This window comes from Clostridium sp. UBA2485, from assembly GCF_002341865.1.
GTDB lineage: Bacteria > Bacillota > Clostridia > Clostridiales > Clostridiaceae > Clostridium_J.
This window is the reverse complement of sequence record NZ_DDOV01000011.1, coordinates 1-57671: the sequence shown is the minus strand read 5'-3', so window position 1 is coordinate 57671 and position 57671 is coordinate 1. Positions and strand designations below refer to the sequence as shown.

Annotated in this window: 53 protein-coding genes (1 of these 53 running past the window's edge); 42 read left to right on the top strand and 11 right to left on the bottom strand. The window is 27.0% G+C overall.

Annotation, left to right across the window (positions count from 1 at the left end):
• The 8 genes from lonB to B3603_RS01435 all read left to right on the top strand — a co-directional run.
• Positions 1 to 1614: the 3' portion of an ATP-dependent protease LonB gene (lonB, locus tag B3603_RS01470; RefSeq protein WP_291559872.1), read on the top strand. The gene continues 72 nt to the left of window position 1, outside the view; the window shows 1614 of its 1686 coding nt (coding positions 73-1686); its start codon lies off the left edge, out of view; the stop codon is at positions 1612 to 1614.
• A gap of 160 nt (positions 1615 to 1774) precedes the next feature.
• On the top strand, positions 1775 to 4108 hold the full coding sequence (lon, locus tag B3603_RS01465) for an endopeptidase La (RefSeq protein WP_291559870.1): 2334 nt from the start codon (positions 1775 to 1777) through the stop codon (positions 4106 to 4108).
• Complete coding sequence (yihA, locus tag B3603_RS01460) at positions 4098 to 4685, top strand: ribosome biogenesis GTP-binding protein YihA/YsxC (protein ID WP_291559867.1); 588 nt, start codon at positions 4098 to 4100, stop codon at positions 4683 to 4685. Before lon ends, yihA begins: the two co-directional genes overlap by 11 nt.
• A gap of 465 nt (positions 4686 to 5150) precedes the next feature.
• Positions 5151 to 5657, top strand: a complete 507-nt coding sequence (locus tag B3603_RS01455; protein ID WP_291559865.1) for a CPBP family intramembrane glutamic endopeptidase — start codon at positions 5151 to 5153, stop codon at positions 5655 to 5657.
• A gap of 1099 nt (positions 5658 to 6756) precedes the next feature.
• Positions 6757 to 7332 carry a hypothetical protein gene (locus B3603_RS01450; RefSeq protein WP_291559862.1) on the top strand — a complete coding sequence of 192 codons (576 nt, stop codon included), beginning with the start codon at positions 6757 to 6759 and terminating at the stop codon, positions 7330 to 7332.
• A 74-nt stretch (positions 7333 to 7406) separates the two neighbouring features.
• Positions 7407 to 7709, top strand: coding sequence for a hypothetical protein (locus B3603_RS01445; protein WP_291559860.1), 303 nt, complete (start codon positions 7407 to 7409; stop codon positions 7707 to 7709).
• A gap of 32 nt (positions 7710 to 7741) precedes the next feature.
• Complete coding sequence (locus B3603_RS01440) at positions 7742 to 7963, top strand: hypothetical protein (RefSeq protein WP_039631595.1); 222 nt, start codon at positions 7742 to 7744, stop codon at positions 7961 to 7963.
• Positions 7964 to 8147: 184 nt separating this feature from the next.
• A complete protein-coding gene (locus B3603_RS01435) occupies positions 8148 to 9215 on the top strand; it encodes a hypothetical protein (RefSeq protein ID WP_291559856.1) in 1068 nt (355 codons plus the stop codon).
• A 50-nt stretch (positions 9216 to 9265) separates the two neighbouring features.
• On the opposite strand, the gene B3603_RS01430 is transcribed toward B3603_RS01435, so the two are convergent.
• The 3 genes from B3603_RS01430 to B3603_RS01420 form a co-directional block, all read right to left on the bottom strand.
• Complete coding sequence (locus B3603_RS01430) at positions 9266 to 9646, bottom strand: bactofilin family protein (RefSeq protein WP_291559854.1); 381 nt, start codon at positions 9644 to 9646, stop codon at positions 9266 to 9268.
• A 194-nt stretch (positions 9647 to 9840) separates the two neighbouring features.
• Positions 9841 to 10776 carry a VCBS repeat-containing protein gene (locus tag B3603_RS01425; protein ID WP_291559852.1) on the bottom strand — a complete coding sequence of 312 codons (936 nt, stop codon included), beginning with the start codon at positions 10774 to 10776 and terminating at the stop codon, positions 9841 to 9843.
• Positions 10777 to 11104: 328 nt separating this feature from the next.
• Positions 11105 to 11542, bottom strand: coding sequence for a Fur family transcriptional regulator (locus B3603_RS01420; protein ID WP_291559850.1), 438 nt, complete (start codon positions 11540 to 11542; stop codon positions 11105 to 11107).
• Positions 11543 to 11716: 174 nt separating this feature from the next.
• Between B3603_RS01420 and B3603_RS01415 the strand changes: the two genes are divergently transcribed.
• The 6 genes from B3603_RS01415 (at position 11717) to B3603_RS01390 (ending at position 17917) form a co-directional block, all read left to right on the top strand.
• Complete coding sequence (locus B3603_RS01415) at positions 11717 to 13093, top strand: PhoH family protein (protein ID WP_291559848.1); 1377 nt, start codon at positions 11717 to 11719, stop codon at positions 13091 to 13093.
• A 311-nt stretch (positions 13094 to 13404) separates the two neighbouring features.
• Complete coding sequence (locus B3603_RS01410; protein ID WP_291559846.1) at positions 13405 to 14415, top strand: phosphodiester glycosidase family protein; 1011 nt, start codon at positions 13405 to 13407, stop codon at positions 14413 to 14415.
• Between the two features lie 19 nt (positions 14416 to 14434).
• A complete protein-coding gene (locus B3603_RS01405) occupies positions 14435 to 15460 on the top strand; it encodes a hypothetical protein (protein WP_291559844.1) in 1026 nt (341 codons plus the stop codon).
• A gap of 307 nt (positions 15461 to 15767) precedes the next feature.
• Positions 15768 to 16415, top strand: a complete 648-nt coding sequence (locus B3603_RS01400) for a site-2 protease family protein (RefSeq protein WP_291559842.1) — start codon at positions 15768 to 15770, stop codon at positions 16413 to 16415.
• Between the two features lie 29 nt (positions 16416 to 16444).
• Positions 16445 to 17104, top strand: a complete 660-nt coding sequence (gene trmB, locus B3603_RS01395) for a tRNA (guanosine(46)-N7)-methyltransferase TrmB (protein WP_291559840.1) — start codon at positions 16445 to 16447, stop codon at positions 17102 to 17104.
• Between the two features lie 465 nt (positions 17105 to 17569).
• Positions 17570 to 17917, top strand: a complete 348-nt coding sequence (locus tag B3603_RS01390; RefSeq protein WP_349676772.1) for a GNAT family N-acetyltransferase — start codon at positions 17570 to 17572, stop codon at positions 17915 to 17917.
• A gap of 199 nt (positions 17918 to 18116) precedes the next feature.
• On the opposite strand, the gene B3603_RS01385 is transcribed toward B3603_RS01390, so the two are convergent.
• Together B3603_RS01385 and B3603_RS01380 are read right to left on the bottom strand one after the other, a co-directional pair.
• The gene (locus B3603_RS01385) at positions 18117 to 18908 is read right to left on the bottom strand and encodes a metal ABC transporter permease (RefSeq protein WP_291559838.1); all 792 of its coding nucleotides are present in this window, start codon (positions 18906 to 18908) and stop codon (positions 18117 to 18119) included.
• 9 nt (positions 18909 to 18917) lie between these two features.
• A complete protein-coding gene (locus B3603_RS01380) occupies positions 18918 to 19571 on the bottom strand; it encodes a metal ABC transporter ATP-binding protein (RefSeq protein ID WP_291559836.1) in 654 nt (217 codons plus the stop codon).
• 438 nt (positions 19572 to 20009) lie between these two features.
• On the opposite strand from B3603_RS01380, the gene B3603_RS01375 reads away from it, so the two are divergent.
• The 11 genes from B3603_RS01375 (at position 20010) to B3603_RS01325 (ending at position 32133) form a co-directional block, all read left to right on the top strand.
• Positions 20010 to 20927: a metal ABC transporter substrate-binding protein gene (locus B3603_RS01375; RefSeq protein WP_291559834.1), complete on the top strand. Its 918-nt coding sequence runs from the start codon at positions 20010 to 20012 to the stop codon at positions 20925 to 20927.
• 576 nt (positions 20928 to 21503) lie between these two features.
• Positions 21504 to 22118, top strand: a complete 615-nt coding sequence (locus B3603_RS01370; RefSeq protein ID WP_291559830.1) for a histidine phosphatase family protein — start codon at positions 21504 to 21506, stop codon at positions 22116 to 22118.
• Positions 22119 to 22137: 19 nt separating this feature from the next.
• A complete protein-coding gene (cobU, locus tag B3603_RS01365; protein WP_396153339.1) occupies positions 22138 to 22686 on the top strand; it encodes a bifunctional adenosylcobinamide kinase/adenosylcobinamide-phosphate guanylyltransferase in 549 nt (182 codons plus the stop codon).
• Positions 22687 to 22758: 72 nt separating this feature from the next.
• Positions 22759 to 23508 (top strand): adenosylcobinamide-GDP ribazoletransferase, encoded by a 750-nt coding sequence (cobS, locus tag B3603_RS01360; protein WP_291559825.1) that lies wholly within the window; start codon positions 22759 to 22761, stop codon positions 23506 to 23508.
• A 12-nt stretch (positions 23509 to 23520) separates the two neighbouring features.
• The gene (locus tag B3603_RS01355; protein ID WP_291559823.1) at positions 23521 to 23670 is read left to right on the top strand and encodes a hypothetical protein; all 150 of its coding nucleotides are present in this window, start codon (positions 23521 to 23523) and stop codon (positions 23668 to 23670) included.
• A 905-nt stretch (positions 23671 to 24575) separates the two neighbouring features.
• Entirely contained in the window at positions 24576 to 25424 is an 849-nt protein-coding gene (locus B3603_RS01350; protein WP_291559821.1) for a DegV family protein, read from the top strand.
• Between the two features lie 734 nt (positions 25425 to 26158).
• The gene (locus B3603_RS01345) at positions 26159 to 27007 is read left to right on the top strand and encodes a DegV family protein (RefSeq protein WP_291559819.1); all 849 of its coding nucleotides are present in this window, start codon (positions 26159 to 26161) and stop codon (positions 27005 to 27007) included.
• A gap of 4 nt (positions 27008 to 27011) precedes the next feature.
• Positions 27012 to 27458, top strand: a complete 447-nt coding sequence (locus B3603_RS01340; protein WP_291559817.1) for a PadR family transcriptional regulator — start codon at positions 27012 to 27014, stop codon at positions 27456 to 27458.
• 171 nt (positions 27459 to 27629) lie between these two features.
• Positions 27630 to 29378: an ABC transporter ATP-binding protein gene (locus B3603_RS01335; protein ID WP_291559816.1), complete on the top strand. Its 1749-nt coding sequence runs from the start codon at positions 27630 to 27632 to the stop codon at positions 29376 to 29378.
• Between the two features lie 2 nt (positions 29379 to 29380).
• Positions 29381 to 31411, top strand: coding sequence for an ABC transporter ATP-binding protein (locus B3603_RS01330; RefSeq protein WP_291559813.1), 2031 nt, complete (start codon positions 29381 to 29383; stop codon positions 31409 to 31411).
• A gap of 308 nt (positions 31412 to 31719) precedes the next feature.
• Entirely contained in the window at positions 31720 to 32133 is a 414-nt protein-coding gene (locus B3603_RS01325; RefSeq protein ID WP_291559810.1) for a hypothetical protein, read from the top strand.
• Between the two features lie 401 nt (positions 32134 to 32534).
• On the opposite strand, the gene B3603_RS01320 is transcribed toward B3603_RS01325, so the two are convergent.
• A complete protein-coding gene (locus tag B3603_RS01320) occupies positions 32535 to 33278 on the bottom strand; it encodes a DUF4397 domain-containing protein (protein ID WP_291559806.1) in 744 nt (247 codons plus the stop codon).
• Positions 33279 to 33745: 467 nt separating this feature from the next.
• Here B3603_RS01320 and B3603_RS01315 point away from each other — a divergent pair, with 467 nt between their 5' ends.
• Positions 33746 to 33910: a hypothetical protein gene (locus B3603_RS01315; protein WP_291559803.1), complete on the top strand. Its 165-nt coding sequence runs from the start codon at positions 33746 to 33748 to the stop codon at positions 33908 to 33910.
• A gap of 77 nt (positions 33911 to 33987) precedes the next feature.
• On the opposite strand, the gene B3603_RS01310 is transcribed toward B3603_RS01315, so the two are convergent.
• Positions 33988 to 34926 (bottom strand): magnesium transporter CorA family protein, encoded by a 939-nt coding sequence (locus tag B3603_RS01310; protein WP_291559800.1) that lies wholly within the window; start codon positions 34924 to 34926, stop codon positions 33988 to 33990.
• A gap of 149 nt (positions 34927 to 35075) precedes the next feature.
• Between B3603_RS01310 and B3603_RS01305 the strand changes: the two genes are divergently transcribed.
• Positions 35076 to 35624: a manganese efflux pump MntP family protein gene (locus B3603_RS01305; protein ID WP_291559797.1), complete on the top strand. Its 549-nt coding sequence runs from the start codon at positions 35076 to 35078 to the stop codon at positions 35622 to 35624.
• 57 nt (positions 35625 to 35681) lie between these two features.
• Here B3603_RS01305 and B3603_RS01300 read toward each other — a convergent pair whose 3' ends face one another.
• Positions 35682 to 36446 carry a tyrosine-type recombinase/integrase gene (locus B3603_RS01300; RefSeq protein WP_291559936.1) on the bottom strand — a complete coding sequence of 255 codons (765 nt, stop codon included), beginning with the start codon at positions 36444 to 36446 and terminating at the stop codon, positions 35682 to 35684.
• Positions 36447 to 37050: 604 nt separating this feature from the next.
• Here B3603_RS01300 and B3603_RS01295 point away from each other — a divergent pair.
• The 9 genes from B3603_RS01295 to B3603_RS01255 all read left to right on the top strand — a co-directional run bounded on the left by B3603_RS01295 (position 37051) and on the right by B3603_RS01255 (position 47372).
• Positions 37051 to 37572, top strand: a complete 522-nt coding sequence (locus tag B3603_RS01295; protein ID WP_291559796.1) for a GNAT family N-acetyltransferase — start codon at positions 37051 to 37053, stop codon at positions 37570 to 37572.
• A 1010-nt stretch (positions 37573 to 38582) separates the two neighbouring features.
• Entirely contained in the window at positions 38583 to 40040 is a 1458-nt protein-coding gene (locus tag B3603_RS01290; protein WP_396153349.1) for an aminoacyl-histidine dipeptidase, read from the top strand.
• A 344-nt stretch (positions 40041 to 40384) separates the two neighbouring features.
• Positions 40385 to 40816, top strand: coding sequence for a Fur family transcriptional regulator (locus B3603_RS01285; protein WP_291559790.1), 432 nt, complete (start codon positions 40385 to 40387; stop codon positions 40814 to 40816).
• A gap of 451 nt (positions 40817 to 41267) precedes the next feature.
• The gene (locus B3603_RS01280) at positions 41268 to 41669 is read left to right on the top strand and encodes a DUF6762 family protein (protein WP_291559788.1); all 402 of its coding nucleotides are present in this window, start codon (positions 41268 to 41270) and stop codon (positions 41667 to 41669) included.
• Between the two features lie 111 nt (positions 41670 to 41780).
• Positions 41781 to 42839: an HD-GYP domain-containing protein gene (locus B3603_RS01275; protein WP_291559786.1), complete on the top strand. Its 1059-nt coding sequence runs from the start codon at positions 41781 to 41783 to the stop codon at positions 42837 to 42839.
• Between the two features lie 23 nt (positions 42840 to 42862).
• Entirely contained in the window at positions 42863 to 43507 is a 645-nt protein-coding gene (locus B3603_RS01270; protein ID WP_291559784.1) for a rhomboid family intramembrane serine protease, read from the top strand.
• A gap of 323 nt (positions 43508 to 43830) precedes the next feature.
• Complete coding sequence (locus B3603_RS01265) at positions 43831 to 44883, top strand: RNA-guided endonuclease InsQ/TnpB family protein (RefSeq protein ID WP_291559782.1); 1053 nt, start codon at positions 43831 to 43833, stop codon at positions 44881 to 44883.
• 524 nt (positions 44884 to 45407) lie between these two features.
• Positions 45408 to 46442 carry a YkvA family protein gene (locus tag B3603_RS01260; RefSeq protein WP_291559780.1) on the top strand — a complete coding sequence of 345 codons (1035 nt, stop codon included), beginning with the start codon at positions 45408 to 45410 and terminating at the stop codon, positions 46440 to 46442.
• Between the two features lie 12 nt (positions 46443 to 46454).
• Positions 46455 to 47372, top strand: a complete 918-nt coding sequence (locus B3603_RS01255) for a ribonuclease H family protein (protein WP_291559778.1) — start codon at positions 46455 to 46457, stop codon at positions 47370 to 47372.
• Positions 47373 to 47703: 331 nt separating this feature from the next.
• Here B3603_RS01255 and B3603_RS01250 read toward each other — a convergent pair whose 3' ends face one another.
• Positions 47704 to 49470, bottom strand: coding sequence for a sulfite exporter TauE/SafE family protein (locus B3603_RS01250; RefSeq protein WP_291559775.1), 1767 nt, complete (start codon positions 49468 to 49470; stop codon positions 47704 to 47706).
• Between the two features lie 161 nt (positions 49471 to 49631).
• Between B3603_RS01250 and B3603_RS01245 the strand changes: the two genes are divergently transcribed.
• The 6 genes from B3603_RS01245 to B3603_RS01220 all read left to right on the top strand — a co-directional run bounded on the left by B3603_RS01245 (position 49632) and on the right by B3603_RS01220 (position 55980).
• The gene (locus B3603_RS01245; RefSeq protein ID WP_291559772.1) at positions 49632 to 50312 is read left to right on the top strand and encodes a response regulator transcription factor; all 681 of its coding nucleotides are present in this window, start codon (positions 49632 to 49634) and stop codon (positions 50310 to 50312) included.
• Positions 50313 to 50317: 5 nt separating this feature from the next.
• Positions 50318 to 51688 (top strand): sensor histidine kinase, encoded by a 1371-nt coding sequence (locus B3603_RS01240; protein WP_291559770.1) that lies wholly within the window; start codon positions 50318 to 50320, stop codon positions 51686 to 51688.
• 179 nt (positions 51689 to 51867) lie between these two features.
• Positions 51868 to 52029, top strand: coding sequence for a YtxH domain-containing protein (locus B3603_RS01235; protein ID WP_291559766.1), 162 nt, complete (start codon positions 51868 to 51870; stop codon positions 52027 to 52029).
• A 552-nt stretch (positions 52030 to 52581) separates the two neighbouring features.
• Positions 52582 to 53883, top strand: a complete 1302-nt coding sequence (locus tag B3603_RS01230) for a helix-turn-helix domain-containing protein (protein ID WP_039631654.1) — start codon at positions 52582 to 52584, stop codon at positions 53881 to 53883.
• Positions 53884 to 53905: 22 nt separating this feature from the next.
• Positions 53906 to 55180, top strand: a complete 1275-nt coding sequence (locus tag B3603_RS01225; protein ID WP_291559762.1) for a helix-turn-helix domain-containing protein — start codon at positions 53906 to 53908, stop codon at positions 55178 to 55180.
• A gap of 434 nt (positions 55181 to 55614) precedes the next feature.
• Positions 55615 to 55980 carry a VOC family protein gene (locus B3603_RS01220; protein ID WP_291559759.1) on the top strand — a complete coding sequence of 122 codons (366 nt, stop codon included), beginning with the start codon at positions 55615 to 55617 and terminating at the stop codon, positions 55978 to 55980.
• 66 nt (positions 55981 to 56046) lie between these two features.
• On the opposite strand, the gene B3603_RS01215 is transcribed toward B3603_RS01220, so the two are convergent.
• Both B3603_RS01215 and B3603_RS01210 read right to left on the bottom strand, forming a co-directional pair.
• Complete coding sequence (locus tag B3603_RS01215) at positions 56047 to 56784, bottom strand: type 1 glutamine amidotransferase (protein WP_291559934.1); 738 nt, start codon at positions 56782 to 56784, stop codon at positions 56047 to 56049.
• Positions 56785 to 56798: 14 nt separating this feature from the next.
• Positions 56799 to 57671 (bottom strand): DUF1727 domain-containing protein (locus B3603_RS01210; RefSeq protein ID WP_291559757.1); only part of this gene is annotated, 873 nt, incomplete at its 5' end.

Here is a 57671-nt window from a genome sequence, read left to right as displayed (position 1 = left end):
TTTAATGCTTTAAAGGGTCAGCAAAGCAATAAGGTTGTAATTAACAAAGAAAATCAAAAAGAAATAGATAAATTAAAAAAAATGAAGAGCATATCATTATCTATGCCTTTAACAGAAAAAAGTAGACCTAGTAGCTTTGAAGAAATAATAGGCCAAGAAAAAGGAATTAAAGCACTTCAGGCAGCTATTTGTGGGCCTAATCCACAACATGTAATTATTTATGGACCTCCAGGAGTAGGAAAAACTGCAGCTGCAAGATTAGTCCTTGAGGATGCTAAAAGAAGAAAAACATCTCCCTTTAAAGAAGAGGCTAAATTTGTAGAAATAGATGCTACAACTATTAGATTTGATGAAAGAGGTATAGCTGACCCACTTATAGGTTCGGTGCATGATCCTATATATCAAGGGGCTGGGCCATTAGGAGTTGCAGGTGTGCCACAACCAAAGCCAGGAGCTGTTACTAAAGCACACGGGGGTGTACTGTTTATAGATGAAATAGGAGAGTTACACCCTATAGAAATGAATAAGTTATTAAAAGTTTTAGAAGATAGAAAAGTATTTTTAGATAGTGCATATTATAATTCAGAAGATCAAAATATGCCTAGTTATATAAAAGAAATATTTGATAATGGATTACCAGCGGATTTTAGGTTAATAGGCGCTACAACTAGAAGCCCTGAAGAAATAGCACCGGCTATTAGATCGAGATGTGTAGAAATTTTCTTTAGAGCTTTGCAGCCAGAAGAAATAGAAATAATAGCAAATAATGCTATGAAAAAAATAGGACTATTACTTGAAGAAAAAGCTTGTGAATTAGTAGGATTATATTCTACTAATGGAAGAGATGCAGTCAACTTAATACAATTAGCTTCAGGAATCGCTATTAATGAAAATAGAGATACTGTAACAGTAAGTGATATAGAATGGGTTATTGAGAACGGTCAATATACACCAAGACCAAATAAAAAAATAAAGGAAAGTCCTCAAGTGGGTTTTGTAAATGGATTAGCAGTATATGGAGCAAATATAGGTTCTGTAATGGAGATAGAGGCTAGTGCCAGAGCAGTAAATTTAAGAAAGGGAAAAATTAAAATTACTGGAATTGTAGAAGAAGAGGAGATCAGTGGGCATAATAAAAAAATAAAAAGAAAGAGTACTGCTAGATGTTCTGTAGAAAATGTTTTAACAGTACTGGAAAGATTTTTTAACATAGATACTGACAAATATGATATACACGTAAACTTTCCAGGGGGTTCGCCAGTAGATGGACCTTCAGCAGGTATTAGCATAACAACTGCTATCTATAGCGCTATAACAGGGGTAGCTATAGACAATAAAGTTGCTATGACAGGAGAGATTTCCATTCATGGCAATGTTAAGCCTATCGGCGGAGTAAATGCTAAAATACATGCAGCTAAGAAAGCAGGAGTTACAAAAGTAATAATACCAAAAGAAAACTGGCAAGAAAGTTTTAAAGATATAGAAGGCGTAAAAATTGTTGCAGTAACCAATATAGAAGAAGTAATAAAAGAAGCTTTAGTCAAGGAGAATGTTGTAAATATTCCAGTGGAAAATGGAGTAGATATTCTTACAGCTCAGTCTGCAGATATGTAAATATTAGGCTATGTATTAAATACATAGCCTAAATTAATTTAATGATTATTATTAATTGAAAAAATTTCTTTTTATAGGTATAATATATAAGTCTAGCTATATACTTTTTTAAATAAATTAAAAAAATCATTTTATTAATTATAGAAATGAGGGGAGAAAAATGGAGAATAATATTAAAAAGCTTCCTTTAATTCCTCTAAGAGGGGTAAATATCTTTCCATATATGGTTTTACATTTTGATGTGGGAAGAGAAAAGTCAATTCTTGCCCTTGAAGAAGCAATGTCAAAGGATCAAAAAATATTTTTAGTTTCTCAAAAAGATGCTAAGGTTGAAGAACCAGAAGAAAAAGATATATACAAGGTTGGAACTGTGTGCAATATAAAACAGTTTGTTAAATTGCCAGGAAACTACATGAGAGTTCTGGTGGAAGGATTGTCAAGAGCAAGGATAGTAAACTATATAGATGAAGAAGATTCAATTTATTCTGAGGTTGAAATAATTGAAGACATACAATATGAGAATGATAATGAATGTATGGCATATGTAACATCTATAGAAGAAGCTTTTGATAGGTATTTAGAGCTTATAGGTGATATGAGTTCAGAAGTTCTGATAGATTTAGAAGATGAAGAGGACTATGGTAGATTTTGTGACACAGTAGGTTCTTATATGATGTTAAAGCAGAACAAAAAACAAGAACTTTTAGAAGCTATAGATGTTAAAGAGCGTTTAGAAAAGCTCCTTATATTTATAGAAAATGAAATTGAAGTTGTTACATTAGAAAAGAAAATAGGAACTAAAATTAAGAGCAAAATTGGAAAGGTTCAGAAAGAATATTATTTAAGGGAGCAACTTAAAGTAATACAAGAGGAATTAGGTGAAGAAGACGAAGGAAGTAAAGAAATAAGAGAATACGAAGACAAGATTAATAAAAATAAGTTGCCTAAAGAAGTTAAAGAAAAAGCAGTTTATGAGCTGAATAGATTAAAGAGTAGCGGAGTTCATACACAGGAAGCAGTAGTTGTAAAAAATTATCTAGATTGGGTATTAGAGCTTCCATGGAATAAGCTAACTAAAGATAATTTAGATATAAAAAATGCTAGAAAAGTGTTAAATGATGAACATTATGGACTTGAAGATGTTAAAGAAAGAATAATAGAATATCTGGCAGTAAGAAAGATAAGTAGAACTTTAAAGGGGCCTATACTTTGCCTTGTAGGACCACCGGGAGTAGGAAAAACTTCTATTGCTAAATCTGTGGCTAATGCATTAGGACGTAAGTTTGTAAGAATGAGTTTAGGTGGAGTTAAAGATGAAGCTGAGATAAGAGGGCATAGGAAGACTTACGTAGGTGCAATACCAGGTAGAATTATAAATGGTATGAAAGAAGCAGGATATAAAAATCCATTATTTTTATTAGATGAAATTGATAAAATGGGCGCGGATCATAGAGGAAGCCTTGCAGATGCATTACTTGAAGTTTTAGATAGTGAACAAAATTCAACTTTTAGAGATCATTACTTAGAACTAGATTTTGATTTGTCAAAAGTTTTATTTATAACAACGGCAAACTCCTTAGATACTATATCTAGACCATTATTAGATAGAATGGAAATAATAGAAGTAACGGGATATACACCAGAAGAGAAATTTTTTATTGCTAAAGATCATTTAATTCCTAAACTATTAAAAGAGCATAATATGGAAGAAGGACAAATTAAAATATATGATTCTGCCATAAGAAGTATAGTGGAGAACTATACAAGAGAATCAGGAGTTAGAAATTTAGAAAGAAAAATATCTTCTGTTATAAGAAAATCTATTACTGAAATGGTAGAAAAGGATAAAAAGAAGGTAGCTATAACTACAAGCTATGTTAGAAAGTATTTAGGTCCAGAAATTTATAGTTATGATGATTTAGATAAAGAAGATAAAATAGGCGTTGTAACTGGACTTGCATGGACTGGATATGGTGGAGATACATTACCAGTAGAGGTAACTGTTATGGAGGGGAATGGTAAACTTCAATTAACAGGACAATTGGGTGATGTAATGAAAGAATCTGCTAAAGCCGGATATAGCTATGTAAGAACAAATACTAAACACTTTAACATTGAAGAAAATTTTTACAAGGATAAAGATATTCATATACATGTACCAGAAGGGGCAGTACCTAAAGATGGACCATCAGCAGGTGTAACCATGGTAACAGCAATGGTATCCGCATTAAGTAATAAAAAAGTTAAACATAATGTGGCTATGACTGGTGAGGTTACTTTAACAGGAAGAGTGCTTCCAATTGGTGGATTAAAAGAAAAGAGTTTAGCAGCTTACAGAATGGGTATAGATACAATTATTATACCTAAGGATAACAAGAGAGATATTGAAAAGCTTCCAAAATCTTTAAAAAACAAATTAAACTTTATAATAGCGGAGAACGTAGATGATGTATTAGAAAATGCATTAATTGGAGAGATGAAAAATGGAAATTAAGCAATCAGAATTCACTATATCAGCAGTAAAACCAGAGCAATATCCTACAGACAATAGGGTTGAATTTGCATTTGTAGGTCGTTCAAATGTTGGAAAATCATCACTTATAAATACTTTAACAAATAGAAGAAAGTTGGTTAAGGTAAGTGGTACACCAGGAAAAACTAGATTAATAAACTTTTTCATAATTAATAATGAATTTTATTTTGTAGACTTACCTGGTTATGGATATGCTAAAGTATCCAAAAGTGAAAAGGCAACTTGGGGCCAAATGATGGAAAAATATTTAGTTAATAGACCACAACTTAAAAAGGTTGTATTGTTGGTAGATTCAAGGCATAAACCTACAAATGACGATATATCAATGTATGAATGGATAAAGCATTATGGATATGGTGTAGTGGTAGTTGCTACTAAAAAAGATAAATTAACTAAAAATGAACTTTTTAAAAGCAATAAACTAATTAGAGAAACGTTAAAAATGGATAAAGATGAGCCACTTCTTTTCTTTTCATCTTTAAAGAAAGAAGGAAAGGAAGACCTTTTAGAGGAATTATTTAAGGGAATAGAAATATAATAATAAAGGCATATACAGTTTAAGTATATGCCTTTATTAAGGTATATTAAAAATATTGTTAACTATTTTTTAGAAAATCCTTATCTTTTTATTGATATATGAGAAGGCTATTAATGAATTTCAAAAAATAATATTTTATTTAAAATTTATCATAACTATTTATTCTAAAAGAAGTTAGTTAACTGTTATTTATTATATAAATAGTATAGAGTATACTAATATCAATTAATTTTAATAGGAGGTAGTAGGTTGCAATTATTAGTTAATATATTAATTTTACTGCTAGTTTATTTTTTACCTTATTTTGTATTTATATATGAATATAGTTATAAGAGGGGAATTTATAAATTATTTTCAATAAAAAACATTTTTTTTACTTTAATATATACATTATTAGTATTAATTAGTCCATCGATGATAGCTAATTTATATCCTTTTATTATAGTAATAATATTAATAATACATATGAAAAAATCAAATTTAGATGACTATTATGGATATGAATTTTCTATAAAAACTATAGACATATTCTCTGCTTTTAAATATGGAATTATATCATATATTATGATGATATCTGCATCAATATTATGGAGTTGGATATTAAGAAATTTAGGTATTCAATTGAAGGAGCAAGAAGTAGTTACAATATTATCAGATTATGATTTATTAAGCTTTTTTATAGCAGTGCCTTCAACTGTAATATTTGCACCCATATTGGAGGAATTTGTATTTAGATATTTAATATTTGAGAAATTTTTAAAAAAGAGAATTGGAGTTATATTAGCTAGCATAATAACTAGTATAATATTTGCCTTAGTACATTTTAGTTTAACTGCATTTTTAGTTTTATTTACAGTAAGTATGGTTACTTGTTATTTAATTCACAAAAAAGGTTACTGGTACGCTGTTATAGCTCATCTATCTTTAAATTTAATGACTACAATTTATTTATTTATTGATAAATTTAATTAAATAAATCGTAACTTTAAAAGCCAATAATATTATTGGTTTTTTTATTTTTAAGGTAATTAATGTTTAAAAGAAAATAATACTTAAAGAAACAAAAAAAATTTATTAGAAAAGAAAGTTCCTTAATAATAGTAGCTCTTGGGAGTTTCTTTAATGGATTTTTTAACTAGCAATACAATTGCTAGTTTTCCACCTCAGGGGAACTTAATCAATTGAGAATTGAGAATGGAAAATTGACAATTATGGTGGAAATTAATTCTTACAAATCAATTTCTTTAAATAGATTTTTCAATAAAAGTGACTGTGTCACTTTAAAAAGAAATAAATTTAGAACTTCTCTTATAAAAGAGAAGTATCAATAATTCTCCATTGTCAATCGTTAATTCTCAATTGTATAAGGGTTCCCTGAGGTGCAGTATAGCTCGGAACAATACTAATAAATTTAACTAATACTATGGAGAGCCTACAATTGCTAGCGTTTTATTGTAGATGTGAACAGTGTTTGCTAATTCTCTTTAATACGTCTTATAGTTTAATATTTATTCAATAATATATGGCGAACATTGTTCGCCGTTACGATTAAATAATTCCAGATTTCTTAGTTTTTACTGAGAAATTTAGAATTATTTATTTTTGAAGTGATACAATCACTTTTTATAAAAAACTAGCAATACATTGCTAGTAAAAATTAGTTTAAGAAATTAATTCATAAAGAATTAATTTCAACCTTAATTGTGAATTTTGCATTGTGAATTGCAAATTGAAATACTCAAGAGTGTAGCTATATTTAGTTATATATTAATTTTTTAAATGATTTATATATATCAATAAGTTCTACTAATAGAATAGGCTCTAACACAATAATTAGTGTTTTTTAAGATATCTTATAATATGCTCCAATACTTACAGAAAAAGTTTTATTGTAACAAAAATTAAGATTATTTAATAGTATGTTATTAGAAAACAAAAGAAAAAATTCAATAAATCTAATAAGATAGTAAATTTGTAAATTAACTACAAATTAGTGTCAAAACATTTAATAAACCATATTATGTAATATACAAAAGATATATAAATAATCTATAAGAGGAGGAGAAAATATATGGATATCAACTCTTTATTAAACCTAATGTCAAATATTAATGTTCCAGAAGGAGAAGATGGGGAATGTTGTGATAGGGATAGGGGGTTCTTCGGAGGACGAAGAATATTCCTAATAATCATCATATTCTTAATATTCTGTTGTGGCTGTGGTGGAAATGGCGGCTTTGGCGGCTGGGGAGGCGGCTTTGGAAACGGCTTTGGAGGCGGCTTTGGAGGTTGTTGTGATCCATGTTGTGACCCATGCTGTGACCCATGTTGCTGTGACCCATGTTGCTGTAATCCATGCTGCTGTGACCCATGTTGTTGCTGTTGTGACGATAAACGTGGTAAAGGCCGTAAGCGTGATAAACGTCGTGAAAAAGATTGTTGCTGCTGCTGTTGCTGTAATCCATGCTGCTGTAACACCGGCTTTGGTGGCTGGAACGGCGGATTTGGATTTGGAAATGGCGGATTTGGATTTGGAAATGGCGGATTTGGATTTGGAAATGGCTTCGGAGGCGGCTGTGGCTTCGGTGGATGTGGCATATGGTTTATAATCATAATACTAATCATCTTCTGTAATAGAAGATTCTAAAGAAAAATATATAAATAAAACAAAAGTTATAGAAATTTTAGAACAAAACTTAGATTCAAATGGAGGTATGAACTATGTTTGGATGGGGAAATGGAAATAGAGGATGTGGATTTGGCTGTGACCCATGTACTATAATATTAATAATACTAATATTTTTAAATCAACGCTTGTTAAATACACGTGATTGTGACGATAACTCTAGTAGAAACGCTTTAACATTGTTATTCCTTTTCTGGTTATGTTGTAGTAATGGAAGATTTGGAAATTTTGGATTCGGAAATTCTGGATTTGGAAATTTCGGATTCGGAAATAATTGCTGCTGCTGCTGTGACGGTAAGGATGGAAGAGGCAGAAGACGTAGACGTCTAAGAAGATAGTTGTTGTTGCTAATTGAAAAGGAGCTGATACTATGTGTGGCAGTATAAATGAATGTAACCCATGCATAATATTACTAATAATAGTAATTTTAAATCAAGGAAATCTATTAAATACTAAACACATAGAAGGTAGAATTGCTATGATTTTAGTACTAATTTTCTTCTTCTGTGGATTTAATAGAGGTGGTTTTATTGGTAGATTTAACTCACCATGTGGATGCAGATTTCCAATTGCAAGAAGATGCTGTTGTTAATGGGTTTTAACGAAAGAAGATTTATAATGTAAAGCCATGGCCCAGGAGGGGTGGTTTATAAAGAGATAAGAGTTTTTAGCAGTCCATGTGACAACGTGGATTGCTTTTTAAAATATTATAGCTATAGTTTCTAAATATAGGAGGGGAAAAAATATACCCTCCTAATTATCAAAGAGGTGATTTTGTGGGAAAGCATAAACATCGTAGAAAAAGAGATAGATATGAATGTGAAAATTGTAAATATTATGCTCAAATGAATCAAATGAATCGAATGAATCGAATGAACCCGATGAATCGAATGAATCAAATGAATCAAATGAATCAAGCAAATCCTATGAATCAAACAAATCCTATGAATCAAATGAATCAAATGAATCAAGCAGATCCTATGAATCAAATGAATAATCCTAATTTTATGGGTGGAAACCCTAATAATTTTATGGGTGGAAATCCTAATAATTTTATGGGTGGAAATCCTAATAATTTTATGGGTGGAAATCTAGGAAATAGTCTATTAACGCTACTAACTACTCTAGGCGGAGGTGGAGGCGGGAATGATTACGATGGAGATATGATAAGTAATTTAATGTCAACATTTATGGGAAGTGGAAATAATAATAGGCAGAATAATTTTAATTTAAATGATTTGAGTAGTTTATTTAATAATATTAATAATAATGATGTTAATAATACTAACAGAAATCAAGGAAATGGAAATCCTTTCAGTGGATTGGAAAATATCTTTGCAAATATAACTGAAAGCGATATAAATGCAGTTCAAAGTGTTTTAGGAGATTTATTTAATAATCAGAGTGGAGATGGAGGAAATGAAAATTTAAATTTTGAAGATATGTTTGGTGGTTTAGACATAGGTTCTATTCTAAATAATTTAGGAAATATGGATTTTAGTGATATGAACTTAGATGGGATGGATTTTGATTTAAATGATTTAAGCTTGAATTCATTAAACGAAAACTATAGTGGTGAAATTATTGATGCTGAGAATGTAATAGAAGTAGATAATAAGCCCAAAGCAGATAATAAGCAAAAAGTAGATAGTAGGCAAAAAGTAGATAATAGGCAAAAAGTAGATAATAAGCAAAAATCATCAAAATCTAAATCACATAATTCATCTAAGAAGTTTAAAGAAGATGAACTTTATGATATTATAAAAATACTTATGCAGCTCATTGAGCCTTATAAACTAGAGTTATTAAGAAAATTTTTAAGACAACATGGCAAAGAAAAATAGTATTAAAAAACACACTATTGTTAGTGTGTTTTTAATTAATATAGAATATATTAATTTTCAGGTAAAAATATAGGTGTTTCATTTAAAGTTACCATAGTACATTTGCCATCTAAGAATCCATTTTCATTAATGACAAGTCTTTTTATGGATATATCCCCCTTAACTCTACCTTGATTTTCTATAGTTAAACTATCATTGCAATTAACATTTCCATTGACAGTACCGTTAATAAAAGCATTATTGCAATAAATTGCACCATTTATCTCTCCATTAACTCCTATTATTATATCGTCTTCCCAATTAACGTCTCCTTCGATTATGCCATCTACTTTTAAAAGACCTGTACCAGAAAAATTTCCATTGACTTTACAATTTTCTCCAATTAGTGTTTCGATTTTGTTAAGATTATTTTTTTCCTTATCATAAAACATAAATATACCTCCATATAAAAATTATTGATATATTAAGAAAAAATAAAATTTGTTTTAGTGAATAAAATATTACATATTGGGTAAAATTATAAATGTAATAGGAGTTGAAATCTCCATAACTAAAGTTTTTACATCTTTAGTTAAACCCCCCATCCCCCTTGGGACCTTAAATGGTCCCTTTTTTGTTTTATATTTTACTTTCTTACATTAATTGATGTTATCATATATTCACGCTCAAAAGCTTTTTTAGCTAGCATTAGATCAATAGTATAATTATTAATTACTTTATAGTCATTTTTTTCAATTCCTTTAAAGTTTAATGTCCATTTAACTTCTAAAGGTCTATCTTGGGAATCATAACTAATTTCTTTAAAAAAACCATCTTGAAAGTGATAGGCTGTATTTTTAGACGAAAGTTGATATACCATAGAAAGATCATTCCCACTTATATAAGCGCTAAAATAATTGGGAATATTAGTATTTATATTTGGAAAACTTTCAATAAAGTTTATAAAATCACATATTAACTTATTTCCTATATAATTGTCAGGATAGGAATATTCAAAGGTTTTAAACTTATTATTTATAAATATATGATTTTCTAATTTAGTTTCATTATTTTTAAAATTTCCAGTTACAATTTTAGGGGTTTTATTATTTTTATTATCTATAAATCCTAAGATATTATAATATGAAGAGTAGATATTTTCGTAGCCTTCTCCATTAAAACGAAAAATATGCTGAATAGATTTTTCATTTATAGAAGACTGAATAAATATTTCTTTTAAATTATCTCTAGACACATCTTCTAGTATAACTTTCATAGGCCAATAGGTTTTATGCTCACCTAATGTAAGAATATCTTTATTGGGGTTTAGACTATAACTAATTTGATTACTTAAATTTATTTGAACAAGATAGTTATTGTCATCAGTTTTTATATAAAGAGCATCTTTATATCCATCTCCATTCAAATCTTCATTAACTATTTTATTATTGTCTATTATAAAAAATGTAGGTAATGAATTTTTATTTTTATTTAATATAAAAATTATAGCTGTGATTATAAGAATAATTATAAATGCTATATAGCTGTATTTTTTCTTAACAAAATTTTTAATTGATTTCACCAAAGTCACCCCCACTAAAGTATATGAAGATCTATTAGTTTATAGGACAAGTTTTTTTTATTAAATATAAAAAGTGAATTTAGTTAAATTATTTTAGTAGGATAGATAAAGTAGTATTATATGTATTTAAAAGCCTTTAATAAAGCAGTAGAATCACTGATTATGAAAAGCTTATATTTAGTTAAAATTAGAACTTAAAGTATTAGTAGAAAATTTAAAGTAAGAGATAGCATAGAATATATGAATTGTAAAGAAGAAGTTAAAAACTTAGAATTATTTTATAACATTAGAAATGAATAATTTATTAAAAAAGTAAAAGTAGAGTTAGTTATACTAACTCTACTTTTGGCTCATTATCAGCTTTACATTCACTGCATAATCCATAAAAATATATTTGATTTGTTAAAATACTGTAATCTGTAAATTTCTTAACTTCTTCATTTAAATTAGAGAAAGATATACCCTTAATATCATCAACTTTTGAACAATTAACACATTGAATATGTGAATGTGGTTCAATAGTGCCATCATATCTAAAGTTACCTTCACCTACATTAATTTCTTGAATTAAGTTTACAGATACTAAAACTTTTAATGCCTTATAAACTGTGGCAAGGCTCATTGTAGGATATTCTTCTTGCAGTGCTTTATATATTGTTTCTGCTGAAGGATGTTCATTAGTAGAACATAGATACTTATACACAGCTATACGCTGAGGGGTAAGTTTTAATTTTTTTTCCTTGAAAATTTGCGTAAAATTTAACATAATCATCAACCTCATTTCAAGATTACTATTATTATATAATAAAAATTATCCATTATCAATAATTATTTAGAAAATTAGTATAATAAAAATTTTTCCATGTAAAATATAATATATTTATTCATTTATTGCAAATAAAACATATATTAATAGTATAGGAGAGGAGGAGTATAGATTTTGAAAAAGACCTATGTTTTAGATACTAATGTTATTCTGTATTCATCCACAGCACTATTATCATTTGGAAACAATGACGTGGTAATACCAGAAATTGTGCTTGAGGAGCTAGATAACTTTAAAAAAGATAAGACCGATTTAGGAGCAAATGCTAGGCAAGCATCAAGATTAATCGATTCCCTTAGAGGAGAAGGTCAACTTAATAAAGGAGTTAGATTGCCTTGTGGTGGATATTTGAGAGTGGAAATGAATCATCATGATACAGAAATTCCTATATCTTGGGACAAAAGTAAGCCAGATAATCGAATAATCCAACTTTGTAAAGGATTAAAAGAAAAGGGCGAAGACGTAATTTTAATAACTAAGGACACTTTTGAAAGAATTAAAGCAGATATAGTGAATATAAAAAGTGAAGATTTCTATGAGAAGGTAGTTCCAGAAGACTATAATCAATATACAGGAAGAATAGAAGTCTATGTTCCATCACATAAAATTGAAGAGTTTTATAATAAAAAGTCATTAGATATAAAAGAAATGCTTTACTACAATGAAGATAAAGAGGAATATTATGTACCACAGTTATATGTTAACCAATTTATTTTAATGCATTCCATGGAAAATTCTAAACAAACAGCACTTGGAAGATTTGATGGTAAAAAAGTAGTTCCATTATATTATAAAGATATTAAACCTATGGGAATTTCTCCGAGAAATGTAGGTCAAAAATTTATGCTTGAAGCATTATGTACAGAGCCATCTAAAGCACCATTAGTTATAATAAAAGGTCCTGCAGGTACAGCTAAAACACTATTTTCTTTGGCTACAGGACTTGAAAAAATATTAGAGGAAAACACAGGTCAGTATAGAAGAATTTTAGTATGCCGGCCCAATATTACTATGGATGAAGAAATAGGTTTTTTACCTGGTACAGAAGAAGAAAAAATAGCTCCATTTATGAGACCTGTTTTTGACAATCTTGAGATATTGGTGGACTCTGATGAAAAAGAACGATATAAAAATGAAAAAGAATTACAGGATAAAATAAGAGAATTATTTGATAGAAGAATAATAACTACAGAAGCAGTAGCTTATTTAAGAGGACGTTCTATAGTGAAAAATTGGCTTATAATTGATGAAGCCCAAAATCTTTCACCTAAACAAATTAAAGCAATTACAACAAGAGTAGGAATAGGGACAAAACTAATTTTAATAGGAGATCCGGATCAAATAGATCATCCATTTATGGATTCTAGATCAAATGGATTATGTTATGCTTCAGAGAAAATGAAGGGGAGCGAACTCTGTTATCAAGTAACTTTAAAATTTGATGAATGTGAGAGATCTCCGTTGGCTTTTGAAGCTGCTCAAAAATTGTAGTTTTTTAATGATTTACAGAGAATTTAATTCAATTATAAAGTAGAACGTTCTACTTTATAATTGAATTTTTTTAATTTCTACGATATTATATAATGTGTTTTTACTTTTGTAATGGAATTGAAACAAATTTATACTATATATGTGAGTAAATAGTATTATGATAAAATATAAATAGGTAAAATTAATTAATATTTCTAATAACAATCTAATGACTTTCAAAGGAAAATACTATAAACTATATAACATATGGAATTTAACACTTTATTATAGTATGATGCTCACTATAAATTATCTAATAAAGGAAGGTTAAAATGAACGCAAGAAAATCTAAAAAATCAGTTAAGAAAAAGAGTAAAATTAAATTCATAATTAGTTTTATACTTTTTCAAATAGTATTTACTGGAATAACCGCTCCGTTTTTAGCTTATTATGGACCTTTTGAGAATGTAAGAAATACGCTTGTAACTACAGCTATGACAACTCTAAGTCACCAGTGGATTGCAGAGTTGTTTTTGAGTAAAGAAACAATTAATAAAATATTAAAAGAACAGGCAGTAACTAATTTATCTCAAAAGAAGGACGCGGAAACAGAAGTTATTGTTAGTAATAAAAATGATAAAACCATTGAGAGATTTGAAGTAAATAGCAATAAATTTACAGGTTATGTATTAATTATTAATGATTCTACAAGAGTTAAAGTAGGGTATAGTGAAAAATTAGAGATAGAAGGCCAAACGACCAGTGAAATAGCTGAAAATAATGGCGCTATTGCAGCAATAAATGGTGGTGGATTTACAGATGAAGCTACAGGATCATTGTGGACAGGCACTGGTGCAAAGCCTACTGGTATAATAATGAGTAATGGTGAGGTTAAATATAATGATTTAAGTAGTGATGATGAGCAAAGAGAAGTAGTAGCAATTACTGAAGCTGGAGTTCTACTAGTAGGTAGCTATAGTTTAAATGAGTTAATACAACATAAAGCGAAAGAAGCAGTTAGCTTTGGTCCTGCATTAATAGTTGATGGACAAAAGGCAATTACTAATGGAGATGGCGGCTGGGGAATTGCACCAAGAACAGCCATAGGACAAAGAAAAGATGGTGCTATAATATTATTAGTTATTGATGGTAGGCAAACAAATAGTATAGGAGCTACATTAAAAGAAGCTCAAGACGTATTATATGAGTATGGAGCTTATAATGCTAGTAATTTGGATGGTGGATCATCTTCAACAATGTATTATAAGGGAGAAGTAATTAATAGTCCATCAGATTCATTAGGTGAAAGGGCAGTTCCTTCAGCCATATATGTAGAAAAATAACATAAGTAAGGAGAATAGTATGAAGATAATAAAAAGATTGACACTTTGGATGGCTATATCTTTAGGAATTCAATGTGTTGGATTTTATTATATTGATAACAATTTTTTAAGTTTAGAAAGTAAGATAAAGGGTAAAAAAGTAGTAGAAGAAAAAGTAGAAGAGAAAAAAAACAAAATTAAAATTCCATCTGATGTAGAGAAAGTTTCAGTATCTTATGATAGCAAATATTTATCCTATATAAAAAATAATCTTTTAACAGTAGTCAAGGTACAAGATGGACAAACTGATGAAATAACTCTTGAACCAGATGCTGAAGTGAGCTTTTATAAATGGTTACCAGATAGAAATAGGGTATTATTTGTTGAAAAGATTGTAAACTATGGCTCAAGTAAATTAACTCTTTATTCTTACGATGTAAAGAAGAAAGATAAATCATTAATTAAAGAGTTTGATTGGAATGAAGAAAGTGCAATAGTAGAAGATATTGCAATATCAACACTCACAGGCCTTACTTATGTGAAAATAGTGGATAGTGAAAATGTAAGTAGTATATATAGAATTGATAGAATGGGTACAATGACTAAAACATATACTGTACCTAGACATATAAGCAATATGGAACTTTTAAGAAGAGAAGACATATTACTTTATGAAGGTGAGGTTTATAATCAAGTTTATTCATCCCAAACTAGTGAGGTATTATATTTCCCAGAATATGAGCGAATTACCATATTAGGTAGAGATGATGAGGATAAAATTTATATAGGTGGATTAGAAAACGGTTTAGTTAATAAGATATTTTATGGATGTATTACCGAAGATACTTCACAATGGCAGCAAATAGCTTTAGATGTATCCACAGAAAATCAAAATATATATATTTCTGCTGAAGGGAATATATACATACATGATAAAGATAATAAAATTGTTAGAGAACAAAAATCAAACAAAGAAACAATTTATGAAGGTGGATTTATTCAATTTCAGAATAATGGTGTAGTAACCAAAAGTGGAGATAATGTAGAAATTATTGCCTATAAATAAAGACTATGAATTTTCATAGTCTTTATTTATAAATTTACTAATATTATATTTTAAAATTGCTCATGCAAATATAAATTTATAGTTTTACTACAGATAAATTTAACCTCTAAATTAAGTTATAGCATCTACATTTAAAAATTAAAATCATTTATAAATTTGAAATAAGGTTATATTAATAGGGCATATATTAATATCTTTATAGTGTAAAAAAATATTTTTTATAAGATATTCTCTATAGTAGATTATTTTGATATAATTATAGGGATAATCAATTTTTCTTGATTACAAGTAGAAAGGGGACGTTCTAATGAGAATTGATTTGTTAGGAAAAGTATTAATGATACCAGCAATATTAGTTGCATTTACTTTTCATGAATATGCTCATGCAAGGGTTGCAGTTAAATTAGGAGATAATACCCCTAAATATCAAGGTAGATTAACATTAAATCCTTTTGCACATATAGATTTTTTAGGCTTTTTCATGATTTTATTTTGGGGATTTGGTTGGGCTAAGCCAGTGCAAGTAAATCCAAATGCCTTAAAAAATTATTATAAGGATGATTTGAAGATATCTATAGCAGGGCCATTAGCAAATTTAGCATGCTCAATTGTAGCTATAATTGTATTAGCAATATTAGGAAAGATACTTCCAAAGTCTAACTTAACTTCAATTATAAATACAATAGTGTATTTAACAGCTTATTATAATTGTTTCTGGTTGTTTTTAAATTTAATTCCTATACCAGGTTTTGATGGATTTCATATATTAAAAGATTTATTTCCGCGTCAATTTTATAAAATATCAGATAAAATATATGGATATCAATTAATTATTTTTATATTATTAATTGCGCCTATACTTGGTGGTGGAAGGTCATTGCTGACCTATTTAGTTCAAATGCCAGCAGAATACCTATTTTCATTTTTAGGTAATTTAGTGGGATTAAAAATTTAATATTTTGTTATACATAAGGAGAGGAATATATGCGCTTAAGAAAAAAGCATTGGGCAAGACCAGAAATGCAAAGTAGTGAAGTAGTTGTTTTCAATCAATATGACCACAAAGGAAAGTGGAAAGAAGAATTTGAAAACAATAATGAAATACATTTAGAATTAGGTTGTGGCAGGGGAGGACATATTACAAATAGAGCAAAAATGAATCCTAATATTAACTATGTGGGAATAGATTTAAAAGATGAAGTTTTAGTTTATGCCTTAAGAAAAGTTAAGGAAGCTAGGGTTGATGAAAACATACTAGATAAAGATATAAATGTTAGATTAATGCCCTTAAACATCATGTTAATAGATAATGTTTTTGATAAGGATGAAATAAATAAAATCTATATTAATTTTTGTAATCCCTGGCCAAAAGAGAGACATAATAAAAGAAGATTAACTCATACTAAATTTTTAGCACAGTATAAGAAATTTCTTAAAAAAGGTGGAGAAATTTGGTTTAAAACTGATGATACAGGACTTTTTAAAGATTCAATAGAGTACTTTAAAGAAAGTGGTTTTGAAATAGAATATATAACCTATGATCTTCATAATAGTGATTTTAAGGACAATGTTATAACAGAATATGAAGGAAAATTTACTGCTTTGGGCATGAAAACAATGTTTTTAACTGCAAGATTAAAATAATAAATAAGGACTACTATAAAATATATTTTATAGTAGTCCTTATTTATTTAATAGATTTTAAAATTGAAGATGTAGAAGATAGATGTATAGATAAACTACATTAAAACTTAATGCATATCTCTATGGTATTTTAATTTACAATTCACAATGCAAAATTAAGGTGAAAATTATTTTTGATCAAAATAATTTCTTTAATGGATTTTTTAACTAGCAATACAATTGCTGGTGTTTTATTGTAGGGATGAACAGTGTTTGTCAGTTTTTTTAATACGTCTTATAGTTTAATATTTATTCAATAATATATGGCGAACACTGTTCGCCGCTACGGTTAATCAATTCTAAATTTCACAGTTACCACTGAGAAATATGCGAAATTGTGAACTCTGAATTTTGAATTTAGTAGTTTTAGTGGTAATACCAATAAATGTTAATTATTTTCAGACATAGGTTAAATTTAGGAGTGGGATATCTATACATAGATGGTCATTAGATAAAGATGTAACAAAATTTCTAATTACTCCAGATAAATATACACCATTTACAAGAGAGGAAACTGAAGAATGGATTAGACGTTGTATGACTCATGAAAATGGGTACTATCAAAAAGCAATAATGATAGAAGAAGGAAAACATATTGGATGGATAGATTTAAAGAATTTTGACAATGTGAATAAGAATGCTGAACTAAGTGTTGCTATAGGAGATAAAAACTTTTTAGGTAAAGGTTATGGAAGCTTAGCAATAAAAAATATGCTACAAATAGGATTTAATGATTTTCAACTAGAAAAAAATATGGTTAAGAGTAGACTATGATAATATAAATGCTATAAAAAGCTATGAGAAATGTGGATTTATTAAGGAAGGTATAATGAGAAAAGATAGATTAGGAAGAGGTAGATACATTAATAGATATAGATTCAGTATTTTAAGGGGAGAATTCCTTTTATTTCCTATATTTTAGTTTTAAAAATATAGGAAATAAAAAAATATGTATTTCATGAGAAATACATATTTATCTTCTAAAGCTTTTAAATATTATAATTATAACAAGAATAAATACGGAAATTAAGGCTATTGTACCACCTGGAGCACAGTTTAAATAATATGAGGAAATAAGCCCTAAAATAATATCTATAAAGCCAAAAAATATTGAAAAAATCATAGTCTTTTTAAAACCTTTATTAAGCTGAAGAGCAGTTGCAACAGGAAGAGCTATCATTGAAGACATAACTAATATTCCCATGACTCTTATAGAAACAGAGATAGTGGCACCTACCAATAGTGCAAAAACGTAGTTTATAAGTTTTACTCTGATGTTAGCTACCTTTGCACCTTCTTCGTCAAAGGTTATATAAACTAATTTATTATATAGCTTATATAGAACTAAAATTGAAATAATACTCAATACTAGCATAATAAACAAATCATCCTTGGTTACAGTTAGAATACTTCCAAATAAAAATGAATTTATATTAGCATTTGTCTTTCCCATACTAACGAGAGTAATACCAATTCCTATACTTAAGGTTAAAACTATAGGTAGAATTAGTTCTGCATACTTTTTATAATAATTTCTTAATAGTTCAATTAATAATCCACATATACTAGTAAATATAAATGCACAAAGTATAGGGCTATATCCTGTAACTAGACCTATAGCTACTCCTGCAAAAGAACTGTGAGCTAAGGTATCACCCATCATTGAATATCTTTTAAGTACTAAAAATACGCCAACTAAAGGGCATAAAATAGAAATAAATACAGCAGCTGTAAAAGCATTTTGCATAAACTCATATTGAAACATAATAGCCTCCTAATTTAAATCAAATTTTTCTTTATATTCTTTAATGTCATATAGTACACCATTGCCATTATCCATGGAGTATATATGAGAAGAGTTTTCTAAAGCCATTTTTATATTATGCTCTATGGAAAGTATGGTAATATTATGGAGTTTATTTAAGTGTTTAATTAATTTATATAAATCTGATATGCTCTTTTCATCTAAAGCTGTAGAAGGCTCATCTAATATTAGCAAATCACATTGCCCCATAATAGCTCTAGCAATGAAAATTTTTTGTTGTTGTCCTCCTGAAAGTCCCCCTATTAGAGAATTTTTATATTTTTCCATATTAACAGCTTTAAGTGACTCATCTATAACTTTTTTATCAGTTATTTTAAGGGTTTTTCTATGTACATTTAAAACCTCATATACAGTTATAGGAAATTGTGAATTAAAACCATCTATTTTTTGGGGGACATATCCTATATTTTTTGAGTTAATTGATATAGTTCCTTTAATTGGTTTTAAAATATCAAGTATTAGTTTTACTATAGTGGTTTTGCCACTACCATTCTCGCCTATTATGGAAACATAGCTACCATTTTCTATATGAAGATTTAGATTGTCTATCATATAAGGTTTAATATTATTGTAGGAAAAACTCAAATTATTTATTTTTATCATATTTAATCTCCTTTTACTAAACTTAACTATGTACTTCTATAATCTTATCCACCTAAGAACTTTTAATAACAATAAAAGGAAATTTGAATAAAATATATTTTTATTGATAATAATTAAATAGCGCTTAATATACAAATTAATTAAAAATAATTGAATGTAATACAGAGTTTATATCTTAAAACATATATAGAATATTAATTTTCATAAAATAAGCTAAATATCTTAAAAATAGTTAGTTTAGTAGAAATTTTTAAATTCTTTTTATATATTTATCTTGTAATAATTTACATTATTAAAGATGTATAATATAATAATAATGTAAATGCAAATAATTTGCAATAGAATATATTTTTATATTTACAAAGCTTGTTAATTATACTATAATAAGCAAATGTGTGCAAATGCAAATCATTTTCGATTGAAAGGTGTGTTTTTATAGTGAAAAAATTTATTACTTATATATTGGTATTGATGCTCTCTGTGACTTTAATAGGATGCAATAAGAAAGATAATAATATCAATACAGAAAAAAATGATAAAATAAAAGTAGTAACTAGCTTTTATGCAATGAATGAATTTGCTAAGGAAATAGGAAAAGAAAAGATAGATGTATATACTATTGTTCCAGATGGAGTGGAACCACATGATTTCGAACCTAAAGCAAAAGATTTAGAGAACTTAGAAAAAGCAGATCTATTAGTTTTAAATGGATTAGATATGGAACATTGGAAAGATGATGTTCTAAAAGTTATAAATAATAATAAGTTAAAAGTTGTAGATACATCTAAAGGTGGAGAGTTTATTAAAATTGAAGAAGGGGATCATAAAGAAGGAGAGCATGAACACGGCGCTTACGATCCTCATTTATGGCTTAGTTTAAACATGGCAAAACTCCAAGCTAACAATATAAAAAATGAACTGATAGAAGTAGATAGTGATAATAAGGATTATTATGAAAAAAATTATAATGAATTTAGCGGAAAACTTGAGGCGTTATATAATGATTACAGTACTAAATTTCAGCAAATTTCAAATAAAAATTTTGTCACTGGTCATGAAACCTTTGGATACTTATGTAGAGACTTTGGATTAAATCAATATAGTATTGAAGGAGTATTTGCAGAAGGAGAGCCATCCCCTAAACAACTTAAAGAGTTAACTGATTTATGTAAGGAGAAAAATATAACTACAGTTTTCGTTGAAAATTTAGTTAGTCCTCAAATATCAGAAACACTAGCTCGTGAAGTGAATGGGAAAACTGAAAAAATATATACACTTCATAGTAGTGAAGATGGACTAGGCTATATAGAAGCTATGAAGTATAATTTAGAAACTATATACAATAGTATGAAGTAATTATCAATATAAAATATATAATAACTGTAGATAGTATTAACTATAATTTTTCATTAAAAATCGTGGCTTTGTCACGATTTTTTAATAATAAATTATAGTTTTCTACCTTTAATGTTGTTTTTTATATAGAAAAAAAGTAATATAAAATATGTATAGATAAACTATCTTAAAAATTAATGTATAGCTAAACTTTAATTAATTGAGAAGTGATAATGGACAATTGACAGTTAAGGTGGAAATTAGTTTTAATCAAACTAATNNAGATTTTTTAATAAAAGTGACCGTGTCACTTTAAAAAGAAATTAATTGAAGACTTCTCTTGTAAAAGGGAAGTTTCAACAATTCTCCATTGTTAATAGTCAATTTTCAATTGCATAAGTGATTGTATCACTTCAAAAATAAATAATTTTAAATTTCTCAGCTTTTGCTGAGAAATTTCCACAATTGTGAATTGTGAACTGCGAATTATGAATTCAATAGTTTCAATTATAATACTAAGAAATACCAATTATTTTCACATATATATTAATTTTAGAGCTGGTATATCTATATATAAATACATGTAGGGGTGTAGATATGAACATATATTTAGTGAGACATGGTGAAACTATTCAAAATAAAAACAAAGTATTTTATGGTACAATAGATGAAGGGTTAACGGAAAAAGGAATAATTGAATCAAAGAAATTAAGTGCTTTTTTTAAGAAAATTGACTTAGACATGGTTTATTTAAGTAACAAAAAAAGAACCTATGAGACTTCTAAGATAATACTAAGTGAAAGATTTAAAAAGTTAGAAAAAAATAATAAAATAGTTATAGACAAAAGAATAAATGAAACTAACTTTGGAGAGTTTGAAGGGAAAAGTTATGAAGAACTTTTAAAGTTTTATCCTAAAGAATGTGATATATGGGAAAAAGATTGGAAGGGCTTTGTACCACCTAGTGGAGAGAGCTATATAGAACTATACAATAGAGCGTCTGACTTTTTAAAAGATATATTAAACTTAACCTGTGATAATGTATTAGTTGTAACTCATAGTGGCGTAATAAGGGCTATATACTCTTATATTATGAATGAAAATATGGATTTATTTTGGAAGTTTTCTTCAAGAAATGGAGATATTTCAATTATAAAATATGAATATGAAAATTTATTTTTAGATGGAATAATTCATAATAAATTTTTGTAAGGAAAGTAAGGTGTATCAAATGAGTAGAGTAATATTAGTTACAGGAGGCAGTAGAAGTGGTAAAAGTAATTATGCAGAAAATATTTTTGATGAGAGAGATGATGTATTATATATAGCTACAGCCATAGTAACAGATAATGAAATGAAAAATAGAATAGGCAAACACAAAAAAGGACGAAATCAAAAGTGGAGAACTTATGAGGGATATAGAGATTTACATAAAGCTATAGAAAATATAGAAGAACCAAATATATTATTAGATTGTGTAACAATAATGGTAACTAATTTGTTATTTGATAAAGAATTAGATTTTGATAACATAGCCATGGAAGAAGTAGATAGAATACAAGACAATATTAAAAAAGAATTTGAAAAGCTTATTTTAATGGCTAAAGAAAAAAATAAGGTTTTAGTTATGGTTACTAATGAGGTGGGAAGTGGATTAGTGCCTGAATATAAATTGAGCAGAATTTATAGAGATATAGCAGGTTTTACCAATCAATTTATAGCAAAGCTTTCTGATGAAGTTTATTTTGTAACCTGTGGATTACCATTAAGATTAAAATAAGACACTTGAAATAAAATAGACTAGTATACTGACTAGTTATTTTTTTGAAGATGCTTAAGTTAGGAGTAAGTTATGAAAAAATATATAAATGATTTTTTACTATATATCCAATTTTTTACTAGAATACCTGTTAATCTTCAATTAGACTGTAGTAATGAAAATTTTAGAAGAGGAGCTATGTTTTTTCCAATAATAGGCTTTATAGTAGGAGGGATTCAATATTTAGTATATTTATTACTAAATAGATATCTACCTTCTAGTATAACAGCCATTTTTGTAGTATTAACCTTTGTGCTTCTTACAGGGGCGTTACACTTAGATGGTTTAGGTGATGTTTGTGATGGTTTTTTTGCTTTCAAGGGTGGTAAGGAAAAAATTATTGACATAATGAAAGATAGTAGAATAGGAGTATATTCTTGTGTAGCTATAATTCTAGACTTATTATTTAAATACAATTTGATAAAATTAGCAATAGATTCATATGTGCCTGAAATAATAATTGTAGCACCTATCATAGCAAGATTTTCGGTGGTGTTATTAGCTACAATGGGGAAAAATGCTAAATCTACAGGTACAGGTAACATATTTATTGGAAATATAGAAACTACAAATATAGTATTGACAGCTGTAATATGTTTATTATTACAATTTATATTTATTAGCCCTAAAGATATAGTAATTTTAACTTTTACTGCAATTATTATAACTTTATTATTTAATAAACTTTGTGAACATAAAATAAATGGATTAACAGGAGACACTTTAGGAGCAATAAATGAGTTAGTTGAAATATTGACTTTAACTATATTTTTCATTATTTAGAGGAGAAGAAAAATGGGAGAAAATAAAATAAGTTTTTGTGGTTACAATGAAGGTCATGAAAGAGTAATGGAAAAAATAAAAAAATATTTTCCTGAACATAAGACTACCTTAAATAAATGTATAGGTGCTTGTGATAAATGTGGGGGGAAAATTAATCACTAGAGTTAATGGAAAACTTATAGAAGCGGACAGTGAAGAAGAGCTTTACGAAAGTATAAAAAAAGAAATTTAAAAATGATTTTAAGAAATTGGTTAATATTTTAAAATTGCATTATGGATATAAAGATTATATATAGATAAACTACCTGAAAGTTAATTTATAACTAATAATTATGATATTAAATATTTTAATCAACAACTTTAATGGATGGACAATTGACAATTGTGGTTGAAATTAATTTTTATAAATTAATTTCTTTAAAAGTTTAGTTGAAAAGCATAGCTTTTAACTGTTTTCTAATAAAAGTTTATTATTTTTATTAGCATATAAAGATAACTTTAATTAGTTCTGTAAATTAATCAGTTTAAAAATTCTCATGCTTTGCTGAGAATTCACCATAATTGTCCATTGTCAATAGTTAATTCTCAATTTCATATTAATGTAAACTTAAACAATTTAATAGCACAATTCTATGAATGTATAGAGTAAATTTAAAAGTGGTACATCTGCAGATATGATAATTAATATATTAACTTTCTTTTTAGGTACACTATAATAGATTAAAATATAATATTTATAAAAAATTATATTTTTAACTTTAATATTTAAATTAAAGTATGGACATTTACTAAAATTTATTATAAAATTTCCTTTAAACAGATAAATTATTATATTTAATTTAAGTGTTAAAATAAAAGCTTTAGTAATCTAAGTATTACTAAAGCTTTTATTTTTCTAGTAGATTTGTGTATCAATTATTATTAATAATTGTTAACTTTAAATTAAATTTTCTAATTAATTTGTTAATTTTAAAAAATTTATCTTTTTTGACATATATCACTATTGATATAACTATCAATAGTGATATATAATGTATTACGACTTTAAGTTTAAGGAGTGATTAATATTGGAAAAAATTGCAATAATAACAGATAGCTCGAGTGATTTATCAAAAGAATTTGTAGAAAAATATAATATAAATATGCTTCCCTTCAGAATTATATATAAGGACAGAGAGTTTAGTGATGGAGTAGATATAACAACGAAGGAAATATGTGAAAATCTACATAAAGAAATACCAACATCTTCTTTGCCATCAATGAAAGATATGGAAGATACATTTAAAAAGTTAGAAAGTGAAAACTATACTCATGCTATTATAATCACATTATCTAGTCAATTATCAGGACTTTATAATGCTGTTAAACTTGCAAGTGAAAATCATCCAACTATAAAAAGCTATGTCTTTGATTCAAAAATAATTTCTTATGCACATGGAGCAATAGCTATGGAGTGTGCTGAAATGATAAAAAGTGGGACAAGCTTTGATGAAGTAGTTGCTAAGTTACCAGAGATGAGAAAGAAAGCAACTGGTTTTTATGTAGTTGGTACATTAGAGTATCTAAAAAAGGGTGGAAGAATAGGAAAAGTTGCTGGAACAATAGCAGAGCTTTTACATATAAAGCCAATAATATCAGTTGATGATAAAGGTCATTATTATACTCGGGATAAAGTAAGAGGTAGGAAGCAGTCTATTAGTAGAATGTTATCAATTGGAAATGAATTATTAGATAAGAATAAGCAAGATGTATACATTATACATGGTGAAGCAGAAGAAGAAGCTAGAAAGCTTTTAGCTGAATATGAGAAACATCCTAATATAAATAGAGCTTATTTTGGTGGATATGTAAGTGCAGTATCTGGAGTACATAGTGGACCGGGGTTTATAGCGGTAGTGTTTTATGAAGCACAATAAGTTATAGTATATACATATAGAAATGTAAAGGTATTTAACTGTAAAATACCTAATAAAAATTCTGAATATAAAAAATAATAAAATCAGCTTGCTTAATAAATTTAATTAAAAAGTTATGATTAGAAAAATATAGGTTTAAATTCACTTAATAGTTTAAGTAGTTATAAACAACAAATAATTACTTTCACAAACTTTGAAGGTACAAGTTCTTTCACTTGTATTTGTGAATATGTATCCATAACAAGAAAGAATAGCTTAAATGCACTCTAATGCATTTAAGCTATTTTCACTGCTAAGGATTAAAAATTTAAAAGCAAAAATACTATAATAATAAATATAATTGTAAAATGTGATTTTATGTATTATAACATAATTATAAAACAAATAAACATAAAAAATTACAAATTTTAGGTGGCTGCGTTATGAAAAAATATAAACATATTGCTAGGTTTATTGTACTATAGCTATGATTTCATTGTTGTATATATTATTTTCTAAATTTGGATATAATAAATATACATGGAGTATAGTTGGAGTGTACCTTAAAGAGGATAGTAATTATATTTCATTAGCCTAATAAGGCAGTTTGTGGGATAAATATGGACTACCTTATTTTTTATAAAAAATTATTTTAGATTTAATATTATATATCACTATTGATAATACTATCAGTAGTGATATATAATATTATTAAGTAAGAATAAATGGAATTTTGATTTTTAGGAGTGATATATTTGGAAAAAATAGCATTAATTACAGATAGTACTTCAGATTTAAATAAAGAAATGATAGATAAATATAATATAATAGTTCTACCTTTTAGAATTATTTTTAAAGATAGAGAATTTAGAGATGGAGTAGAAATAACTCCTCAAGAAATATATAAATCATTTGAAAAGGAAGTCCCTACTTCGTCATTGCCTTCAATGAAAGATATGGAGGAGGTTTTTCAAAGACTAGAAAGAGAAGGATATACTCATGCCATTGCAGTAACTTTGTCTAGTAAATTATCAGGAATATACAATGCATTAAAGTTAGTAAGTGAAGAATATCCTTCTATAAAAACTCATGTGTTTGACTCAAAACTTATATCTTATGGAGAGTCAGTTATTATTTTAGAAGCAGCTAAAATGATAGAAAAAGGTATGAGTTTTGACGAAGTAGTTAAAAAACTACCTGAAATAAAAAAAAGAGCGCATGCCTTCTTTGTAGTTGGAACTTTAGAGTATCTAAAAAGAGGTGGAAGAATAGGAAAGGTTGCAGGAACTATTGCAGAGCTTTTGAATATAAAGCCTATTATTCATGTAGATGAAGAGGGATCTTATGCAACATATGATAAGGTTAGAGGACGAAAACAGTCTATTAATAGAATGATTGCTATAGGCAATGAGATGCTAGATAAAAAGAAATGTGATATTTACGTAATTCACGGTGAAGCAGAAGAAGAAGCTAGAAGGATTCTAGATGAGATATCTAGACATCCTAATGCAAACAGTGTTAATTTCGGTGGATATATAAGTCCTGTATCTGGAGTTCATAGTGGCCCAGGCTTTTTAGGTGTACTTTTCTATGAGGTGGAATAATTAAATGACTAATTCCTTTCCTGATATTAAGGCAGAAGAAAAACGATTATATGAAGAATATAAGAAAAAATTAAATGAACTTCGTAAAGTACAAAATGAAAAAGAAGCGGTAGGCCAAGTATTTACAAAGGGGCTTCTGCCAATATATGTTATGTATATATTAAGTCTAGGTCCAACAAATGGTAATGATATTTCTCATCAAATTGGAGAGAAAACTAATGGATTATGGCTTCCAAGCACAGGAGGCATATATCCACTATTAAAAAAATTAGAAAAGGAAAAGTATGTTGAAGGACATTGGGATGATTCTAAAAAGAAAATGCAGAAAATTTATAAGTTAACTAAAGAAGGGGAAATTGAATTTGAAAATAAAAGAGAACTTCTTAGAGGTAAAATTGAAGAGGCACTAGAAGTTTTTAAAATAATATACAATGATTTATATTCTGATTAAAAATCCATGATTTTCATGGATTTTTTGTTTTAAATCATTTAAATATTGTGAAAAATTCGAGACTCGAAATAAATTATTGAAAATTATAAAAAAGTATTATAGCATAATATTATGGAGTTTATAGAAAATTACAAATTTTAAAACAATATTCAATTGAAAGGGGGCAAATTAATGCGAGAGCTGAAGTCACTATTGAAATATACAATGAAGTACAAGAAAAGATATTTTATAGGTATTCTTTTTTTAATTGTAGTGGATATTGCTCAGCTTATTCCACCTAAGATTTTAGGAGATCTAACAGATAGTCTAGCACAAGGAAGTGCTACTACTAGTACAATCACTAAAGCAATTCTCTATATGATGGTAATAGCTGTGACTATGTCTATAGGGCGTTTTATGTGGAGAATTTATATTAATGGTACGTCTAGAATGATAGAGTATGATATTAGGAGCAAGTTCTTCAAGCATTTACAAAGTCTTTCAACAAATTTTTATAATGAAAATAAGACAGGGGATTTAATGGCACTAGCTACCAATGACCTAAATGCTATAAGAATGGCACTAGGACAAGGTGTCATAATGTTTTTTGATGCACTAGTATTAACTATAGCTACTTTATTTATAATGCTAAGCATAAATGTAAAATTAACCTTATTAGCATTGCTTCCATTACCCTTTGTTGCACTTATATCACGAAAGTTCGGTAAGAAAATACACAGAAAATTTATGAGAGTTCAAAAATGCTTTTCAAAACTTACTGATTTAGTTCAAGAAAATTTCTCGGGAATTAGAATTATTAAGTCTTTTGTACAAGAGGAAAAAGAATTTGAAAGATTCGCTGAGGAAAATCAGAATAATTTTGAAGCAAATATGGATTTTATAAGAATATGGGGTGTGTTCTCTCCACTGATAGAACTTATTTCCTCATTAAGTTTTGTGGTATTAGTTGCAGTGGGAGGAGCATTTGTTATTCTGGGGGACATATCCTTAGGTGAATTTGTAGCATTTAATATGTATTTAGGAAATTTAGTATGGCCAATGATGGCAGTTGGATGGGTAATTAATGTACTTCAAAGAGGTTTTGCATCCTTAGAAAGAGTTGAGGAAATATTAAACCAAAAGCCTGAAATTATTGATAAATATGTTCATGAAGTTAAATCAATAAAAGGAGATATAGTAATTAAAGATTTGACCTTTATTTATCCAAAGGCTACTTACCCTGCACTTAAGAATATAAGTGTTAATATAAAAGAAGGAGAAACATTAGGAATTGTAGGACGTACAGGAAGTAGTAAAAGTACATTAGTTCATCTTTTATTGAGGCTTTATAATATACCTAATGGAAAAATATTTATAGCAGGTGAAGATATAAATATTTTTCCATTAAATACTTTAAGGCATAGTATAGGGTTTGTATCCCAAGATCCATTTTTATTTTCTACCACTATTGCAGAAAATGTAAATTTGGCATTTGATAAGTTAGATATGGAGCAGGTTTATGAAGCTACTAAAAATGCAGATATATATGAGAATATTATAGATTTTCCAGAAGAATTTAAAACAATGGTTGGAGAAAGAGGTGTAACTTTATCAGGAGGGCAAAAACAGCGAATTTCTATTTCAAGGGCATTAATTAAAAATCCTGAACTTTTAATATTAGACGATTGCCTATCAGCAGTTGACGCTAAAACTGAAGTAAAAATATTAGAGAACCTCAATGACATAATGAAAAATAAAACATCTATAATAATTTCTCATAGAATTTCAGCGGTTAAAGAAGCAGATCAAATTATTGTATTAGATGAAGGTGAAATTGTGCAAAGGGGTAAGCATGATGAACTTAAGAATCAAGAAGGTATTTATAAGGATATTTATGAAAAGCAACAAATTGAACAAGCAATTATGGCGGAGGAGGTATAATCATGGAAAATTTTAATTTAGAAGAAGAAAGTTTGATGAAACAATATGACTCAAAACTCATGAAAAGACTCCTTAAATTTGCAAAGCCATACAAACTCCATATATTAGGTGTTATAGTAATAATGTTTATAGTAACTTGTTTAGACTTACTAAGGCCATATATTATTAAAAGTACTATAGATAATGATATAAATCCAGATAAATCATCTTATATAATTACAGAGAAAGCAGTAAATAATAGTATAAAAATAAGGGATGGTTTTTATGTAGTTAACAATCATTCTTTAGACGGTAAAAGAGCTTCCTTAATATATGATGATAAAAAAGCTTATGTAATAGATGGAGAGATAAAGGAGAATGCTCCCTACAACATAGATGGAGAAAGATTAATACAAGGAGAAAATACTTATTCAGCCTATAAGATTTCTAAGGAAGAAGTTAAGACTTTACGAAGTAATAGCCTTTTATCTGTAAGTAGAAAGGCGCTATATATATTAGTTATTTCAATATTAATATTTATATTAAATTATATTCAAATTTTCATATTACAATATACAGGTCAAAAAATTGTATATAATATAAGAGATACTGTGTTTAGACATGTAGAAGGACTATCACTATCATTTTTTGATAAAAATCCTGTAGGACGATTAGTTACAAGGGTTACTAATGATGTAGAAACTTTAAATGAAATGTATACTTCAGTATTAGTATATTTATTTAAAGATTTTTTCTTAATTACAGGAATAATAATTGCTATGTTTTTATTAGATGTAAAGTTAGCACTTATAACAATAGTTACATTGCCATTAATTATATTAGTGTCATATATATTTAAGAAATATGATAGAGAGGCCTATAGAAAAGTTAGAGCTAGACTTTCAAGAATAAACTCATCTTTGGCTGAAAATATAAGTGGTATGAAGATAGTTCAAATTTATGGCAAGGAAGATAAAAAGTATAGAGAATTCGATGATATAAATACCTCTTACTCTGAAGCTGCCATGAAGCAAATTAAAGTATTCGCTATATTTAGGCCAGTTATGGATTTTATATATCAAATAGCATTAGCTATATTGATTTGGGCAGGGGGAAAAGCAGTTTTAAACGCTGATATTAATATAGGAGTACTATATGCTTTTGTCAGCTATATTCAACAATTTTTTCAGCCAATTTTTGATCTTTCTGAGAAGTTTGATATCATGCAATCTGCTATGGCATCATCTGAAAGAATATTTATGCTTTTAGATACTGATACTACAATTAAAAATTCAGAAAATCCAGTAGAAGTACAGAGGTTTAAAGGAGAAATAGAATTTAAGAATGTTTGGTTTGCCTATAATAATGAAGATTGGGTGCTTAGAAATGTAAGTTTTAAAATAAATATAGGAGAAACTATTGCTTTTGTAGGCGCTACTGGGGCAGGAAAGACATCAATAATAAGCTTAATAAGTCGATTATATGATATCCAAAAAGGTGAGATATTAATTGATGGCATAAATATAAAAACTATGAGAAAAGAAGACTTGAGAAGAAATCTAGCAACAGTATTGCAGGATGTATTCTTATTTACTGGTGACATTAAGAGTAATGTTAGACTAAATAATGATAGTATTAGTGATGAAGAAGTTATAAGAGCATGTGAATATGTTAATGCTAATATATTTATAGAAAAGCTTCCAGAGAAATATGATGCTCCTGTAAATGAGAGAGGTTCTACTTTTTCTCAAGGAGAGCGTCAACTAGTTGCTTTTGCGAGAGCATTAGCTTTTAATCCGCCTATATTAGTTTTGGATGAAGCAACTGCAAATATAGACACAGAAACAGAGAGTTTGATTCAAGATGCTTTAGGAAAACTGACAGAAGGAAGAACAACTATAATTGTTGCTCATAGACTCTCAACAATTAAAAATGCAGATAAGATCATAGTTCTCCATAAAGGAAAAATCAGAGAAGTTGGAAATCATGAAGAGCTTCTTGTAAAAGACGGTTTATATAGCAATTTATATAAGCTTCAGTATGCACAGCATTAATAAATATAAAATTTATTTATTTAAATAAAAATTGACTTTAGGAGAATAGTAGTATATATTTAGGTGTTCCTAAAACTTAGATTAAGATTTTTGATTTGTGATGAAAATAGTTTATATAGTATGTTAGTTTTAAGCTCTACTTATGGTGGAGAGATCTAAGATAATTCAGAGCAGCTGCTCTGAATTTTTTAGTATAAATATGAACTTAATATTATAATTAATATGTAAAGAAGCTATAGTTTTTAAGCGATTTTTATAGTGCAGAAGAACGTAGATAATTAGATAATATTTAATAGGAGAGAAGAATTATGAGGTTGAGTCAATTGTTTATTAATAACAGAGGATTGTATCTAGGAGATAATGGGTTTAAAATACAGCCTAATAACGTAGAATTTAATAAAAATTGTATTACATTCTATCATTATACTTATGTTGAATACTTAGATAAAATATTCTCCTCAGGTAATGGATTGTTTGCCCATAGAAGGGTAAGCTGTCCCAACATACCTCAAGAGTTTAATGACTGTTATCTTATTGAGGGATTTCTTGAACCATTACCAAAATGGTTAACAGATGATTATTATTTTAGTGATTTGGCATTTGAGATGACGAAAAAGCATGTAGGTAATATATTGTTGAAGGTAGAATTACCAAGAGACTTTAATGGGCTATATACTGCAGATTATGCTCATGTCTTAGAAGAAAAACATAAAAATTTATGAGGGATTAGCCCTTTAGGATTAGAGTATGATTGTTCTAATGGATATGAAGTAACACAGGCATATGTAAATTCTTATGTACCAGCTAATGAATATAATGGAAAACATATTGCACCAGTAATGCAAGTGCTTCGCAAAGGAGAAGGAATTGCTATATCCAACAAATATCTTTCAATTAGCGAAATACAGCCATTTGAAGTTAATTATTAAGTTAAAAGAATATTATATAAATAGATATGGTAAGATTAGATTAGCTAATATGATATTTTAAATAATAAAAAATGGCTAGCAATTTTTGCTAGCCCATTTAATTATAAATAAGTTTTATGGGGGAAACATTCAAACTGCAATTTACAGCTTGAAAGATACTTGCAAAATTCATTTAAATAAATTACATATTTAAATTAATGCTTTAAATATGTAAGACCATCTAGCGGGATTAATACTTGCGGTGCAGGTTCATCTCCTACAAGTCCTATAGCATAAATAGTATAGAATCTATCACCACGAAGTCTTATATTAGGGATATATAATATATTTGTAGTACTATTTGGGTATGTTATTTCAAAGGTATACATTCCAGGTGTCATTTCAATATAATCTGTTATATCTTTATACATTACATTTCCAAATAATATATTTCCTACAGGAATAGTTACATCCACTGGAGGGCCATTTGGAATTAAATGAACAAATCTAATTTTTGCTTTGTTCTTAGTATTTACTCCGGTATATTTTTCTTCTATAGGATATAATTCAAAATTTTCAGGAAAATTCCCAATAGCTGCTACAGTAAAAATCGTGTTTCCAGGAATAGTTAGATTGTTATTATATAATAAATTTTTACCGTTAGTAGATTTATAAATTTTTATATTATATGTTCCAGGCATCAATTTAACATAATCAGTAAACTCTCTATAGTTAAAATTTTTCACTAAAAGCTTATCATTTACATATACATCTACAGCAGGTGCATTAGGTGATGCATGAAGTAATCTAACATAGGTAATCATGCTACCCATATTACTCATATTGCCCATGTTACTCATGTTATTCATATTGCTCATATTACTCATGTTATCCATGCTATTCACATTGCTCATATTATCCATATCACTTCTGGTATTCATATTTCTGTGATAATACATATTTAACCTCTTTATTTAGTATTTCTAAAATTAGTATATGGGTAATTTGGAATTTGGTGATATTATTTCTAAAAAAATATAATAATAATTTTTATATCTTATAAGATTTTCTAATTATTTATTGGTAGTTTTATTAAAAATTTATGAAAATTTAGTTAAATACTTTTGTGTGGAGAATTAAATTGAATGATTAATACATTATAATGTCAGATAGTTAATATTATAAAACTTATCCATAGATTATTTATGCACTATATAATATTTTTAATTGAAGATTATGGTATAATTATGTTATTATTAGTAAGCAAATGATTTACAATATAATATTAAATTTTTAAATTATCTTATTAAAGATAGAATTATGGAAAGTACTAAAATATGGTGATTATTTAATAAAAAGCTGCTAAAATATAATTCTTAATATATGATTATAGTTTAAATATATACTTTATAAAATGGAGATTATGATGATTGATTTGATAGATTTTTTTCTAAAAATAACAATTATATTTTCAATAGTTATGTCAGCAGGTATGGTTTTAAGTAATAATGTGTATACATTTATATCATTATTAATATCATTAGTATTAATAATATTATCTACTTTAAGAAAAAGAAGAGATAAACATTGAATAATTTAATAAATATTTAATATGATATTACATTCAAAATATAAAATTTAAAAAAGCTCCACCTAAATGGCACAGCTTTAAAACATATCTTTTTTATTCAGTATTATAGCTACTACTATTGTAATAGCCGCAATAATTGCTCCTACAATTAAGAAACCACTACCATTCTCACCAAAAGGCACACCGCTTACATTCATTCCGAACATTCCAGAAATTAGTGTAGGAATGGATAATACTATGGTAACTGAGGTTAAATATTTCATAACCATGTTTTGATTGTTAGAAATTATAGATGCAAAAGCATCCATGGTACCACTTAAAACATCACTATATATATTACACATTTCAATTGCCTGTCTAGTTTCTATGATTACATCTTCTAACACATCTTTATCTTCCTCATACTTTTGAACCATTTCTAGTTTTAGTAATTTTTCTAATGTGATTTCATTAGATTTTAGTGAGGTTGAAAAATATACTAAAGATTTTTGAAGTGCTAATAATTGAATTAATTCTCTATTTCTCATAGATTTATAAAGGCTTTTTTCAACTAATATACTTTTTTTATTTATTTGTCTTAAGTATAGTAAAAAATAACTTGCTACTCTAAATAATATTTGAAGCATAAATCTAGAACGTTTAAAAGAATAGAAAGAAGAAATTTTGCCTTTAATAAAATCAGAAATAATTTTACTATTTTTAAGACAAACAGTAATTATATTATTTTCAGTATGAATTATGGCTAATGGGTATGTATCATAGGTTAGTGAATTATCATCTATATCTGTAAAAGGTATATCTACAATTACTAAGGTACAGTCTTCCTCTATTTCAATACGGGAACGCTCTTCTTCATCTAAGGCAGATTTTATAAAATCTAAGGGAATATTAAGTTTTTGAGACACTAATAATGATTCTTCCTCAGAGGGAGAAACCATATTAATCCAACTTCCATTTTCAATTGAATCAATATTTTCAAGTTCGCCTTCAAAATTACTTTTATAAATTGAAATCATGTTATCACCTCGTTTTTGTAACATCATAAGAAAATTATATACTTTTATTGAATTATTGACAATAAGATAACAATAAATCATAATATTAGTATTGCAGTAAATATATATATAAGTATACAAGCTTTTATTAATATTATTTGGAGGCTAAGATGAACATTAGTCAAGTTATGTGGATTGCAATGGCAGTGTCCTTAGATGCTTGTGGAGTAGCATTATGTATAGGGTTAAATGAAAAAGCCACAATAAAAAATAAGGTATTTTTTTCTCTTTCCTTTGGATGTTTTCAGTTTTTACTATCCTTTTTAGGCGGATTTTCTGGAAAGCTTTTTTCAGAAAATATAGCATCAGTACCTTCTATTATAGGAGGAATGATAATAGCTATAGTAGGGGTAATGATGATAAAAGAAGGAATGGAAAATGAAGGACGGTGCCCATTATTAAATATTAAAATGTATTTTTTATTAGGTATATCTGTAAGTATAGATGCAATGGTTGTAGGATTTGCAACTTTAGGTGGAACAGAGGTTACTAAATTGTTTATGTATACATTAATAATAGGATTAGTAACATTAGTTATGTGCACAATAGCTTTTATAATTTCTAAAAACCTAAGTAAAATAGAGGTAATTAGCAAGTATGCAGATTATATAGGTGGAATAATATTAATTTTATTTGGACTAAAAATGATGTTTTTATAGTTTAACCTTGAAAAATCAAGCTTCTATTTTTAAAACGTCAAAAATANNGTCAAAAATTTATTTTAAATTTGCTATTAGTGTTGTGGCGTAGGTATGCCTTAATTCGTGTATACTTATGTTATACCCTAATTGCTTATACATAGTTCTTAATGCTAAACTAAAATCAGTCGGAATTTTATACTTTAGTAATCTGTTATTAATGCAGACGACTTTATTGCTATTTTTATATTCTTCCAGTTCTTTTAAAGTTGTCTTTGGAACAGGAATTATTCTTTTAGAATTTTTAGTTTTTAATTCTCCAAAACCATACATACTATTTTTAAATTCTTTCCATTGTTTATTAACATTTATAGTATTCTTTTTGAAATCTACATCATCCCAAGTTAAACCAAGAATTTCACCTAATCTTAATCCACAAGTAGCAGCTATTAAAGAGGCGATATAATATTTAGGATTTTTTATTTTGCTTAATAAGTCGTTTAATTCATTTTTAGTTAAAGCCCTTTTGCTATTTAATTCTTTATTTTCTGGTATTTTAATATTTACAATTGGAGAATTAGGTATGGCATTGTAATGATTTACTGCACTATCAAAAATGACTTTAATTTTACCAACATATAATTTTATAGTTGGTATCTTTAATTTGTCTTTTATCATTGAGTCAACACATTGCTGGATGTGTATGTTTTTGATATCCTCTAACTTCATATTGTATATACTCTCAAATTTTTGTACTGCATATTTGTAAGTTATCATGGTGCCATATTCTTTATATAAACTTTCATGTTTCATAAACATATCGATAAATTCTTTAAAGGTTATTCCCGAATACTCGATATTTAAAGATGTTTGTAACTCTAATTGTTTTTTTAAAATTCATCCAAAGCTTTATTAGCCGCTAGTTTAGCAAGACTTTTTTTCTCTATAGGTAATGTTATATTGAATAATAAACCTTCTCTAATAAGAACATGTGTTCTGTATATAGGTAAAAAAATATAGAATGAATAAAACAATAATTAAACTTTGAATTTTAGTTTTATTCATTCTATAGGAATATTTTCAAAAAGTGATATTTGTTCAAGTGTATAATTTGCATATTTATTAATCAAATAATTATCAATCAGTTTTATTGTCCAATGATGCCCTTGTTATAATCATATAAAACATCATACTTGTATTATAAGAAAATATTTTAATTTTATTATAAATTAATCTGCTGTGCTAGTTAAATTTCATCTGGTAAAAATTAAAATAAATTAACTCTATACTCTAATTCTTTTATAAAATTCATACTACTCTAAAGTAAAAAAAATCTTAAAATTAGTAACCTTTTTTATTGACTATACTATTTAACAATAATATAATTTTTTATATTATTGTTCTAATAAAATCAAATTGATAAAATGAGTCAATGGAGGAAAATATAATGAACCCATATTTAAGAAGAGCTAAATTTGAAGATTTAACTGAAATAATGGATATAATAGATGGTGGTAGAAAGGCTCTTGAGAAAAATGGTATTCCACAATGGAAGGATGGAGATGGTCCTAGCCATGACATTTTTCTTGAAGATATAAAAAATCAAGAAGCTTATGTTATGATTTTGAATAAAAAGATTATAGGTATTGCAAGTATTATAAGTAAACCTGAAGCTCCATATAAGACTATAGAAAACGGAAAATGGGATGAAACTCAAAATTCATATGTATCTATTCATCGTGTAGCAATTGATACTTCTATTAAAGGGAAGGGTTTATCAAATAAATTATTAGAATTACTTATAAATACTGCTAGTATTTTAGGTTACATCGATATAAGAATAGACACACACCCTAAAAATTTAATAATGCAACGAGTTATAAAAAATGCTGGATTTGTAGAAAAGGGAGATATTTTACTTCCTGTTAAAAATGGTGAAAGAAAAGCATTCCAATTAATACTAGATTAACCTGTTGTGCTTATAGTAGATAAGAAACCGATAAGGAAAATAAAGAGAGAAAAGGTAGGATGTAAGATAGAATAGATTACAGCTTGGAAGGTTTTAAAAAAAAGTAATATAGTATATATTATCGTCAGCAAGAATTCTAATAGGACAAATAAAGAGGATTATTAGGATTGTACCTAATAATCCTCTTTACAATTAGCCTATTATAGTGCAATATTATTAAATAAGGTAATTAATTTTTGACGTCAAAAATTTAATTCTAGTTAATTCTATTTATATGCATTAAATTAAAGTAGTAAATTATATAAACAGCGTTATTACTGCGTTTGTTCTGTTTAATTACATTTAGTTATTATGCAGGAAGCTATTTGGACTAAAAATGATGTTTTTATAGTTTAACCTTGAAAAATCAAGCTTTTATTTTTAAAACGTCAAAAATACGTCTAGAATCTATTTTGAGATTAAAAAAGTAACATAATTATTAGAGCCTATTTTATAAAATACTTTCTTAAAAATTTTTAAGAAAGTATTAAATACATAAAGGAGAAGAAAAATAGCATATATTTTTCTTTTTATCTTTATACATAATAGATTATAGTACTTAGTTAAGTATTTATATTATTATGGAAATACTGTAATTTATGGATTAATATGATTTGCTTCACATAAGGAAGGATACCGTACACTTAATATTTACGTAGATTATATAATATTTATATTCAGCTTTAATATAGTAATTATGCTATAAAAGCTAATTTATTGGTAAAATTAAATATATACTTTAAAGTATTATTTATAGTATAGTAAAGTATAAGAAGTATTAAAATTTAGCGCTATAGTATAAAAGAATTAGTAATATAATTTGATTAACTTTTATAGAATCAAATTTTTAGGAGAAGATTTATATGAATAGTTTTATAACTATAATTATTTTCTCTAAATTACATTTTATCATAATGTAATTATTTATTTGCCCAAAAATGATGTTTTTCTAAGAAAGGATGAATGTGATGATTAACAAATTAAAACACCTTAATTCATATGAAGCTTTTAAATATTTTAAAGCTATGAACGAAATACCTAGAGGTTCAGGAAATGAGAAAGCTATAAGTGATTGGCTAGTGAATTTTGCAAAAGAGAGAAACTTAGAAGTTATTCAAGATGAGGCATTAAATATAATAATTAAGAAACCAGGCACTAAAGGCTATGAGAGCGCTAAAACAATAATACTTCAAGGTCATATGGATATGGTTTGTGAAAAAAATATATCTAAAATTCATAATTTTGAAAAGGATCCTATAGCTTTTATAGTAGAGGGAGACAATTTAAAAGCAGATGGTACCACTTTAGGAGCAGATAACGGCATTGCAGTTGCTTTTGGTCTTTCAATATTAGCTTCAAAAGATATACCGCATCCACCAATAGAGTTAGTAGTAACCACAGAGGAAGAAACCGGTATGGGTGGAGCAATGAGTTTAAATCCATCGCATTTAAAAGGAAGAATATTAATAAATATAGATTCAGAAGAAGAAGGAACTTTTCTTGTAAGCTGTTCTGGTGGAGTTAGAGTAAGTGTTAGCGTACCAGTAACCTATGAGGATATAGAAGAGGGATATATAGGCTTAAATATATCTATAAGAGGTTTAAAGGGTGGACATTCAGGAATGGAAATTAACAAAGAAAGAGGAAATTCTAATAAGTTAATGGGACGTTTTTTAATGGATTTAAATTCTGTAGTAGATTTTAAATTAGTCTCTATTAATGGTGGTTCTAAGATGAATGCTATACCTAGAGAAGCGGATGCATTAATATTTATTAACTCAGAAGATAGTATTAAAGTTGAAGAAAAAATTAAAGAGTGGAATAAAGTGTTAAAGAATGAATTCCAAGGTATAGATGATGATTTAGAATTAACTTTTGAACAATATGGTAAAAATATAGAGAAAACCTTTGATGACGAATCTACATCAAAAGTTCTAAAAATGTTATTTTTAATACCTAATGGAGTCCAAACAATGAGCATATCTATAAAGGATTTGGTACAAAGTTCAACAAATTTAGGCGTTGTTATTACAGAAAATAATGAAGTAATATTGGAAAGTGCTGTAAGAAGTTCAGTTAAATCTCTAAAAAAAGCAATATGTGATGAGATGATTGTTTTAACAGATATTTTAGGAGCATCAATTGAATTCCAATCAGATTATCCAGAATGGCAATATAATCCAATATCAGAAATAAGAGATATATTTGAAAAAGTTTATAAGAATATGTTTGGAAGAGAAGCACAAATATCTGCAATACATGCAGGCCTTGAATGTGGACTATTAAGTGATAAATTTGATGGTAAAATAGATCAAATATCCTTTGGGCCTAATATATATGATGTTCATACTCCAGATGAGCATCTTAGCATTTCTTCAACAGAAAGAATGTATAATTTCCTATTGGAAGTACTAAAAGAGATAAGATAGCTAGACTTATATCTTTATTGAATTTAAAATTTTTGAGAAGGCTGTGAATATTATCATAGCCTTTTCTGTATAAAAATTTTATACAGATAATTAGGTATAGAAAAATGATATGATTTTGTTATTAGAAATAATACTTATTTAATATTGAGGAAAATAATTTACTATTGTATACTAATAAGTAATAAGGCGTCTTAATAAGGGAATGTGATAGATATATTTTTTGTAAATATAGGAAAATAGTATTTATTCATGTAGAGGTTATGAGTGGAATTTAATAACTTCATAATAAAAAATAATTTATTGTACTAATTAACTGTTTTAAAAGATGCCTAAAATATATTAGGGTGATATCATTGGAAATTAATCAATATCTTAAAGAAAAACAATTAAAAATTACAAGAGCACGTACAAGTATTCTAACCATTTTAAGCAAAAGTGATGAAGCGTTAACTGCTAGTGAAATATGGGATAGACTTAATAAGAATAATATAGTTGTAGACTTATCTACTGTTTATAGAACTTTAGAGGTTTTAGTAGATAAAAAAATTCTAGAGAAATTTAACATTGATGATGATAAGTATAACTATAGATTTAAAGATAAAGGTCATAAGCATAACATAGAATGTGATGTATGTCATAAAATAATTGAAATTGACTGTCCTATGCCTCAAGTGGAAGAATATATAAAGCTTAAAACAGGAGTTACTTTAATTGATAGCTGTATTAATATAAATAAAGGCATATGTAGTGAGTGTGTAAATAACAATAAAAAATAAGAATGTGGATAGTACTCCGCTACTTTCCACATTCCTTTTTTATTTTTTTTAAGTACAAGAGTACAATTGATAGTTTTATATGGAGCTTTATTTATAGAACCTACTAAGTGGACAATTGCCACATTAGAATCAGAATAGTTAATTTGAAAGCTTTCTAGTTTATTTAGCTTATATTTATTAAAAACTCCACTGGTGCTATATTTTTTTATAGCATAATTTATATCTTTGCATCTATATTGGGTATATTTATATTTTGCTAGAGAAAAAAATATTATTATGGATAGAATTAAAATAAAATATAAGGTTATCCTATTTTTTATACTAAATTTAGATTTTGAATTAACTTTTCCTTTGTAATTATAACCTATAATAATCACCTCTCGTTAGTTAATTATAATAATATAATATTAAGAAATAAGATAAATATGTCTAATAAGAAAGGAAGATAAATATGAATTTTTCATCATTAGTACTTATGGAAAGAGAAAAAGATACCAATTATTTAATAAAAGAACTAGGAAGTTATGAGGTAAGTGACGGAGCAGAATATGTTACAAAATTATTTTATGATGGAGATTTAATTAATTTGTATTTCGATACGAAAGAAGATGTAGAAGAATGGCAATATACTGCTATATATGATTTATTCGATGAGGAATCTTTTGAAAGGGAAGGGTTTCAAATTGAAGCATATGATGATGAATATAATCCTACATGGATAATAAGATTCCAATACGATGATGAACATAATGTTATTAAAGAAAAACTAAATAAAGCTTGTAATTTAATAAAAGAAAAAATGGAAAAAGTTTTAGAAGATATCAAAGATAAAAAAAGTGAGTATTTAAATTAAAACTTACCACCAATTATCAATTACTTGTAAATCTGTATAGAAAAACTACGATAATGGTAGTATAACTAAAATAAATATTTTTTAGTAAATTTTGAACAAATAGGGGGAAACATGCGTTTAGATTTTATTGGAAATGTAAAAGAAAATGAAGTTCTAGGCAAGACAGTTTTTGATAATGATGGTAGGATATTACTAAGAGCAGGAATTAAATTGACATCTCAATACATAAATAAATTAACTCAATTAGGTGCTTATTATATATACATAGAAGATGATAGATTAGGAGATATAGAGGCAGATGACCCTAAGTTTAATATGTTAAAACAGGATACTATGAGGTGCTTAAATGATGTAATTAAAAATGTAGGAGTAATAAATAAAAGTAATACTAAGGATTGTTTAGTAAGGGTAAATGAATTAATTGAATATATTTTAGAATTAGGTGATGTAAATAAAAGTTTACTTGACATAAAAACTCACAATAACTACACTTTGCTTCATAGTGTAGATACAGGGATAATGGCAACCTTTATGGGGGTAGCATTAGGTCTTAAGAAACAAGAACTGAATGATCTTGCCGTTGGTGGAATCTTACATGATATTGGGAAAGTGAGAATTTCTCCTTCTATAATTGATAAAAAAGGACCATTAAGTTTTGAGGAGTTTGAAGAAATGAAAAGACATCCCATATATGGTAAAGAAATTTTAATAAAAAATTTTAACATTTCTCGAGCTTCCATTAAAGCTATAGAACAACATCATGAAAAAGTAGATGGAAAAGGATATCCTTATGGACTTAAGGATAAACAAATATCAAACTACGCTAAAATAGTTTGTGTTTGTGATGTATATGATGCAGTAAGTAATAATAGGAGTTATAGAAAAAAATTTTTACCTAATGAAGCCTATGAACTTATATTGGCTGGATCAGGAACTAACTTTGATAAAAAAGTTGTAAGTTTATTTAGAAGAGTATTCTCCGTTTATCCCCTAGGTTGTTGCGTAAGACTTTCTAATGGTATAGAAGGATATGTTATAAGACAAAATGAAAATTTCCCAGATAGACCGGTTATTAGGGTACTTTATGATCATGAATCAAGATTACCTATAAGATTTTATGAAATTAATTTATTAGAACGTAGAAATTTAATTATTAAATCATTAGTATAGCTTAGATTTTTGGAGTGATAAATTTGAATTCAAAAGAAAAGAATTTAATTAATATAATTAAGACAGGTCCAACCTTAACTTATATGCTCATCACTATTAATGTATTAGTATATTTAATTGTTGGATTTGTATCCTTTTATTATTACAAAGGAAGCATAATAGAAATAGATAATAGAGCCTTAGTTATGTTAGGTGCAATGGTTAATATTTTGGTAGAAGAAGGACAATATTACAGATTGTTTACATGTGCATTTTTGCATAGTTCAATAATGCATTTAGCCTTAAATATGTATGCACTTAATTCTCTAGGCACTATACTAGAGAAAATATTAAGTAAAGGAAAACTTTTAATCATATACATTTTATCCGCTATATTAGCCTCTTATGGAAGCTATTTATCTACAAAATCTATTTACAGAGTATCTATTTCTGTAGGGGCATCAGGTGCCATTTTTGGTTTATTAGGGGCACTATTAGTAATTGCTTTTCTTAACAGAAAGGTTATTGGAAAAGAATTGCTTAAGAGTGTAACAAAAGTAGTTATAGTTAATATAATTATCGGATTTTTAATACCTAATATAGATAATGTAGCCCATGTTTCAGGATTAATAGTGGGAATTATAATTACCTATATTATACTTAAGTATCCTCACTTTAAACAAAAATAATTTTAAAAGTTAATAATAAAGAGCTATCTAAGTAATGTTAGATGGCTTTTTTTAGGTAAAAAGTTAATTGCAAAAATTGACTTTTCATATCTAAATGTGGCAAGGATACTCCCATCTTTTAAAGTGGGAGTATCCTTGCCACTTGGCTTTATCTAAGGAATTCTCACCACAATCACCTCACTTTCTTATTATATTTGACTTTCACTAAAATATATAGTATTTTATATTTTAGTGAAAGGGGTTGAGTATTAATAGAGATAACAATTACTTCTAAAATACAAATATATCCTACTGATGAACAAATTGAGAAACTAACTGGAACTATGATTGAAGTTAGAAAAGCTTTGAATTATATATCTCAATATGTTTACGATAATAATTGTCTTAATCAAAGTAAGATTAACAAAGATACTTATTATCATCTTAGAGAAAAATATAACTTAAAATCTCAAATGGCTCAATCAGTAATAAAAACTGTAATTGCTAAATATAAAACCAATAAGTCTAATGGATATGATTTTACTTTAGTACAGTTTAAAAAATTAGAATATGATTTAGTTTGGAATAGAGATTATTCCTTAACTAATGGTGTATTTTCTCTTAATACTTTAGATGGTAGATTAAAAATACCGTTTGAAATTAAAGGAATGGAGAAATATTTTGATGGAATATATAAGTTTGGTACTGCTAAGTTAGTATATAAATATAATAAATACTTTCTGTACATACCAATGACTAAAGACTATCCACAAACTACACCTTTTGCAATTAATAAAATAGTTGGAATTGACTTAGGAATTAACTTTTTGGCCACCGTCTACGATAGTTATAGAAAGACAATTTTCTTTAATGGTAAACAAGTTAAAGCTAAAAGAGGACATTATAAAATCCTAAGAAAACAACTTCAAGAGTGTGGAACTAAATCAGCGAAACGTAGAATTAAATCTATAGGCTCAAGAGAAAACCGTTATATAAGTGATATTAACCATAATATTACAAAGGCACTCGTTGACCATTATGGAGCAAATACATTATTTGTACTTGAAGATTTAACTAACGTTAGAACTTCTACAGAAAAAGTTAATATCAACAACAGGTATATTTTTGTATCTTGGGCATTCTATCAATTTAGGGAACTATTAACATATAAAGCTCAAATGAATCAATCTTTAGTAATAGCTGTTAATCCTAAATTTACTTCTCAAATGTGTCCTAAATGTGGGCATACTGAAAAATCTAACAGAGATAAGAAACGGCATATATTCTGTTGTAAAAACTGTAACTATCAATCTAACGATGATAGAATAGGAGCAATGAATCTTTGGAGAAAAGGTATTGAATATATAGAAGCTAACTCCAAAGAGATAGTAGAGTAAACTCTACTATTTGGGTAACTGTCAATTTGCCTATAGTAACCTAGGTTTGAGGAAGGAGATACTTAGTATCAGTAGCACTTCGTGTACTAGATTTACAAGCTCCCACCTCTATAGGTGGAGAGTTATTGACGTATACTTATTTTAGAGAAAGAATGCAAAGGTTAACTTTTTAAAAGACTTTCATAATTTTATTTTAAGTAAAGTTTTATTATAATATAACTATATATAGATATACTACCTTAAAAGTTAATGTATAGATGAATATAGCGATATCTTTAAAGATTTCAATTCGTAGCTTTAATCAATGGAGAATTGANNTTCTTTAATAGATTTTTTAATAAAAGTGACTGTGTCACGTGAAAAGAAATAAATTGAAAACTTCTCTTATAAAAGAGAAGTATCAATAATTATCCATTGTTAATAGTCAATTCTCAATTTCATGTTATTATATGAATTCATAGATTAAATTTAAAAGTGGTACATCTATATTTAGGGTGTTTGCATACATAATAGGGGGGATATAATTGAATATATCAGAATTAAAAGTGATTTTAACAGAAAAAGATTTGTTAAGTATTATAAATGATGTACTAAAGAATTATGTAAATTTGCCACAATTAAAAATAGATAAATTATTGATAGAGGATTATTTATGTATTCAAGGAAGTTATAATTATGGCATAAATATACCTTTTGATGCAAAAGTATCCATTGAAGATGTAGAAAATAACAGGCTTTATATTGTGCTTCAATCAATAAATATTAAGAAAATAAAAATATTTAATAGAGTAAAAAACTTTATTTTAAAGACATCTTTAAAAAAATTTAAAGATGTAGGGATAACAGTGGATAGTAATACACTATGTATCAATTTTTATGAGCTTTGTACAATTATTCCTATAGTTAATTTTAAATTAAGAAAGGTGACCGTTATTCCATTTGGACTTGAGGTAAAATTTTATGATCTAAATGTGGACTTGCAAAAGAATTCAGAAGAAAAAACTGATGTACTAGTAGAAGAAAAAATGGAAGTAATTGAAGCTGAGGAAGTGGAGCCTTTATTGTTAAAGGCAAATAGTATAACTCCAATAAAAACTAATGAGAAAAATTGCAGCAGTTATTATCAAGCAAGAAACTCTATGATAAATACTGTACCTCATAAATATAGAGATTATTCACAATATGTATTATTACTGCCAGATATAATAGCATTACTTGTTAGAGTTTTTAAGGATGAACGGGTTACAAAAGAAACTAAAAGATATTTAGGAGTGGCTTTAGGCTATTTGTTCTTTCCTATAGATGTAATACCAGATTCTATTCCACTCATAGGCAAAATTGATGATTTAGCAGTAGTATTTTTTGTGTTTCAAAAGCTATTATGTGATATACCTACAGAAATTATCGTTGATAATTATGAAGGTAATGAAGATATAATATTAATAATTAAAGAGGGAATAGCTCTATTTGCAGATAGATTTGGAACAAAAAATATTAAAAATATAATTGATATATTATCTTTATCAGTAAAAAAAGGAATTAATTTTTTTTCTAAATAAAGGAGAGAAACTATGGCTAAAAAAATATATGCAATTAAATATGGTTTTGATTTTAAAAATAATAGAGAAATAAGAAATATCATGGTTAATACTTGGGCAGAATGCTTAGCATTAGTTAAAGGTGTAAAAGGAGCTCAGTATAAAAGTTTTGAAAGTCTTAATGAAGCAAAAGAATATTTAAGTGAAGAAAAAAAGTTATTAAAAAAGGGTGTTGATAGCTATCCTATGGATTGCATCCACATATATGTAGATGGAAGTTACAATCTTCAAAGTGAGAAGTTTTCTTATGGTATGGTTGCAGTAAGAAATGATGTAATAGAATATATGGAAAATGATGAGGCAGAGGATAATTCACAAAAACAGTTAAGGCAAATAGCAGGAGAGTTAATGGGAGCTATAAAGGCAGTGGAATATGCAAAATTAATAGGAGAAAGAAAATTAGTAATATTTCATGACTATGAGGGTATATATCATCATGCTATAGGTACTTGGGAGAGAAAGGATAGCTCTTCAAAAGAGTATTATGATAAAATTAATAACTATATAAATAAAGATAATATGGAGATTATTTTTGTTAAGACAGATAGTCATAGTGGAGATATATATAATGAAATAACAGATAGTTATGCTAAGGCAGCAATAAGAGTACCTTTAACTGATGCTGTTGATAAATATTTATTAACAAATACAGTAAAAGTTAAAGATGATATTGTTAAAGAAAAACTACTCTCTATAATAAAGGAAAAAAATTACCATAAAGTAATATGTTCAGAGGAAAATCTTATATTAAAAGAAAAAGAAAACTTAGAGGAAGTTCTTAGAGAAATTAAGTTTTTAAACTGTGATAATAAGCTATTATCTTACATAAAAGGTTTGGATGAGAATATTAAAAATGATTTAATATTTAAATTTATTAAAGAAATAAATTAAAATTTAAAAAGCATTAAAGTATATAATTAATAATTATAAAAGACAACCTCTATAGGAGGATTGTCTTTTAATTTATAATAAATTTCTACTGTGTTTTTATAGTTTGGGCATCTTCAAAAAATAACTAGTCAGTATACTCATCTATTTTTGTATCATACTGTGTCGTTAGAATTCTATGATCTAGACTATTATGAAAATCTGCCGACCTGTCTGATGCAAAATGCATGACGCATTTTTAACTAGCTCTTTTATTTCATATGCCTTATTTTAAGAGGATTTTGAAATTTTAATTATTTTATGAACTATTTAACAGTAGAAATATTATACTATTTTATTCTAGCAAATATAGAGATAAAATTTTATTTAAATCAGTATTTTCTAAGTTATCCACTACGATTATAATTCCTAATAGTTCAGAGTTGTTTTTTATTAATATTTCTCCTAAATCTTCCGAAACTAAGGTAGCTTTATTATTTTTAATATAGTCTACAGTTAGAAGAGTAGTTGAATTTGCAGAGTTAATAAAATTAATAGATGAATTATTATTCTTTAAATTATCCATATTAAAGGTTAACTCTAAAGGAATATCTTTTTCTATTACCATTATATAAGGATTTAAAACATCATCTGAAGTAGATATACTTAAACTTTGAGTATTGATATTTTTTTCAGCTTTTCTTATTAAATTAGAGCTTATATTTTCATTTTCATTTAAGCCATTCATGTTTGAACTAGAGCAACAAGATGGTGTGAAACTCTTATCATTTGATTCTTTTTCAGAGGGACTTATATTGTTTAAATTATCAACAACTTTAATGGTGCCAGAAAGCATTCCCATCCAGCAGCTGTATTTAATAGTTTCATCAGTATTATGGAGATTAATTATATTTTCTCCTTCTTTTAATTTTATTCTTTGACCTAAAGAAGGTATAATTATCTCATTGTTACAGGAGGTCAAAGTTTCACCCTCTATAATCCATTTTATTGGCTTATTTTTCTCAATATATATTGTTTTAGGAGAATATCCAAAAATATCTGCAGTAGTTTTAATTACTTGAACTCCATTTTCTATTTTAGGAAGTTGGTTATCTTCTATAGTTATATCTGTATTCTCCTTGGCAGAAAAAGGCTCTGATATATTTAATCCAACAACTGTAAATCCTCTATTTGCCATTATTAATCCAAGAACTATTATGAGCATTCCACTGAATTTCATTAAATTTATAGCATTTTTACCTTTAATAAATAAAGTAGATAAAATCCCAAATGTAAGCATGAGAGGTACAGTTCCTAGTGCAAAGAAAAACATAGATTTAGCACCTAAAATAGCACTACCAGTGCTAAGTGCATAAAGTTGCATTGTTTGAAGAGGACCACAGGGCATAAATCCATTTAATAACCCTATTAAAATAGGAGATTTATTTCCTTTAATCTTAGTACAAGTTGAAAAAGGAAGCTTTATATTAATACTTCTTAAAATGTTAAATCCCATCATATTTAAGCCCATTAAAATCATATATAAACTGGCGATAATTTGAATTATTGCAGTAAGTTTAGGGGACACCGAAAAAATAGAACCAACAGCACCAACAATACCACCAAGTACAGTATAAGATATTATTCGACCTATGTTATATAATAAAGCAGGCTTTATAGATTCATTTTTATTTTTATTGGGGGATGATAAGGTTTGAGACATCATAATACCGCCACACATTCCAACACAATGTAAGGAGGTAATAGCACCTATTATAAAGAGCATGAAATATGATGCATTAATCAAAGCCTCATCCATATTGAAACCTGTAGCAAATTTTCCTAATAAAATAATCGCTAAAACGATTATTCCTATACCTATATATTTTGAAAAGTCCTTATAAGATTTTGCCGAAACAACATAACCTAAAGATTCAATAGTATTAATAATAATTTCTTTACTGCAAAGTTCTAAATTATATTCTACAATTACAGTTTCATTTTTATAGCTGCACTTTACATTAATTATACCAGGTAAATTTTTTATATTTTTTTCTATTCTTTTTTCGCAAGAAGTACAGGTCATGCCCTTGACCTTTATATACTCTTTATTTAAACTCATATTTAACCTCCTTATTATTCCATTGTTATTAAAGTATATAAGAAATCTATGTAGAAGTTGTGTAGATTAAAAATTTCTACATAACTTTTACAGAACTTTTTATTATAATTTTTTATATAGAGTAAATATTAAAATAAACTAAACTTTTTGAGAGGTATAATATGAAAAATATTTTAATAATAGAAGATGAAAAATCAGTTTCAGAAGTAATAGAAGCATATTTAAAAGCTTCAGGATATAATGTTAAAGTTACAGCAAAAGGAGAAGAAGGTTTAAAGTTATTTAATAAAAATCAGTTTCAATTAATTATTTTAGATTTGATGTTACCAGATATAAGTGGAGAGGATATATGTAAAATTATTAGAAAAAATTCTGATGTGCATATATTTATGCTCACTGCAAAAAGTGACCTTAATGATAAAATTCAAGGATTAAATTTAGGTGCAGATGAATATTTGGTTAAGCCATTTAGTCCTAGAGAATTAGTTGCTAGAGTAAATGCATTATTTAGAAGATTGAATAAAGAAACATATACTGAGATGGTCTTTGATAATGGAAACTTAATAATTAATTATGAAAAACGTTTAGTTAAAGTAAAAGGGAAAGAAGTTTATTTAACACCTTATGAATTTGAAATATTGTATACCTTAGCTAAAAATGAAGGAAAGGTGTTAACTAGAGAAAGGTTAGTGGAAGAAGTTTTCGGATTTGATTTTGATGGATTTGATAGAAATGTAGATACTCATATTAAAAATTTAAGAAAGAAAATAGAAGAAAATACAAAAAAACCAAAGTATATAATAACAGTAGTTAAAGTAGGATATAAATTTGGTAAGGAGTAGAAAAAATGATAACAATAAATAATAAAATAAAAAACATATTTATTGGAGTTTCTATAGTTATTATGATTTTAGTACTTTTATTTGTAAATTTAACTGTGAATAACAATTTTAGAGAATATCTAAAAAATAATCAAAGTAAAAGGAATGAAAGAATTGTAGATTATTTACAGAAAATTTATAAGGAGGAAAAGACTTGGAAGTCTGACTCAGGTATAGAAATGATGCATGAAGCTTACATGAGTAATTTTTGTTTAACACTTTATGATAAAAATAAAAATATTATTTGGGGAATGAACCCTAAAGATTTAAAAAATGAAAGTTATAGAGAAGCTATGTTGTCTCACGTTCAAAATGGAAATTATATATCTGAAAGATATGAATTAAAAGACAATGATGAAATAATAGGATATATAGATGTAGGACATTATTCTACTATTTTAATGTCTCAAGAGGATATTAAATTTCAAATAGACATAAATAAAAGTATAATTGCTAGTGCAGTAATTGCAATAATATTATCAATAATTTTAAGTAAATTTATATCTAAAGAATTTACTGAACCTATAAAAAAAGTAGCAGACATTTCAGTAAAACTATCTAATGGGAATTTAGATGCACAATGTCTTATCGATACTGACATCAAGGAGTTAGGAGAATTAAAGAATAGTATAAATAGATTAGGGGAAAATCTAAAATATCAAGATGTGCTTAGAAAACGATTAGTTTCAGACATTTCTCATGAGCTTAGAACTCCTCTAAATGTACTTCAAAATAATCTAGAAGCAATGATTGACGGTATTTTCCCAATAACTAGTGAAAGATTAGAAAGTTTAAATGATGAAGTTATAAGATTTGCAGGTTTACTTAACAATTTAAAAGTATTAAAAAATTTTGAAGAAGATAGTAAAAAGCTCAATTTTAAAGTAATATCTTTAAAAAGATTAATATATACCATATATGAAGATTTCAAATTATATAGTAAAGAGAAAAATGTAATTTTAAATTTCGAAAGTTTTATAGAAGAAGAGGATTATATATTAGGTGATGAGAGTAGTTTAAGACAGGTATTTATAAATATTTTATCTAATGCAATAAAATTTTCCAAGGAAAAAGGCAAGGTAGAGATAATTCTAAGAAAAAGTAAAGAAACTCTTATAGTAGAAATAAGTGATGATGGCATAGGGATACAAGAGGAAGATTTGCCTTTTATTTTTGAAAGATTTTATAGAGGAGATAAGAGTAGGGAAGAGACAGAAGGAAGTGGAATAGGTCTTACTATCACAAAAAGTATATTAAATCTGCATTCTGCGGATATAGAAGTTAAAAGTAAAGAAAGTATAGGCACTACAGTTATGGTTAATTTTAAAAATATATAGAAACTATTTAAATATTTTAAATTTAATTTTATAGATATAATTTCTTTATAATAGCATAAGTGTAAATCTAAAATTTTATTTAATTGAAATTAAGTTCTTTATAATAGAATTAATTTATAAAAATTGCACACCATAGTATTATAAAATTAAAGAAAGGATGTGCATTTATAATGAAAACTATGGGTAAAATATTTCTTGTAGGTGCTGTTGCTGGTGTCACTATGCAAATGATGATGCCAATGATGGATAAAAAAACTAGAAGAAGAATTAAAAAATCCGGTAGAATGTTGCAACATATGGCTGGAGATATGTATGGAAATATGATGTCTATGATACGTTAATAAATATAAATATAAGGCATCTGAAGTAAGGAATAAAGTATCTAGTCAAAGATGTTGAGAATATTTTGTGTCAAGTATGGACACTGAACTCACTGATACTAGTGGTATTAATGAATCCAGTATGATGCAAAGTGGCTTAACATATTGACTAGTTATTTTTTGGAATATTTAGTATATTTTTGTAGTGAAAAAGTTGGAGTCTTATCCAACTTTTTTTATTATAAGAATATACTAAAACTATAAAACTTGCAATTTCAAGTTTGACAATAGTATCTAAACTAAATACAGCTAAAAAGTACTTATATTTTAATTTAAGTTGTTATTTTTTTACATATATTAGAATTAAAATAAAATTAATGCAAATTATTAAATAAAAATCCAAAATTTACGAAAATTTATATATAATTGTTATTCTACTTTAAAAATACTATAATTTTTGTGATTTTATTAAAATTTATGTTATAATAAAATAAGAAAATTTATAAAATTTCATTTTTTATCTAGTATAACTATAGTAGCTAATAATAAATTACTTGTAAAGGATGCGTGATTATGAAAATACTATCTTTAGGCGAAAAGATAAAACTAAGAAGAAAAGAGTTAAATTTAACTTTAAAAAATCTAGCTGGTGATAGAATAACCGCAGGACAAATTAGTTTAGTTGAGTCTGGAAAATCTAACCCAAGTATGGATTTATTAGAATATTTAGCCTTTGCATTAAATATTACAGTAGAGTACTTAATGGAAACTGAGGAGACTCAAGCAGAAAAAATTTGTCTTTATCATGAAAATATTGCAGAAGCTAAGATATTAAATGACGAATTAGAAGAGGCAGAAAAAAATATAGAAAACTCTTTACATTATGCGCAAAAATATAACTTGGATATGAGGAAAGCAAAAGATCTTTATTTAAAAGGCTTAATCTATAGCAAGAAGAAAGAATATGGAAATGCTCAGCAAAATTTTTTGTCAGCAAATAGTATATTTATCAAAAATAATTCCAATGAAGAAGTTATCAATACTTTTTTGCTATTAGGGAAAATTACCTTAAGACTTAAAGCATATCATTCTGCTTATAGCTATTTTCAACAGGCAGAAAAAGTTTTTGAAGATAGTAATTTAGGTGATGATTTCTTAATTGGCCAAATTTATTATTACATAGGATGCACTTATTTTAAATTAGGAATTATAGATAAATCTATAGAATATTCTTTTATGGCTCAAGAAAAATTTAGAAATATTGATAATAAGAAAATTTACGCAGAAAGTTTATTAGCATTAGCCAAAGAATATTGCGAAAAAGGTGATATAAGCAATGCTATAAATTACTCAGAAAAAACATTAAAAATATATAAAGAGATGAATAATAGTTTTTATGTATCTGAAATCGAAAATGATTTAGGGAAATTATTTTCGGATTTTGAAAATGTTGAACAATCTTTTATACATCTCTATAAAGCGAAAGAAATTAGAGAAAAAACAAATGATTCTAAAATCATTGAAACCTTATGTAATATATGTGAGAACTATATTAAGTTAAAAGACGAAATAAAAGCTAAAGAAACGCTGAATGAAATATTACAGCACATAGAAAAAGGGGAAGAAAAATCACTTTGTGATTACTATCTACTTAAATATCGAGTTGAGTTATTAGAGGGAAAACTAGAAGAAGCAGAGAATACATTAATACAAACACTTAATTATGTTAAAAAAGTAAACTTCCTTAAGGAAAGCGCGGAAATATCTATAATGTTGGGTAAATTCTACATTGATAATGGTAGGGATAATGAAGCAGCTAAATATTTAAATGAGGGAATAAAGGTATTAAGGGAATTAAAGATTTTAGACAAGTAGTAATGTTAAGTGGGGGATAAAAGTGGAGATATTGTCAACAGGCGAAAAAATAAAAAGAGCCAGAATATATAAAGGTCTAACTTTGAGAGATATTTGTGAGGAAAAAATTTCTGTATCTAAAATGAGTTGTATTGAAAATAATAAAGTAACTGCGGAACCATGGATTTTAGAATATATAAGTGAAAAATTGGATTTAGATTTAAAGTATTTAATGCATGATGTAAGAGATCAAATTTTAGAGAATATAAAAGTATTTAAAACTTATAAAGAAAATAACTCATATAGTAATAATTATATAGAAAATGTATTATATAATCTTGAATATGCTGAAACATATTGCTATTATGATTTAGCATGTGAAATATTACATTTGTTATTTTCGTATCACCTATCAAAAAATAATTTTGAGGATTTGAGAATTATAATACCAAGATATTATGATTTATGCCAGAAATCAAATGATGAATTATTTCAGTTAAAATATTATATGGATATTGCTGTATATCTTTCATCTAATGGAGAATATTCTCAGGCCATAAGCTATTATAGTAGTGTAAGAAAAAGATTAAAAGAGTTAAAAGTAGAAGATAAATCGCAACTGATAAGAGCTACTTATAATGAGTGTGCAGCACTTATAACTATGGAAGACTTTGATGCTGCCAGAGAAAGATGTGATGAATTAGTAGAAATAGTTGATTACAGTGAAACAGACATATTAAAAGGGGATATTTATCACATATTTTCTATTCTTGCTCTTCGCACTAATGATTATGAAAAATTTAAAGATTATGAAGAAAAAACTCTCTATTATTATAGAAATGATGTTAGAAGAAAAGCTATGTGCTTTCATAACTTTGCTCTAACTATGTTTAAAAATAATAAAAGGAGCGCTGCAGAAGAGTATATGAGTCAAGCTATAGAGCAGTATCCAAAGGAAAATACAGAGCAATTATGTTCTTTTCTGATTATTGCAGTGCAAACTTTAATAGAAAATGAAATTTTAGATTTAGCACAAAAGGTAACAGATGAAGTTTTAAATTATGCAATAAACTTAGATAGCACAAAGTTTATTGAAAGCGCTTATTATTATAAGGCTGTCATACTTCAAATGCAAAACAATTATTCTTCATCAGAAACGTATATGAATCTATCTTTAGATGCTCTAGTTAGATATGGATCAAAGTCTAAAATATATAAAAGATATTTAGAAATGGGAGAAATGTATCATAAACTAGGAGAAATAGCAGAGTCAATTAAGTTTTTTAACTTAGCAATGCAATTAGAAAAGAAAATGTAGCCAAAAGGCTACATTTTTGTATATAAAGGTTTATTTTAAGTTTAGAATATTGTAGCTACATCATTAAATATCTTAATTCACAGTTCACAATGCAAAATTCACAATTATGGAGATTTCTTAGTAAAAGCTGAGAAATTTAGAATTAATTTATTTTTGAAGTTAGGAGATAACTTCAAAGAAAAAAAGTTAGCAAGTATATTGCTAGTAAAAAAAATAGTTTGATCAAAGCTAATTTCCTCGTCAATTGTGAATTTTGAATTTTGAGTTATGTATTGTTTTAAGTTGTGAATTCATGTAAAGGGTATTTATTTTATATTAGAAAATTACAATATGATTTTTTAGTATATCTAGAAAAGATTCAGAGTGGTACAATATGTATTGAGAAAACATGATATTAAGCAATATATAATACTAAATAGAAAGGGGATATTATTATGATAATTATGAATCATGTAGGGGTAATAGTTAAGGATATGGATATTTCTAAAAGGTTCTATTCTGAAGTTTTAGATGGTGTAATAGACCATGAGTATGAAGATGAAAACGTGCATCTTTGTTTTGTAAGAAGTGGAAATGGAGTAATAGAACTTGTAAAAAGAAAAAAGGAAAAGAGTAATTTAAATTTAGGAGTAGTAGAACATATTGCCTTTACTGTTGAAAATTTAGAAGTTGCAATTGAAGGTTTAAAAGAGAAAAACATAGAATTAATAAGTGAATTTCCAAGAGTTTGTGATAATAAATTAATAGCTTTTTTTAAAGGGCCAAATGGGGAAAAATTAGAATTTGTACAATATTTATAGTACTTATAATTAAAATAGCTAGGATAGTTGTAAGCTAAAGTTAGAATTTTTAAAAAGTCGTGATATTTAATCACGACTTTTTATCTCTCTATTTATAATAAATTCTTTTGCTTTTAATTCTAAACTATCATCTAAGTTACTTAAAGCAACCTCGCAATCAGGATATTTATAATTTAAAGCTATAAACAATAGTCTATCTGCAAGTTCAGGGTTCTTGGATAATAAACTACCGTGAAAATATGTACAAAAAGTATTTTTATAAATACAACCTTCTTTTTTATCTTCTCCATTATTTCCATATCCAGATTTTATAATACCTAGAGGATTTAAATCTCCAGTGTATGTTTTTCCAGAATGGTTTTCAAAGCCAACATAGGTTTCGTTAAATTCTTCATTATATATTACAGTATTTCCTATGAATCTAGTATCACCTGACTCTGTATATATGTCAAGTATACCTAAGCCTTCTAGTTTAATACCATCAGGAGTAGTATAGTATTTTCCAAGAAGCTGATACCCTCCGCAAATACTTAAGAAAGCTTTGCCATTTTCTATATATTTTTTTATATCATCTTTTTTTATTTCTATAAGATCCTTAGATACTATAGATTGCTCGTAGTCTTGGCCTCCACCAAAAAAAACTATATCATAATTATCACCGTCAAATTTATCATTTATAGTGATATTAATAATATTTACTTTTATTCCTCTTTCTTCAGCTCTATGTTTTAAAATAAGTACATTACCCATATCTCCATAAACATTTAATAAATCAGGGTATAAATGACATATATTTAATTCCATAAAATCACCTTGCCTTACCATATTTTTTCAATGTAACCTTTACTATGAAGGAGTTTCCTAATATTTAACATAGCTGTATAAGTTGCTAAAATATAGGTTGTATTATCTTCTAATGATATTAATCCATTCATCAGGCTTTCATCGTCTTCACATAACAAAAATTTGTCCTTCGAAAGTCCTGCAACTTTAAGCCTAATGGCCATGTCATAAAGTCGTGTACCAGAAACAATTATCTTGTCGATTTCAAGTTCATTAAGCTTTTCAAAATTAACATCCCAAATCCACGATACATCTCGTCCATCAGCATATCTATCATTTAAAAGTACAGCAAGATTTATTTTTTTCTTATCAAGCATTATGGTATTAACTGCTTGATCGTAGCCAGCAGGATTTTTAACAAGTATGATTTTTACTTCTTTATTGTTAATTTTTATAGTTTCTTGTCTTCCAAAGCTACTTTGTTGGTTTTGTAAAGTAGAAGCTATAACCTCATCATTAATATCTAGTTCCTTAGAGGTAGCATAAGCACAAAGACCATTATAAATATTATACTCACCAGCTTGATTTATATTAAACTCTTTATTATTAAATATAACAGAAGAACCATCCGGTGTTAGCTCCAATATTTTATTAACTCCATATTTAAGCTCGGGTCTTCTATAACCACAATTATTACAATAATAACTTCCTAGATGATTATAAGTTATAAAATCATAATTATATTGTGATTTACAGCATTTACAGAATTTATTATCTGAATTTATATTTGTTGTGGCATTTTCTCGAATAGGAACATTAAATCCATAATAAGCTTTTGGATTATTAACATCTAACTTTCCAAACAGAGATTCATCACCATTTAGTACTAGAGTGGTATTAGGAGTTTT

Bases quoted from the DNA above. Each gene is read 5' to 3' on its own strand.
- cobS (WP_291559825.1), top strand. From the start codon at position 22,759: ATGAAAAAATATATAAATGATTTTTTACTATATATCCAATTTTTTACT.
- B3603_RS01230 (WP_039631654.1), top strand. From the start codon at position 52,582: ATGAAAATACTATCTTTAGGCGAAAAGATAAAACTAAGAAGAAAAGAG.
- B3603_RS01450 (WP_291559862.1), top strand. From the start codon at position 6,757: ATGGATATCAACTCTTTATTAAACCTAATGTCAAATATTAATGTTCCA.
- B3603_RS01385 (WP_291559838.1), bottom strand. From the start codon at position 18,908: ATGTTTCAATATGAGTTTATGCAAAATGCTTTTACAGCTGCTGTATTT.
- B3603_RS01320 (WP_291559806.1), bottom strand. From the start codon at position 33,278: ATGTATTATCACAGAAATATGAATACCAGAAGTGATATGGATAATATG.
- yihA (WP_291559867.1), top strand. From the start codon at position 4,098: ATGGAAATTAAGCAATCAGAATTCACTATATCAGCAGTAAAACCAGAG.
- B3603_RS01265 (WP_291559782.1), top strand. From the start codon at position 43,831: ATGATTGAAGTTAGAAAAGCTTTGAATTATATATCTCAATATGTTTAC.
- B3603_RS01240 (WP_291559770.1), top strand. From the start codon at position 50,318: ATGATAACAATAAATAATAAAATAAAAAACATATTTATTGGAGTTTCT.
- B3603_RS01215 (WP_291559934.1), bottom strand. From the start codon at position 56,784: ATGGAATTAAATATATGTCATTTATACCCTGATTTATTAAATGTTTAT.
- B3603_RS01430 (WP_291559854.1), bottom strand. From the start codon at position 9,646: ATGTTTTATGATAAGGAAAAAAATAATCTTAACAAAATCGAAACACTA.
- B3603_RS01325 (WP_291559810.1), top strand. From the start codon at position 31,720: ATGAGGTTGAGTCAATTGTTTATTAATAACAGAGGATTGTATCTAGGA.
- B3603_RS01340 (WP_291559817.1), top strand. From the start codon at position 27,012: ATGACTAATTCCTTTCCTGATATTAAGGCAGAAGAAAAACGATTATAT.
- B3603_RS01335 (WP_291559816.1), top strand. From the start codon at position 27,630: ATGCGAGAGCTGAAGTCACTATTGAAATATACAATGAAGTACAAGAAA.
- B3603_RS01455 (WP_291559865.1), top strand. From the start codon at position 5,151: ATGAAAAAATCAAATTTAGATGACTATTATGGATATGAATTTTCTATA.
- B3603_RS01445 (WP_291559860.1), top strand. From the start codon at position 7,407: ATGTTTGGATGGGGAAATGGAAATAGAGGATGTGGATTTGGCTGTGAC.
- B3603_RS01370 (WP_291559830.1), top strand. From the start codon at position 21,504: ATGAACATATATTTAGTGAGACATGGTGAAACTATTCAAAATAAAAAC.
- trmB (WP_291559840.1), top strand. From the start codon at position 16,445: ATGCGCTTAAGAAAAAAGCATTGGGCAAGACCAGAAATGCAAAGTAGT.
- B3603_RS01315 (WP_291559803.1), top strand. From the start codon at position 33,746: ATGATTGATTTGATAGATTTTTTTCTAAAAATAACAATTATATTTTCA.
- B3603_RS01330 (WP_291559813.1), top strand. From the start codon at position 29,381: ATGGAAAATTTTAATTTAGAAGAAGAAAGTTTGATGAAACAATATGAC.
- B3603_RS01255 (WP_291559778.1), top strand. From the start codon at position 46,455: ATGGCTAAAAAAATATATGCAATTAAATATGGTTTTGATTTTAAAAAT.
- B3603_RS01245 (WP_291559772.1), top strand. From the start codon at position 49,632: ATGAAAAATATTTTAATAATAGAAGATGAAAAATCAGTTTCAGAAGTA.
- B3603_RS01440 (WP_039631595.1), top strand. From the start codon at position 7,742: ATGTGTGGCAGTATAAATGAATGTAACCCATGCATAATATTACTAATA.
- B3603_RS01310 (WP_291559800.1), bottom strand. From the start codon at position 34,926: ATGATTTCAATTTATAAAAGTAATTTTGAAGGCGAACTTGAAAATATT.
- B3603_RS01400 (WP_291559842.1), top strand. From the start codon at position 15,768: ATGAGAATTGATTTGTTAGGAAAAGTATTAATGATACCAGCAATATTA.
- B3603_RS01420 (WP_291559850.1), bottom strand. From the start codon at position 11,542: ATGTTAAATTTTACGCAAATTTTCAAGGAAAAAAAATTAAAACTTACC.
- B3603_RS01220 (WP_291559759.1), top strand. From the start codon at position 55,615: ATGATAATTATGAATCATGTAGGGGTAATAGTTAAGGATATGGATATT.
- B3603_RS01280 (WP_291559788.1), top strand. From the start codon at position 41,268: ATGAATTTTTCATCATTAGTACTTATGGAAAGAGAAAAAGATACCAAT.
- B3603_RS01355 (WP_291559823.1), top strand. From the start codon at position 23,521: ATGGGAGAAAATAAAATAAGTTTTTGTGGTTACAATGAAGGTCATGAA.
- B3603_RS01295 (WP_291559796.1), top strand. From the start codon at position 37,051: ATGAACCCATATTTAAGAAGAGCTAAATTTGAAGATTTAACTGAAATA.
- B3603_RS01235 (WP_291559766.1), top strand. From the start codon at position 51,868: ATGGGTAAAATATTTCTTGTAGGTGCTGTTGCTGGTGTCACTATGCAA.
- B3603_RS01275 (WP_291559786.1), top strand. From the start codon at position 41,781: ATGCGTTTAGATTTTATTGGAAATGTAAAAGAAAATGAAGTTCTAGGC.
- B3603_RS01405 (WP_291559844.1), top strand. From the start codon at position 14,435: ATGAAGATAATAAAAAGATTGACACTTTGGATGGCTATATCTTTAGGA.
- cobU (WP_396153339.1), top strand. From the start codon at position 22,138: ATGAGTAGAGTAATATTAGTTACAGGAGGCAGTAGAAGTGGTAAAAGT.
- lon (WP_291559870.1), top strand. From the start codon at position 1,775: ATGGAGAATAATATTAAAAAGCTTCCTTTAATTCCTCTAAGAGGGGTA.
- B3603_RS01410 (WP_291559846.1), top strand. From the start codon at position 13,405: ATGAACGCAAGAAAATCTAAAAAATCAGTTAAGAAAAAGAGTAAAATT.
- B3603_RS01380 (WP_291559836.1), bottom strand. From the start codon at position 19,571: ATGATAAAAATAAATAATTTGAGTTTTTCCTACAATAATATTAAACCT.
- B3603_RS01305 (WP_291559797.1), top strand. From the start codon at position 35,076: ATGAACATTAGTCAAGTTATGTGGATTGCAATGGCAGTGTCCTTAGAT.
- B3603_RS01250 (WP_291559775.1), bottom strand. From the start codon at position 49,470: ATGAGTTTAAATAAAGAGTATATAAAGGTCAAGGGCATGACCTGTACT.